This is a genomic window from uncultured Alsobacter sp., assembly GCF_945952055.1.
Lineage (GTDB): Bacteria > Pseudomonadota > Alphaproteobacteria > Rhizobiales > Beijerinckiaceae > Alsobacter.
The window spans coordinates 1-54,710 of record NZ_CAMFHB010000026.1 but is presented as its reverse complement, the minus strand read 5'-3'; the positions used below and the strand labels follow the sequence as shown (position 1 = coordinate 54,710).

At 69.6% G+C, this 54,710-nt stretch carries 55 protein-coding genes, 1 tRNA gene and 1 other RNA gene (1 of these 57 running past the window's edge); 27 read left to right on the top strand and 30 right to left on the bottom strand.

The features are described 5' to 3' along the window. The 4 genes in view from ftsA to murB are tightly spaced (at most 54 nt apart) and all read right to left on the bottom strand, a layout consistent with a single transcriptional unit that may run on beyond the window. A protein-coding gene (gene ftsA / locus Q0Q47_RS18805) for a cell division protein FtsA (RefSeq protein ID WP_293863157.1) crosses the window boundary here: on the bottom strand, positions 1–514 show its 5' portion. It extends 812 nt beyond the left edge of the window; only the first 514 of its 1,326 coding nucleotides appear in the window; it begins with the start codon at positions 512–514; the stop codon falls past the left edge of the window. Continuing rightward, positions 511–1,407 carry a cell division protein FtsQ/DivIB gene (locus Q0Q47_RS18800; protein WP_293863155.1) on the bottom strand — a complete coding sequence of 299 codons (897 nt, stop codon included), beginning with the start codon at positions 1,405–1,407 and terminating at the stop codon, positions 511–513. The genes ftsA and Q0Q47_RS18800 overlap by 4 nt, the downstream gene beginning before the upstream one ends. Positions 1,408–1,457: 50 nt before the next feature. Continuing rightward, positions 1,458–2,381 carry a D-alanine--D-alanine ligase gene (locus Q0Q47_RS18795; protein WP_293863153.1) on the bottom strand — a complete coding sequence of 308 codons (924 nt, stop codon included), beginning with the start codon at positions 2,379–2,381 and terminating at the stop codon, positions 1,458–1,460. Between the two features lie 54 nt (positions 2,382–2,435). Beyond that, positions 2,436–3,356, bottom strand: coding sequence for a UDP-N-acetylmuramate dehydrogenase (gene murB, locus Q0Q47_RS18790; protein WP_293863151.1), 921 nt, complete (start codon positions 3,354–3,356; stop codon positions 2,436–2,438). A 77-nt stretch (positions 3,357–3,433) separates the two neighbouring features. On the opposite strand from murB, the gene Q0Q47_RS31180 reads away from it, so the two are divergent. Together Q0Q47_RS31180 and Q0Q47_RS18785 are read left to right on the top strand one after the other, a co-directional pair. Next, positions 3,434–3,673, top strand: a complete 240-nt coding sequence (locus Q0Q47_RS31180) for a type II toxin-antitoxin system RelE/ParE family toxin (protein WP_367278270.1) — start codon at positions 3,434–3,436, stop codon at positions 3,671–3,673. 12 nt (positions 3,674–3,685) lie between these two features. Then, positions 3,686–4,078 carry a helix-turn-helix domain-containing protein gene (locus Q0Q47_RS18785; RefSeq protein WP_293863149.1) on the top strand — a complete coding sequence of 131 codons (393 nt, stop codon included), beginning with the start codon at positions 3,686–3,688 and terminating at the stop codon, positions 4,076–4,078. A gap of 17 nt (positions 4,079–4,095) precedes the next feature. Here the strand turns inward: Q0Q47_RS18785 and murC are convergent, their stop codons facing one another. The 11 genes from murC to mraZ all read right to left on the bottom strand — a co-directional run bounded on the left by murC (position 4,096) and on the right by mraZ (position 16,872). Continuing rightward, on the bottom strand, positions 4,096–5,511 hold the full coding sequence (murC, locus tag Q0Q47_RS18780) for a UDP-N-acetylmuramate--L-alanine ligase (protein ID WP_293863147.1): 1,416 nt from the start codon (positions 5,509–5,511) through the stop codon (positions 4,096–4,098). Then, the gene (murG, locus tag Q0Q47_RS18775) at positions 5,508–6,626 is read right to left on the bottom strand and encodes an undecaprenyldiphospho-muramoylpentapeptide beta-N-acetylglucosaminyltransferase (RefSeq protein WP_293863145.1); all 1,119 of its coding nucleotides are present in this window, start codon (positions 6,624–6,626) and stop codon (positions 5,508–5,510) included. Before murG ends, murC begins: the two co-directional genes overlap by 4 nt. Next, the gene (locus Q0Q47_RS18770; RefSeq protein WP_293863143.1) at positions 6,626–7,780 is read right to left on the bottom strand and encodes an FtsW/RodA/SpoVE family cell cycle protein; all 1,155 of its coding nucleotides are present in this window, start codon (positions 7,778–7,780) and stop codon (positions 6,626–6,628) included. The genes murG and Q0Q47_RS18770 overlap by 1 nt, the downstream gene beginning before the upstream one ends. A 3-nt stretch (positions 7,781–7,783) precedes the next feature. After that, positions 7,784–9,184, bottom strand: coding sequence for a UDP-N-acetylmuramoyl-L-alanine--D-glutamate ligase (murD, locus tag Q0Q47_RS18765; protein WP_293863141.1), 1,401 nt, complete (start codon positions 9,182–9,184; stop codon positions 7,784–7,786). Positions 9,185–9,191: 7 nt separating this feature from the next. Beyond that, a complete protein-coding gene (gene mraY, locus Q0Q47_RS18760; protein ID WP_293863139.1) occupies positions 9,192–10,295 on the bottom strand; it encodes a phospho-N-acetylmuramoyl-pentapeptide-transferase in 1,104 nt (367 codons plus the stop codon). A gap of 16 nt (positions 10,296–10,311) precedes the next feature. Next, the gene (locus Q0Q47_RS18755) at positions 10,312–11,733 is read right to left on the bottom strand and encodes a UDP-N-acetylmuramoylalanyl-D-glutamyl-2,6-diaminopimelate--D-alanyl-D-alanine ligase (RefSeq protein ID WP_293863137.1); all 1,422 of its coding nucleotides are present in this window, start codon (positions 11,731–11,733) and stop codon (positions 10,312–10,314) included. Beyond that, the gene (locus Q0Q47_RS18750) at positions 11,730–13,190 is read right to left on the bottom strand and encodes a UDP-N-acetylmuramoyl-L-alanyl-D-glutamate--2,6-diaminopimelate ligase (protein WP_293863135.1); all 1,461 of its coding nucleotides are present in this window, start codon (positions 13,188–13,190) and stop codon (positions 11,730–11,732) included. Before Q0Q47_RS18750 ends, Q0Q47_RS18755 begins: the two co-directional genes overlap by 4 nt. Beyond that, positions 13,187–14,854, bottom strand: coding sequence for a penicillin-binding protein 2 (locus Q0Q47_RS18745; RefSeq protein ID WP_293863221.1), 1,668 nt, complete (start codon positions 14,852–14,854; stop codon positions 13,187–13,189). Before Q0Q47_RS18745 ends, Q0Q47_RS18750 begins: the two co-directional genes overlap by 4 nt. 130 nt (positions 14,855–14,984) lie before the next feature. After that, positions 14,985–15,392 carry a hypothetical protein gene (locus tag Q0Q47_RS18740; protein ID WP_293863133.1) on the bottom strand — a complete coding sequence of 136 codons (408 nt, stop codon included), beginning with the start codon at positions 15,390–15,392 and terminating at the stop codon, positions 14,985–14,987. After that, positions 15,392–16,393: a 16S rRNA (cytosine(1402)-N(4))-methyltransferase RsmH gene (gene rsmH / locus Q0Q47_RS18735; protein WP_293863131.1), complete on the bottom strand. Its 1,002-nt coding sequence runs from the start codon at positions 16,391–16,393 to the stop codon at positions 15,392–15,394. Before rsmH ends, Q0Q47_RS18740 begins: the two co-directional genes overlap by 1 nt. Beyond that, positions 16,390–16,872 (bottom strand): division/cell wall cluster transcriptional repressor MraZ, encoded by a 483-nt coding sequence (gene mraZ, locus Q0Q47_RS18730; protein WP_293863219.1) that lies wholly within the window; start codon positions 16,870–16,872, stop codon positions 16,390–16,392. Before mraZ ends, rsmH begins: the two co-directional genes overlap by 4 nt. Before the next feature lie 433 nt (positions 16,873–17,305). Here mraZ and Q0Q47_RS18725 point away from each other — a divergent pair, with 433 nt between their 5' ends. Then, the gene (locus Q0Q47_RS18725) at positions 17,306–17,710 is read left to right on the top strand and encodes an MbcA/ParS/Xre antitoxin family protein (RefSeq protein WP_293863129.1); all 405 of its coding nucleotides are present in this window, start codon (positions 17,306–17,308) and stop codon (positions 17,708–17,710) included. Further along, entirely contained in the window at positions 17,707–18,405 is a 699-nt protein-coding gene (locus tag Q0Q47_RS18720; protein WP_293863127.1) for an RES family NAD+ phosphorylase, read from the top strand. Before Q0Q47_RS18725 ends, Q0Q47_RS18720 begins: the two co-directional genes overlap by 4 nt. A gap of 8 nt (positions 18,406–18,413) precedes the next feature. Here the strand turns inward: Q0Q47_RS18720 and Q0Q47_RS18715 are convergent, their stop codons facing one another. From Q0Q47_RS18715 to Q0Q47_RS18695, 5 genes are all read right to left on the bottom strand, one after another. Then, positions 18,414–19,343 carry a PfkB family carbohydrate kinase gene (locus Q0Q47_RS18715; RefSeq protein ID WP_293863125.1) on the bottom strand — a complete coding sequence of 310 codons (930 nt, stop codon included), beginning with the start codon at positions 19,341–19,343 and terminating at the stop codon, positions 18,414–18,416. A 130-nt stretch (positions 19,344–19,473) separates the two neighbouring features. Further along, on the bottom strand, positions 19,474–20,460 hold the full coding sequence (locus Q0Q47_RS18710) for an ABC transporter permease (RefSeq protein WP_293863217.1): 987 nt from the start codon (positions 20,458–20,460) through the stop codon (positions 19,474–19,476). Positions 20,461–20,485: 25 nt separating this feature from the next. Further along, a complete protein-coding gene (locus Q0Q47_RS18705) occupies positions 20,486–21,991 on the bottom strand; it encodes a sugar ABC transporter ATP-binding protein (RefSeq protein ID WP_293863123.1) in 1,506 nt (501 codons plus the stop codon). A gap of 74 nt (positions 21,992–22,065) precedes the next feature. Next, on the bottom strand, positions 22,066–23,016 hold the full coding sequence (locus tag Q0Q47_RS18700) for a sugar-binding protein (RefSeq protein ID WP_293863121.1): 951 nt from the start codon (positions 23,014–23,016) through the stop codon (positions 22,066–22,068). A 103-nt stretch (positions 23,017–23,119) separates the two neighbouring features. Then, positions 23,120–24,106, bottom strand: a complete 987-nt coding sequence (locus tag Q0Q47_RS18695; protein WP_293863215.1) for a sugar-binding protein — start codon at positions 24,104–24,106, stop codon at positions 23,120–23,122. A gap of 349 nt (positions 24,107–24,455) precedes the next feature. On the opposite strand from Q0Q47_RS18695, the gene Q0Q47_RS18690 reads away from it, so the two are divergent. From Q0Q47_RS18690 to Q0Q47_RS18680, 3 genes are all read left to right on the top strand, one after another. Next, on the top strand, positions 24,456–25,196 hold the full coding sequence (locus tag Q0Q47_RS18690) for an ATP-binding cassette domain-containing protein (protein ID WP_293863119.1): 741 nt from the start codon (positions 24,456–24,458) through the stop codon (positions 25,194–25,196). Next, positions 25,189–26,214 carry an ABC transporter permease gene (locus Q0Q47_RS18685; protein WP_293863117.1) on the top strand — a complete coding sequence of 342 codons (1,026 nt, stop codon included), beginning with the start codon at positions 25,189–25,191 and terminating at the stop codon, positions 26,212–26,214. The genes Q0Q47_RS18690 and Q0Q47_RS18685 overlap by 8 nt, the downstream gene beginning before the upstream one ends. A gap of 119 nt (positions 26,215–26,333) precedes the next feature. Further along, on the top strand, positions 26,334–27,074 hold the full coding sequence (locus Q0Q47_RS18680; protein ID WP_293863213.1) for a FadR/GntR family transcriptional regulator: 741 nt from the start codon (positions 26,334–26,336) through the stop codon (positions 27,072–27,074). Positions 27,075–27,108: 34 nt separating this feature from the next. On the opposite strand, the gene rnpB is transcribed toward Q0Q47_RS18680, so the two are convergent. Both rnpB and Q0Q47_RS18670 read right to left on the bottom strand, forming a co-directional pair. Next, an RNA gene (rnpB, locus tag Q0Q47_RS18675) (RNase P RNA component class A) lies at positions 27,109–27,492 on the bottom strand. A 76-nt stretch (positions 27,493–27,568) separates the two neighbouring features. After that, complete coding sequence (locus tag Q0Q47_RS18670) at positions 27,569–28,291, bottom strand: lytic transglycosylase domain-containing protein (protein WP_293863115.1); 723 nt, start codon at positions 28,289–28,291, stop codon at positions 27,569–27,571. A 657-nt stretch (positions 28,292–28,948) separates the two neighbouring features. Here Q0Q47_RS18670 and Q0Q47_RS18665 point away from each other — a divergent pair. The 4 genes from Q0Q47_RS18665 (at position 28,949) to Q0Q47_RS18650 (ending at position 31,303) form a co-directional block, all read left to right on the top strand. After that, positions 28,949–29,227 (top strand): hypothetical protein, encoded by a 279-nt coding sequence (locus Q0Q47_RS18665; RefSeq protein ID WP_293863113.1) that lies wholly within the window; start codon positions 28,949–28,951, stop codon positions 29,225–29,227. Positions 29,228–29,298: 71 nt separating this feature from the next. Continuing rightward, positions 29,299–30,009: a TerB family tellurite resistance protein gene (locus Q0Q47_RS18660; RefSeq protein ID WP_293863111.1), complete on the top strand. Its 711-nt coding sequence runs from the start codon at positions 29,299–29,301 to the stop codon at positions 30,007–30,009. An 8-nt stretch (positions 30,010–30,017) separates the two neighbouring features. After that, positions 30,018–30,779: an N-acetylmuramoyl-L-alanine amidase gene (locus Q0Q47_RS18655; protein WP_293863109.1), complete on the top strand. Its 762-nt coding sequence runs from the start codon at positions 30,018–30,020 to the stop codon at positions 30,777–30,779. A 74-nt stretch (positions 30,780–30,853) separates the two neighbouring features. Then, on the top strand, positions 30,854–31,303 hold the full coding sequence (locus Q0Q47_RS18650; RefSeq protein WP_293863107.1) for a DUF2852 domain-containing protein: 450 nt from the start codon (positions 30,854–30,856) through the stop codon (positions 31,301–31,303). 162 nt (positions 31,304–31,465) lie between these two features. Here Q0Q47_RS18650 and metF read toward each other — a convergent pair whose 3' ends face one another. From metF to Q0Q47_RS18625, 5 genes are all read right to left on the bottom strand, one after another. Then, positions 31,466–32,395, bottom strand: a complete 930-nt coding sequence (gene metF / locus Q0Q47_RS18645) for a methylenetetrahydrofolate reductase [NAD(P)H] (protein ID WP_293863105.1) — start codon at positions 32,393–32,395, stop codon at positions 31,466–31,468. Then, a complete protein-coding gene (locus tag Q0Q47_RS18640) occupies positions 32,395–33,405 on the bottom strand; it encodes a metalloregulator ArsR/SmtB family transcription factor (protein WP_293863103.1) in 1,011 nt (336 codons plus the stop codon). The genes metF and Q0Q47_RS18640 overlap by 1 nt, the downstream gene beginning before the upstream one ends. A 147-nt stretch (positions 33,406–33,552) precedes the next feature. Further along, on the bottom strand, positions 33,553–34,263 hold the full coding sequence (locus tag Q0Q47_RS18635; protein ID WP_293863101.1) for a B3/4 domain-containing protein: 711 nt from the start codon (positions 34,261–34,263) through the stop codon (positions 33,553–33,555). 102 nt (positions 34,264–34,365) lie between these two features. After that, a complete protein-coding gene (locus Q0Q47_RS18630) occupies positions 34,366–35,826 on the bottom strand; it encodes an AMP nucleosidase (protein ID WP_293863211.1) in 1,461 nt (486 codons plus the stop codon). 217 nt (positions 35,827–36,043) lie between these two features. Beyond that, positions 36,044–36,247 (bottom strand): cold-shock protein, encoded by a 204-nt coding sequence (locus Q0Q47_RS18625; RefSeq protein ID WP_293863099.1) that lies wholly within the window; start codon positions 36,245–36,247, stop codon positions 36,044–36,046. Positions 36,248–36,682: 435 nt separating this feature from the next. Between Q0Q47_RS18625 and Q0Q47_RS18620 the strand changes: the two genes are divergently transcribed. Both Q0Q47_RS18620 and zwf read left to right on the top strand, forming a co-directional pair. Then, a complete protein-coding gene (locus Q0Q47_RS18620) occupies positions 36,683–37,765 on the top strand; it encodes a D-alanine--D-alanine ligase family protein (RefSeq protein WP_293863097.1) in 1,083 nt (360 codons plus the stop codon). 335 nt (positions 37,766–38,100) lie between these two features. Beyond that, positions 38,101–39,564: a glucose-6-phosphate dehydrogenase gene (gene zwf / locus Q0Q47_RS18615; RefSeq protein ID WP_293863095.1), complete on the top strand. Its 1,464-nt coding sequence runs from the start codon at positions 38,101–38,103 to the stop codon at positions 39,562–39,564. Positions 39,565–39,815: 251 nt separating this feature from the next. Here the strand turns inward: zwf and ettA are convergent, their stop codons facing one another. Then, entirely contained in the window at positions 39,816–41,471 is a 1,656-nt protein-coding gene (ettA, locus tag Q0Q47_RS18610) for an energy-dependent translational throttle protein EttA (protein WP_293863093.1), read from the bottom strand. A gap of 427 nt (positions 41,472–41,898) precedes the next feature. Between ettA and Q0Q47_RS18605 the strand changes: the two genes are divergently transcribed. From Q0Q47_RS18605 to Q0Q47_RS18595, 3 genes are all read left to right on the top strand, one after another. Beyond that, on the top strand, positions 41,899–42,045 hold the full coding sequence (locus Q0Q47_RS18605) for a hypothetical protein (protein WP_293863091.1): 147 nt from the start codon (positions 41,899–41,901) through the stop codon (positions 42,043–42,045). 201 nt (positions 42,046–42,246) lie between these two features. After that, positions 42,247–42,322: transfer RNA gene (locus tag Q0Q47_RS18600), tRNA-Ile, on the top strand. A gap of 159 nt (positions 42,323–42,481) precedes the next feature. Then, positions 42,482–42,931, top strand: coding sequence for a YccF domain-containing protein (locus tag Q0Q47_RS18595; protein ID WP_293863089.1), 450 nt, complete (start codon positions 42,482–42,484; stop codon positions 42,929–42,931). A gap of 13 nt (positions 42,932–42,944) precedes the next feature. On the opposite strand, the gene Q0Q47_RS18590 is transcribed toward Q0Q47_RS18595, so the two are convergent. Continuing rightward, positions 42,945–43,418: a YbaK/EbsC family protein gene (locus Q0Q47_RS18590; RefSeq protein ID WP_293863087.1), complete on the bottom strand. Its 474-nt coding sequence runs from the start codon at positions 43,416–43,418 to the stop codon at positions 42,945–42,947. A gap of 188 nt (positions 43,419–43,606) precedes the next feature. Between Q0Q47_RS18590 and Q0Q47_RS18585 the strand changes: the two genes are divergently transcribed. The 3 genes from Q0Q47_RS18585 to Q0Q47_RS18575 are packed head-to-tail and all read left to right on the top strand — an operon-like array spanning position 43,607 to position 46,069. Beyond that, entirely contained in the window at positions 43,607–43,924 is a 318-nt protein-coding gene (locus Q0Q47_RS18585) for a DUF1330 domain-containing protein (protein ID WP_293863085.1), read from the top strand. Positions 43,925–43,928: 4 nt separating this feature from the next. Beyond that, the gene (locus Q0Q47_RS18580; protein ID WP_293863083.1) at positions 43,929–45,122 is read left to right on the top strand and encodes a PLP-dependent aminotransferase family protein; all 1,194 of its coding nucleotides are present in this window, start codon (positions 43,929–43,931) and stop codon (positions 45,120–45,122) included. 35 nt (positions 45,123–45,157) lie between these two features. Further along, the gene (locus Q0Q47_RS18575; protein ID WP_293863081.1) at positions 45,158–46,069 is read left to right on the top strand and encodes an amidohydrolase; all 912 of its coding nucleotides are present in this window, start codon (positions 45,158–45,160) and stop codon (positions 46,067–46,069) included. A 330-nt stretch (positions 46,070–46,399) separates the two neighbouring features. Here the strand turns inward: Q0Q47_RS18575 and Q0Q47_RS18570 are convergent, their stop codons facing one another. Continuing rightward, on the bottom strand, positions 46,400–47,002 hold the full coding sequence (locus Q0Q47_RS18570) for a hypothetical protein (protein ID WP_293863079.1): 603 nt from the start codon (positions 47,000–47,002) through the stop codon (positions 46,400–46,402). Positions 47,003–47,559: 557 nt separating this feature from the next. Between Q0Q47_RS18570 and Q0Q47_RS18565 the strand changes: the two genes are divergently transcribed. From Q0Q47_RS18565 to Q0Q47_RS18530, 8 genes are all read left to right on the top strand, one after another. Continuing rightward, the gene (locus Q0Q47_RS18565; protein WP_293863077.1) at positions 47,560–47,739 is read left to right on the top strand and encodes a PepSY domain-containing protein; all 180 of its coding nucleotides are present in this window, start codon (positions 47,560–47,562) and stop codon (positions 47,737–47,739) included. Next, positions 47,739–48,398: a response regulator transcription factor gene (locus Q0Q47_RS18560; RefSeq protein ID WP_293863075.1), complete on the top strand. Its 660-nt coding sequence runs from the start codon at positions 47,739–47,741 to the stop codon at positions 48,396–48,398. The genes Q0Q47_RS18565 and Q0Q47_RS18560 overlap by 1 nt, the downstream gene beginning before the upstream one ends. Then, the gene (locus Q0Q47_RS18555; protein WP_293863073.1) at positions 48,395–49,753 is read left to right on the top strand and encodes a HAMP domain-containing sensor histidine kinase; all 1,359 of its coding nucleotides are present in this window, start codon (positions 48,395–48,397) and stop codon (positions 49,751–49,753) included. Before Q0Q47_RS18560 ends, Q0Q47_RS18555 begins: the two co-directional genes overlap by 4 nt. A 123-nt stretch (positions 49,754–49,876) precedes the next feature. Then, on the top strand, positions 49,877–50,353 hold the full coding sequence (locus Q0Q47_RS18550; protein WP_293863071.1) for a hypothetical protein: 477 nt from the start codon (positions 49,877–49,879) through the stop codon (positions 50,351–50,353). Further along, complete coding sequence (locus Q0Q47_RS18545; RefSeq protein WP_293863069.1) at positions 50,350–50,979, top strand: hypothetical protein; 630 nt, start codon at positions 50,350–50,352, stop codon at positions 50,977–50,979. The genes Q0Q47_RS18550 and Q0Q47_RS18545 overlap by 4 nt, the downstream gene beginning before the upstream one ends. A 65-nt stretch (positions 50,980–51,044) precedes the next feature. After that, complete coding sequence (locus Q0Q47_RS18540) at positions 51,045–52,088, top strand: hypothetical protein (RefSeq protein WP_293863067.1); 1,044 nt, start codon at positions 51,045–51,047, stop codon at positions 52,086–52,088. 83 nt (positions 52,089–52,171) lie between these two features. Continuing rightward, positions 52,172–53,164: an ABC transporter substrate-binding protein gene (locus tag Q0Q47_RS18535; protein WP_293863065.1), complete on the top strand. Its 993-nt coding sequence runs from the start codon at positions 52,172–52,174 to the stop codon at positions 53,162–53,164. 38 nt (positions 53,165–53,202) lie between these two features. After that, positions 53,203–54,537, top strand: coding sequence for a cytosine deaminase (locus Q0Q47_RS18530; protein WP_293863063.1), 1,335 nt, complete (start codon positions 53,203–53,205; stop codon positions 54,535–54,537). The last annotated feature ends 173 nt before the right edge of the window (positions 54,538–54,710 follow it).

The following is a 54,710-nucleotide window of genomic DNA, read 5'->3' as shown; positions in this document are numbered from 1 at the left end:
TGCCGTGCGGATCGTGGATGCCCTTCATGGCGTCGAGGCCGAAGCCCGTGGGCAGCGAGTGCAGCACCGTGCGGCCCGGACGGGCGCCCGTCGTGCTGGCCGCCTCGAGCACCCGGTGGATGTCGCCGTCGGTCACGCCGTTGCCGCGCAGGGCGACCTCGGCATGGTAGCTTTCCGAGCCCAGGCGGCCGCCGGTCATGTTCAGGATCGCCGCCTGGATCTCGACCTTCGCCATGCGCTCGGCCGCGTCCACGGCGAGCCGGATGGACTGCTCGGCGGCTTCGAGGTCGACGATGGCGCCGCCCTTGAGGCCACGGGCGCGCTGATGCCCGATGCCGATGATCCGCGCCCGGTGCGTGCGGCCGCGCAGCAGGTCGCTCTCCACCACCGGATCGAGGCGTGCCACGAGGCAGACGACCTTGCTGGTGCCGACGTCGAGCACGGACAGCACCGTGCTCTTGCGCGGCGAGAGCGGCTTCAGGCGTGGCGTCAGACTGGGAGCATGGCGGCTCACGTGGTTCCCCCCTTGGTGAGCTTCGCCTTGGCCTTCACCGCCTCGGCGCGGGCCGTGGCGGCCTCCTCGCCGAGACGCATCACCACGCGATCGGGCAAGCGCAAATCGATGGACAGGATGTCCCTGTCCAGAATCTTCTGGTCGCGAACGAGAGCCGAGAGCCGTGCGAAAGCCTTGCCCGGATGCTCCTCGGGCAGGCGCACGTCGATCCCGTTGTCGAACTTGATGGTCCAGCGCCGCTCGCCGACGAGGATGCCGGCCCTGACGCGGCCGCGCAGCTCCGGGGCCGCGTCGAGGAGCTTCACGAAGGCCGCGGCCTTCTTGTTGGCCCCCTCGCCCACCACCATCGGCAGCTTGGCGAAACGCGCGTCGGCGAAGCGGTCGATCGGCGTCCCGTCAGAGGACACGACGAAGACGTCGCCGTGGTTCTGCCACAGCGCATAGGGCTCGCGCTCGACGATCGTGACGGACAGCGCGTTGGGATAGAGCTTGCGGACCGTGGCTTCCTTCACCAGCGGCATCGCCAGGATCCGCTCGCGCGCCTTCGCCGCATCGAAGAACGGCAGCGATCCGCGCGGATCGACGCCCGCCACCTGCAGCAGTTCCGTCGGGTTCATGTCGACGACGCCGGAAATCTGGACGTCGCCGATGGCGAAGCCCAGCGCCCGGGCGGCGATGTCACGGGGATCGCCGTTGAGCGCGAGGAATTCCTCGTACTGCCCGCCACGCACGACGCCGTAGGCGCCCACCGTCGCGAACAGCATGGCGGTGAGCCCGAGACCCAGGAACCGGGGCAGGCGCGAGCCGGCGCGCTCGACCGCGCGCACGGGCGGGCGATTGCGCCGGCGCATGAGCGCCGGCCAGGCCAGGCGGCCCTGGACAGGTGCGAGCAATCCGCCACCGGCCATGGCCGGGGCAGCAGGGAGCGGACCGGTCAGTCCACTCATCGATCGCAGGAGGCGTCCTCCACCATCCATCGAACCAGCTCACCGAATGTCAGGCCCGCATGGGCCGCGAGTTCAGGCACAAGAGACGTCTCGGTCATGCCGGGCTGCGTGTTGACCTCGAGACAGACGAGTTGGCCGGTACCGTCCGGCCGATCGTCGTATCGGAAGTCTGCGCGACTGACGCCCCGGCAGCCGAGTGCTTGATGCGCCGTTAACGCCATTTGTTGAACCTGATGGTAAATTTTCGGTTTAATTTCTGCCGGCAGCACGTGAATGGATCCGCCCTTCGCGTACTTCGCGTCATAGTCGTAAAAGACCCCCGTGGCGGGCCGAATGTCGATCACGCCGAGGGGTCTGTCGCCCATCACGGCACAGGTAAGTTCCCGTCCTGCAACGTATTTTTCCACCAGCATCCAGTCGCCGTAGGCCCAGTCCGGGCGGCCGAGTTCCTGTGGTGGATGGGTCCGATCCTCGCGGACGATGATGACTCCCACGGACGAGCCTTCGTTAACGGGTTTGACGACGTAGGGCGGCGGCAGAATGTGCCGTTTTGACGCTTCGAGCCGGTGAACCACCACGCCTTCGGGCACAAAAACGCCCGCGGCGGCCATCACGGCCTTGGCCCTCTCCTTGTGCATCGCGAGCGCGGAGGCCAGCACGCCGGAGTGAGTGTAGGGAATTTGCAACAGCTCGAGAATTCCCTGCACGACGCCATCCTCGCCCCAGCGTCCGTGGAGCGCGTTGAACGCCACGTCGGGCCCGACCTCGCCCAGCACCTGGGCCAGATCCCGCCCCACGTCGATGCGCGTGACCCTGAAACCCTCGGTTTCCAGGGCGTTCGCGCAGGCGGCACCCGAGCGCAGGGAGACCTCGCGCTCGGCCGAGAGCCCGCCCATGAGAACCGCCACGTGCTTGGCCATGATTCGTCCTCTGGTTGTGCCGACGCTCACGCGCCGGATCGCGAACGGCGACCGTCAGGGCTTGCCGATTCGCCGGATCTCCCACGCGAGGGTCACGCCGGTGGCCTCGCGCACGCGCCGGCGAACCTCCTCACCAAGCGCTTCGACGTCCGCCGCCGTCGCGCCGGCGTCGGCGATCAGGAAGTTGCAGTGCAGTTCGGAGACGTGGGCCCCTCCGACCCGCAGCCCGCGGCAGCCGGCCCGGTCCACGAGCTCCCAGGCCTTGGCGCCGGGCGGATTCTTGAACGTCGAGCCGCCGGTCCGCGTGTTGACGGGCTGCGTGGCGGACCGCGCCTCGGTGATGGCGTTCATGTCCGCGAGGATCGCGGCGGGTTCCCCCGGCCGGCCGGCAAAGAGCGCCTGTGTGAAGATGACGTCGTCGGGCACCGCGCAGTGGCGGTAGGAGAAGCCCATGTCGCCGAGGGCGTAGGTGCGAACGGTGCCCGCCCGGTCCACGCCGCGCGCCTCGACGAGCACGTCCTTGGTCTCACCGCCATAGGCCCCGCCGTTCATGCGCAGGGCTCCGCCGATGGTGCCCGGAATGCCGCGCAGGAAGCTGAGCCCGGCAATGCCCGCCTCGGCCGCCGCCCGCGCGACCTTCACGTCTGCCGCCCCGGCCCCGGCCCTCAGCCTGTGCTCCGGCTCGACGTCGATGGCCTGGAAGCCGCGCCCGAGGCGGATCACCACCCCGTCGACGCCGCGATCACGGACGAGAAGGTTGGAGCCGAGCCCGATCACCGTGACGGGGATGTCGACCGGGCAGGCCGCGAGGAACGTCGCGAGGTCGGCCTCGTCGGCAGGCTCGAACAGGAGGTCCGCCGGCCCCCCGGTGCGGAACCAGGAGAATGGCGCGAGGGGCGCGTCGGGCGTGATCGTGCCGCGAACGGGGGCGCGCCCATCCCCGAGGAGCCTGGCGATTTCAGCCCCATGCGTCATCGCGCACGTCCCGGTTGGTTGCGCGCGGACAGCATGCCGACATAGCATAAAGCGATATTGCCGTCGGCGATTTTCTCATGAAGACTATCGTTTGGTCTCCTGGCGCGAGACGCGCCCTTCGGGGCCTCCCTGACGAGGTCGCACGCCGCGTTTGCGCCAAGCTGGAGCGATATGCACGGACCGGGGCCGGAGACGTCCGGACTTTGGTCGAGAGCGATCTCAGACGCCTTCGCATCGGCGACTACAGGGTGCTGTTTGCAGAGGACGTTGAACGCCTCGCCATCGTCCGCATCGGGCACCGATCCCCGATCTACTGAAGAAAGCGCAGAATGACGAAGCCTCAGATCATCAAGACCCCATCCGGCGACGAACTCGTCGTCCTCCCCCGCGAGGAGTATGAACTCCTGCTCGCTCGGGCCGGAGACCAGCGCGCCGAGGACTCGGTCGGAGCCAGGATAATTCGCCAAGCCTTGGCGGCCGAGCGGCGTGGCGACGAGATCTTCCTGCCGGCAGAGATTTGGGACAAAATCGAAGCCGGGACGCATCCGATTGAAGCCATCCGCAGGTTTCGCGGCATGACGCAGGTCCAACTGGCGGCGAAGGCGGGTATCACTCAGGGTTTCCTGTCGGAAATCGAGAACCGTCGGAAGACGGGCGACGTCTCCGTCCTCAAGCGCATCGCCGAGGCCCTCGCGGCTCCCCTCGACGTGGTCGCCGACTGACGGAATCGACCTGACCATCACCGGCCCACGCCATCCAGCGCCGCGAGTTCACCCGGCAGAGCGTAGGCCCAGTTGGTGATCGTGCCGGCACCAAGGCACACGACATAGTCGCCGGACTTGGCGACGCTGCGTACCAGGCCCGCGAGGTCGGCGGGCGACGGCAGGGCCACGGCCTGGCGGTGGCCGTGCGCCTTGATCGCCTGCACGAGCGACTCCTTGTCGGCCCCCTCGATCGGCTGCTCGCCGGCGGCGTAGGTGTCCGCCACGTAGACGATGTCGGCGTCGTTGAAGCAGGTTGCGAACTGGTCGAAGAGGGACGACAGGCGCGTGTAGCGGTGCGGCTGCACCACGGCGATGACCTGGCCCGTGGTGGAGGCCCGGGCCGCGCGCAGCACGGCGGCGATCTCGACCGGGTGGTGGCCGTAGTCGTCGAAGATGGTGACCCCGTTCCAGTCGCCCGTCCGGGTGAACCGGCGCTTGACGCCGCCGAAGCCCTTGAGCGCGTCGCGGATGGTTTCCAGCGGCATGCCGAGATTGTAGGCCACGGCGATGGCGGCGGTCGCGTTGAGGGCGTTGTGGTGGCCGGGCATCGGCAGCGTCAGTTCCTCGATGCCGGTGAGCTTGCCGCTCTTGCGGTCGCGGATGACGACCTTGAAGCGCGACCGCCCGCCGGTGAGGTCCACGTCCATCAACCGCACGTCGGCCTGGGGGTTCTCGCCGTAGGTGATGACACGCCGGTCCTCGATCTTGCCGACGAGCTCCTGCACCGTCGGATGGTCGAGGCACATCACCGCGAATCCGTAGAACGGCAGGTTCTCGACGAAGGCGCGAAAGGCGTCCTTGATGGCGTCGAAGGTCTTGAAGTGGTCGAGGTGCTCGGCGTCGATGTTGGTGACGATGGCGACGTCGGCGGGCAGCTTCAGGAAGGTGCCGTCGGATTCATCGGCCTCCACCACCATCCAGTCGCCGGCCCCGAGCCGCGCATTGGTGCCGTAGGCGTTGATGATGCCGCCGTTGATGACGGTGGGATCGAAATGCCCGGCATCGAGCAGCGTGGCGACCAGCGAGGTCGTGGTCGTCTTGCCATGCGTGCCGGCGATGGCGACGCACTGCTTGAGCCGCATGAGCTCGGCCAGCATCTCGGCGCGGCGCACCACGGGCAGGCGCCTCTCGCGGGCGGCCATGAGCTCCGGATTGTCGCGACGGATCGCGGTCGACACGACCACCACGGCCGCCTCGCCGACGTTCTCCGCCTTGTGCCCGACGAAGCAGGCGATGCCCTTGTCGCGCAGGCGCTTCACGTTGGCGCTGTCGGAGGCGTCGGAGCCCTGCACCGTATACCCGAGATTATGCAGCACCTCGGCGATGCCGGACATGCCGATGCCGCCGATGCCGACGAAGTGGATGGGTCCGAGTTCGGCGGGAAGCTTCATGCGGCAATCTCCTGGGTCTTTCCGGCCAGCCGCATCACGCAGGCGGCCAGTCTTTCGGCGGCATCGGGGAGGCCCGCTCCACGGGCCGCAGCGGCGGCCCGCACGAGGCTGCCGGGATCGGCCAGCCTGGCCGCCAGCTCGGCGGCGAGGCGGTCGGGCGTGAAGTCGGATTGGCGGATCACTGTCGCCGCGCCGATCGCCTCGAGGCTCACGGCATTCGCGGCCTGGTCGCCGTCGAGCGACTGCGGCAACGGGACGAGAATGGAGGGACGGCCGATGACGGCGAGCTCGGCGACCGTCGACGCGCCGGAGCGCCCGACCACCAGGTGCGCTGCCGCCATGCGGGCCGGCAGGTCCTTGAAGAACGCAGCGATCTCGGCCGTCACACCCAACTGAGCATAGGTGTCACGGACCCGCGCGAGATCCTCCTCGCGCGCCTGCTGCACGATCCGCAGGCGGGCCCGCGCCTGCGCGGGAAGCCGTTCGAGCGCGGGCGGCACGATGTCGCTCATCACGCGCGCGCCCTGGCTGCCGCCGAACACGAGGAGGTCGAGCGTGCCGCCGGGAGCAGGCTCCGCGAAGGGCGTCTTCGCCGCCTCGAGCACGGCCGGCCGGACCGGGTTGCCCGTGTGAACCTGCTTGGCGGCCAGGGGACCCTCGATGCCGCGAACCTGGGGAAAGCCCGTGGCGATGGCCGTCGCGCGCGAGGCGAGAAGGCGGTTGGCGCGGCCGAGCACGCCGTTCTGCTCGTGAATGAGGGTCGGCACGCCGCGCAGGGAGGCGGCGAGGACGGGAGGCACCGTTGGGTAGCCGCCGAAACCCACGACGACGGACGGCCGGACCCGGCCGATCACCCCGTAGGCCGCAAGCACGCCCTGCCCCAGCTTGATGGCCGCCTTGGCCATGCCCACGGGCGAGCGCCCGCTGGGGGTGGCCGCGGGGATCGCGTGCACGGCGGCCGCGGGAAAGCCGGCGCCGAACTTCGCCGCGCGCTCGTCGGACGCCAGGTGCACGACCACGCCCTGCCGCGCCAGAACGGCCGCCAGCGCCTCCGCCGGGAAGAGATGACCGCCGGTGCCGCCGGCGGCCAGGAGGACGGGTCCGATACCCGCCATCAGGCGCTCCCGCGTTCGTTGCGGGTCACCACGATGCGGTCGAAATACTCGGAGCGCGGACGCCGGCGCGTGACGGCCAGCAGGAAGCCCATGGCGAGCGCCAGCGAGATCAGCGACGAGCCGCCATAGGAGATGAAGGGCAGAGTCATGCCCTTGGCCGGCATCAGGTGCACGTTGACGGCCATGTTGATGACGGACTGGAGGCCGAACAGCATCACGAGCCCCGCCGCGGCGAGGCGGCAGAAGGGCTCCTCGTTGCGCCGGGACAGAACGAGGCCGCGCAGCACCACGAGCGCGAAGACCAGGATGAGGGTCAGGCACATGACGATGCCGAACTCCTCGGCCGTCACGGCGAAGATGAAGTCGGTGTGGCTGTCGGGCAGGATGCGCTTGACGGTGCCCTCGCCCGGTCCCTTCCCGAGCCAGCCACCCTGCACGAAGCTGTCGATGGCGTTGTCGATCTGGAAGGTGTCACCCGAGGCCGGGTTCATGAAGCGGTCGATGCGCGCGGCCACGTGCGGCAGGAGGTGGTAGGCGGCGAACAGGCCAAGGGCGCCAAAGCCGCCCAGCGCGACCACCCAGAAGAGGTGGAGGCCGGACAGGAAGACGAGCCCCGTCCACACGAGTGCGAGCAGCGTGGTCTGCCCGATGTCGGGCTGCATCACGAGCGGCGTGATCGTCACGAACAGCAGCAGGAAGCCGATGATGGTGCCGGGAACGTCGGTGCGCCGTCCGCCCTCCGAGAAGGCCCAGGCCGCGAGCACGACGAAGGCCGGCTTCACGAACTCGGACGGCTGGATGGTCATGCCGGCCAGGCTGAGCCAGCGGCGCCCGCCCTTCACTTCGGCGCCGAACAGCAGGGTCGCGACCACCATCGCCATGCCCACCACGTAGATGAGCAGGGCGGCGCGGCGGACGTGGCGCGGCGTAAAGAAGCTCACGACCAGCATGACGATGCCGGCCGGCACCAGGTACATCACCTGCCGGTTGACGAAGTGGAACGTCGCCAGGCCCAGCCGCTCGGCCACGGGCGGGCTTCCCGCCATGCCGAGCACGATCCCGGCCACCATCAGGATGCACAGGGCGACGAGCAGAAGCCGGTCGACCGTCCACCACCAATCCGCGAAGGGCGTGCGTTCGAGGCGCGAGCGCATGGCTCAGTCCTTTCCGATGGGTGCGAGGCCCGGGAGAGCGCGGACGAGATCGCGGAACCGGGCGCCGCGAACCTCGAAATTCGGGAACTGGTCGTAGGAGGCGCAGGCCGGCGAGAGCAGGACGACCGGCTCGGGCGCGTCGCTGGCGGCGGCGTCCGCGGCGGCCTGCGGGACGGCCTCGTCCAGCGTCCCCGACCGCACGACGTCGACCTTGCCCTCGAGCGTGCGCGCGAAGTCGTCGCTGGACTTGCCGACGAGATAGGCGCGGGCGATGCGGTCGAAATACGGTGCGAGGGGCGCGATGCCGCCTTCCTTCTGCGTCCCGCCGACGATCCAGTGGATCGCCCCGGGGAAGGACGCCAGCGCCTTCTCCGTGGCATCGGCGTTGGTGGCCTTGGAGTCGTTGACGAACAGCGCCCGCCCGATGCGGCCGACCTGCTCCATGCGGTGCGCCAGGCCGGGGAACGAAGCCAATCCGGCCCGGATGGCATCGTCGGACACGCCGAGCGCACCGACGGCCGCGATGGCGGCGGCCGCATTCTGGGCGTTGTGTGCGCCGCGCAGGGAGCCGATGCAGGCGAGCTCGAACCGCGTGGTCGTGCCGTCGGCCGCGGCGCGCACCAGGCAGGTGCCGTCGAGCCAGAAGCCTTCCTCCAGGCGGCGCTCGACCGAGATCCGCACCACCCGCCGGCCGGCCGCGGCGAGACGGTCCGCGATGGCGCGGCACCAGTCGTCGTCGACCCCGACGATGGCCGTGGAGGCCCCGGCCACGAGGCGCTCCTTGATCCCGGCGTAGTTCTCCATCGTGCCGTGCCGGTCGAGGTGATCCGGCGTGACGTTGAGGAGGATGCCGGCGGTGGGCGCCAGCGACGGAGCGAGGTCGATTTGGAAGGAGGAGCACTCCACCACGTGCACGCGCGCCTCGGACGGCGGCGCGAGCGCCAGGATGGCCGTCCCGATGTTGCCGCCCATCTGGGCGTCGCGGCCGGCGGCGGCGACCAGATGGGCCGACAGCGCCGTCGTCGTGGACTTGCCGTTCGTTCCGGTGATCGCGATCAGGGGAGCCGCCGCGGCCACGGCGGCCCGTTCGCGGCAGAAGAGTTCGATGTCGCCGATGATCTCGACGCCGGCGGCCCGGGCGAGTTCGACGGACCAGTGCGGCTGCGGGTGCGTCAGCGGCACGCCCGGCGCCAGGACGAAGGCGTCGAAGCGCGACCAGTCACTGGTGCGCAGGTCCTCGACGGCGATGCCCGCCGCCGTGGCGGCATCGCGCGACGTTTCCTTGTCGTCGAAGGCGACGACCGCCGCCCCTCCGGCCAGCAGCGCGCGGGCCGTGACCAGGCCCGAGCCGCCCAGCCCGAACAGGGCGACGGTGCGACCGGTGAAGGAGGTGACCGGCGTCATCGTGCGATCACCGCAGCTTCAGGGTGGAGAGCCCGATGAGGGCCAGCACGACGGAGACGATCCAGAAGCGCACCACGACCTGGGGTTCCGACCAGCCGAGCTGTTCGAAATGGTGGTGGATCGGCGCCATGCGGAAGACGCGCTTGCCGGTGAGCTTGAAGGAGGCGACCTGGATGATGACCGAGAGCGCCTCGAGCACGAAGAGACCGCCGACGATGGCGAGCACGATCTCGTGCTTGGTGGCGACGGCGATGGTGCCGAGCAGGCCGCCGAGCGCCAGCGAGCCGGTGTCACCCATGAAGATCTGGGCCGGAGGCGCGTTGAACCACAGGAACCCGAGACCCGCGCCGATGAGCGCGCCGCACACCACCGCCATCTCGCCGGTGCCGGGGACGAAGTGGATCTGCAGGTAGTTGGCGAAGACGAAGTTGCCCGACAGGTAGGCGATGAAGCCGAAGGTGGCGGCGGCGATCATCACGGGCACGATGGCCAGGCCGTCGAGCCCGTCCGTGAGGTTCACGGCGTTGCCCGCGGCGACCACCGTGAACGCACCGAAGGCGACGAAGAAGATGCCCACGTCGACGAGCACGTCCTTGAAGAACGGCAGCGTGATCGCGGTGGCCAGGCGCGCGCTGGCGAAGCCCTGCATCTGCGGGATGACGTAGGCGATGGCGATGCACGCCGAGCCGGCGATCAGGGCCTCGAGCGCGAGGCGCGACTTGCCCGAGAAGCCCTTGTGCGTCTGCTTCGTCACCTTCAGGAAGTCGTCGTAGAAGCCGATGAGGCCGAAGCCCAGCGTCACCAGCAGCACCACCCACACATAGGGATTGCGCAGGTTGGCCCACAGCAGCGTCGACACCACGAGGCCGGACAGGATCATGAGCCCGCCCATGGTGGGCGTACCCTTCTTGGCGAGGTGGGACTGCGGCCCGTCGCTGCGGATCGGCTGGCCCTTGCCCTGCTTGATCCGGAGGCTGGCGATGATCCGCGGACCGAAGAAGAACACGAAGAACAGCGCGGTCGCCGTCGCGCCGCCCGTGCGGAAGGTGATGTAACGGAACACGTTCAGAGGGCTGAACGCGTAGGAGTAGTCGGCAAGCCAGTTCAGCATCGGAGGTCCTTCTGGCTCAGGCCGGCTGGGGGGCGAAATGGGAGCGCATCGCGGCCACGATGCGGCCCGTGCGGCTCCCGTTGGAGCCCTTCACGGTCACCGCGTCGCCGGCGCGAAGCCCCGCGAGCACCATCGGTTCGAGGTCGGCGGCGCTCGGGGCCCAGGCTCCCCGCTTTTCCAGCGGCAGCGCCTGCCACAGCGATTTCATGAGGGGCCCCGCCGCGTACACGACGTCGATGCCGTTGTCGATGATGGAGCGCGCAAGGCCCGCGTGCATGGCCGGGCCGTCCGGGCCGAGCTCCAGCATGTCGCCCAGGACGACGACGCGGCGGCCGCGCAGACCAACAGGGGTCTGCGCCAGCACGTCGAAGGCGGCGCGCATGGAGGCCGGGTTGGCGTTATAGCTCTCGTCGAGCAGCGTGATCTCGCCACCCGGCGCCACCAGCCGGATCTGGGCGCCGCGACCCGAGGGCGGCGTCACGTCGGCGAAGGCGATGGCGCACAGGGCGAGGTCGGCGCCGAGTTCGAGCGCGGTCGCCAGCACGCCCAGGCTGTTGAGCGCAACGTGGCGCCCCGGGCTTCCCAGGCGATAGGTGACGTGTTCGCCATGCACCCGCGCCTCGACGACCGACATGTCGGCCATGGGGATCAGGCGGACCAGCCTCACGTCGGCGGCCTCGTGCTCGCCGAAGGTGACGATGCGGCCGGCGGGCGACGCCTTCGCGGTGGCGAGCATGCGCTCGAACTGCGGATTGTCGCGGTTGACGATGGCGGCACCGCCGGCGACTAGGCCGCCGTAGATGGACGCCTTCTCGTCGGCGATCGCCTCGATCGAGCCGAGGTTCTCCAGGTGCACCGGCTCGACGGTGGTCACCAGCGCGGCATGGGGACGGACCATCGCGACGAGCGGCGCGATCTCGCCGGCATTGTTCATGCCGATCTCGAAGATCCCGTAGGCGCTCTCGCCGGGCATGCGGGCCAGCGACAGCGGGACGCCCCAGTGATTGTTGTAGGAGGCGACCGAGGCGTGGGTGGCGCCCTGCCGGTCCAGGATCGTGCGCAGCGCCTCCTTGGAGCCCGTCTTGCCGACCGATCCGGTGATCGCGGCAATGCGCGCCGCGGTGCGCTCGCGGGCCGCCTGGCCCAGAGCGACCATGGCGGCGAGGACGTCCTCCACCACCCAGACCCGTCCTATGCGGGCGAACTCGTCGGCCCGGTCCGGTGCCACGACGGCGGCCGCAGCGCCCCGCTCCAGGGCAGCCGCCACGAAGTCGTGGCCGTCGCGGTTGTCGCCCCTGATGGCGAAGAACAGGTCGCCGGGCTCCAGCGTCCGCGTGTCGATGGACACGCCCGTGGCCGCCCGGGGCGCCGGCCCGGCCGCGCGCGCCGTCATCGCCCGCGCGAGGGCTTCCGGTGTCCAGAGGGCGGGCGTCGTCATGGGGCAACCTCGGCTATGGCGGCACGTGCCGCCTCGTGATCGGAGAACGGCAGCACCCGGTCGCCGACGATCTGGCCCGTTTCGTGGCCTTTGCCGGCGATGACGAGGACATCCCCAGCCCTCAGGTCGTGCACGGCCGTCCGGATGGCCTGCGCCCGGTCGCCGATCTCCCGCGCACCGGGAGCGGCGGCGAGGATGGCGGAGCGGATGGCGGCAGGGTCCTCGGAGCGGGGGTTGTCGTCGGTGACGATCACCACGTCGGCCTTCTGGCTGGCGATCGCGCCCATCAGCGGCCGCTTGCCGCGATCGCGGTCGCCGCCGCAGCCGAAGACGCACACGAGCCGTCCCGGCGCGTAGGGGCGAAGGGTGTCGAGGACCTGCGCCAGCGCGTCGGGCTTGTGGGCGTAGTCGACGACGACCATGGCGCCGTTTGCCGTCCCCACCCGTTCGAGGCGACCCTTGACGCCGGCGAGGCCGGACAGCGCACCGAAGACGGCCGCCTCGTCTTCGCCGGCGGCCAGCGCCAGGCCGGCGGCGACCAGCGCGTTGGAGGCCTGGAAGTCGCCCGCGAGCGGCAGGTCAACCTCGTGGCGTCCCGCGGCGGTTCGCAAGGTGAGGCGCTGGCCGAAGTTGCCGCGCTGCTGGTCCTCGATGACGATGTCCTGGCCCGCCCGTCCGACGGTGACGAGCCGCAGGCCACGGGCCTTCGCCGAGGCGAGGACGTCGGCGCCGCGGTCGCCGTCGCAGTTCACCACCGCGGTCGCGCCGGCAGGCAGCAGCGTGTCGAACAGGCGCAGCTTGGCCGCAAGATAGTCCTCGACGGTCGGATGGTAGTCGAGGTGGTCGCGGCCGAGATTGGTGAAGCCCGCGGCGGTGAGCCGGACGCCGTCCAGCCGGCGCTGGTCCAGGCCGTGCGAGGACGCTTCCATGGCGAGATGGGTGACGCCGTCGCGCGCCAGGCGATCGAGCGTCTCGTGGAGCGTCACCGGATCGGGCGTCGTCAGCGAACCGTAGACGGCGCCGGAGGGCGCGACGACGCCGATGGTGCCGAGGCTCGCGGCCTGCCGCCCGCAGGCGGCCAGGATCTGCCGGGTGAACTCGGCGACGGAGGTCTTGCCGCTCGTCCCCGTGACGGCCAGGACGGTGCCGGGCTGCGCGGGATAAAGCACCGCGGCCGCCAGGGCCAGGGCGCGGCGGACGTCCGGCACCCGGACATAGGCCGTCTCGGCCGGAAGGTCGGCCGGACGCTCGCCCTCCCCCACCACGGCCGCGGCACCCGCCTGCGCGGCCGCGCGCGCGAAGACGAGCCCATCGGCGCGCGTACCGGGCACCGCGAAGAAGCAGGCGCCCGGGGCGACCTTGCTGCTGTCGGCGGTGACCGCCGTCACGCCGACGTCCGGCGCCGACGCGCCGGATCCGGCCAGGAGAGCGGAGAGCGGAAGGGTCTTGGGGATCATCGCGTGCCCCAGGCCCCCATGCGGGCCATCACCGGGAAGGGCGCGACCGGCGGGTCGAAGCGCGGCGGCAGGCCGAGCAGCGGCGCGACGCGCTCGATGATCCGGCCCGTCGTCGCGCCGGAGTTCCAGGCCGCGGTGGCGAAGCCGAAGGTCTCGGGCAGGCCCTGGGGCTCGTCATAGAGCGTCAGGAACAGGTATTTCGGCTTGTCCGACGGGGAAATGGCCATGAACGTCGTGAACAGGCGGTTCTTGGAGTAGCGCCCGCCGATGACCTTCTCCGCCGTGCCGGTCTTGCCGCCCACGTAGTAGCCGGGGATGGCCGCCTTGCTGGCGGACCCCTTCTCCGCGTTGAGGCGCATGACGTAGCGCAGCGCCTCGCTGGTCTCGGGCTTGATCACCCTGACCGAGTCGCCCACCGGGTGGTCGGGCGTGCGCTTGAGGAAGGTCGGCGTGATCCAGTTGCCGCCGTTGACGAGCGCCCCGACGGCGGCCGTCGCCTGCAGCGGCGCGACCGCGACGCCGTGGCCGAAGGCGATGGTGATGGTGTTGAGCTCGCCCCACTTCGACGGGACGATCGGCTCGGCGCTCTCGGGCAGTTCCGTGCGCATGCGGTCGAGCTGGCCGAGCTTGCGCAGGAACGCCTTGTGCCCTTCAACGCCCACGGCCAGCGCCATGCGCGCCGACCCGATGTTCGAGGAGTGGATGAAGATTTCCGGCACCGTCAGCACCCGGTTCGTGCCGTGGTAGTCGTGGATCTTGAATCGGCCGAAACTGAGGGCGCCGCGGGTGTCGAACGAGGAGTTGATGCCGACCTTGCCGGAGTCCAGCGCCATCGCAGTGGTCAGCGCCTTGAAGGTCGAGCCCATCTCGTAGACGCCGACGGCCAGTCGGTTGATGCGGTTCGGATCGAGCGCATCGGTCGGCACGTTGGGATCGTAGTCGGGCAGCGACACGAGCGAGATCACCTCGCCCGTGGTCACGTCGAGGACGAGGCTCGCCGCGGCCTTGGCCTTGTACTTCTCCATGCCGCGCATGAGCTCGTCGCGCACCGCGTGCTGGACGCGCAGGTCGAGCGACAGTTGCACCGGCTTCATGTCGGACGGATCGGTGGTGAGGCCGGCCATGTTGAGGGCGGCCAGGCCCTGCCCGTCGATGTACTTCTCGATCCCGGCGATGCCCTGGTTGTCGAGATTGGTGAAGCCCAGGACGTGCGAGACCGCGGGTCCATTGGGATAGACGCGCTTGTTCTCGGGCATGAAGCCGATGCCCGGCAACCCGAGGCGATAGACCTCCTGCTGCTGCTTCGGCGTGATCTCGCGCTTGATCCACACGAAGCCGCGCTTGGCCCCGAGCTTGTCGCGCAGGTCCTTGGCGTCGAGGTCCGGCAGCACGGCCGTCAGCAGCTCGACGGCCTCGTCCTTGTCGATGATGCGCCTGGGCTCGGCGAAGACCGAGACGGTCTTCACGTCCGTCGCCAGGACAGCGCCGTTGCGGTCGACGATGTCGGGGCGGGCACCGGACACTTCCGCCGCCGCGCGGCGATAGGCGGTGGGCGGATCGGGGCGCAGCCCGAGTTGCACGAGCCGGCCGGCGATGACGCCGTAGATGATGAAGAAACCCGCGGCGACCAGGAAGACGCGATGCCCGCTCTTGTCGAGGCGCATCCGGAACAGGTCCGTGACCGACGACCAGAGCCGGCGCGACAGGGGCACGCGCTCCTCGCCCACGGGCGCGATCGCTGTGGGTTCGGATGAGGCGACGGGGCCGTCCTGGTCTGTCTGGCTCATCGGTGTCTCACGGCTTGCGGCTGGGGGTCGTGGAGGTCGGCGTGTGCGCATCCCCGCCCTTGCCCAGGGCGGGCGTGTTCGTGGGCGCGGCGAGACCGAGGGACTCGAGCTTGGCGCCGATGCCGTCGACCTGCGCCGGGCGCGGCGGCACGTCGGCCCAGCGGACGATCTGGGTGATCTGCGCCGGGACGATGTCGTGCAGGTGCTTGTCCGCGAGCGTCTGGATGCGGTCGGGCCGGTTCACGAACTGCCACTCCGCCTTGAGGACGGCGATGGCCTCCTTCTCGCGGGCGACCTGCGTCCGCAGTTTCGCGACGCGCTCGGACAGGTAGATGCTGTCGTACTTGATGCGGTAGGCGTAGAGCGCCGAGCCGACGAGCGCCAGGATGGCGAGGATGTGCATCAGGCGGCGCATCAGCGTCGACCTCCCCGGGTGGCAGGGCCGGCGGGAGCATCCGTGCGTTCGACGGCCCTGAGCTTGGCCGAGCGAGCGCGCGGATTGTCCCGAAGTTCGTCTTCGCCGGCCACGACCGGCTTGCGCGTGACCTGCGCGAAGGTCGCGGTCGAGCGCGCCAGGGCCGGCGCATGGCGCGAGGGCGCGGCCTCGCGGCCGGTGCGCTCCTGCATGAAGCGCTTCACGATCCGGTCCTCGAGGCTGTGGAAGGTGACGACGACGAGCCGTCCGCCCGGCGCCAGGACCCGCTCCGCCCCTTCGAGCGCGCGCTCGAGCTCGCCCAGTTCGTCGTTCACGGCGATGCGCAGGGCCTGGAACGTGCGCGTTGCCGGGTGGATGTCGCCCGGCGCGCCGCGCACGACGGAGGCGACGATGTCGGCCAGGCGCTTGGTGGTCGTGATGGACTCCTCTCGCCGGGCCGCGACGATGGCCCGCGCCACGGCGCGCGACCGGCGCTCCTCGCCATAGGCGAAGATGAGATCGGCGAGGGGCCCCTCCTCCATCGTGTTGACGATGTCGGCGGCGCTGCGCCCGGCCTGCTCCATGCGCATGTCGAGCGGCCCGTCAAACCGGAACGAGAAGCCCCGGTGCGGGTCGTCGAGCTGCATGGACGAGACGCCGATGTCGAGGACGATTCCGCTGAGCGGCACGAAGCCGGTGCGCTCCGCCACGGCGGCGAGGTCGCCGAAGCGCGCCTCCTCGAGGACGAGCCGTCCCGCGGACTGCGCGACCAGCGCCTGGCCGCCCGCGATGGCGTCAGGATCCCGGTCGAGCGCGAGCACCCGCAGGCCAGGATCGGCCGCGAGGATCGCGCGGGTGTAGCCACCCGCGCCGAAGGTTCCGTCGCAATAGAGCCCGCTCGCCTGCGGGGACAGAGCATCGACGACTTCCCGCACCAGGACGGGAACGTGACGAGCCGGTCCGCCAGCGGCGTCGGAGGTCCGATCGCCGCGACCCGTCATCGTTCCCGTGCTCCGGCGGGTGAACCCGGCCGCAACAGGCTGCCGAGTTCCTTCTTGAGATCCCTCACCTTCCGTCTGGCCTCGTCGAGATGACGTTGGAAGGCGGAGGGCTCCCAGATCTGAAACTTGTGCCCCAGTCCCACGAAGGTCACCGCATCCGTGATGCCCGCATGGCTCTTGAGGGTCTCGGTCAATGACACGCGCCCCTCCGGATCCACCTTGAGCACCTCGCTGATGCCGTAAAGCGCCGTCGAGAAATGATCCCGCTCGTCCGAAAACGGCGGAAGCCGCTCGATGAGCCCCTCGATCTCCGCCAGCAGACCGTTGCCCCCCGCATCGAGGGCCTCGGCTTCCAGCGAGGGATGGACGTAGAGCCCCTCGAACCCGTCCCGCGCGAGCACCGCACGAAAGGACGCCGGAATCGACACCCGACCTTTCGCATCCAGGCGACTGGTGAAGCTGGATACGAACCGATCCATCGAACTCCGGACCCACCTCACGCACGGCCGCACCGGACCGTCCCGCGACGACACACCCCGCCTCGACCCCGGTCACGACGAGCCCCGCGGCGGCAGAGAAGCCCTGCCTCCGATTGGTGGACCCGGCGGGTGCCGAAACTCGAAACGGGATGATTTGGGATAGCATGGGACAGTATGGGCGTCAATTGAATGGACATGGGAAAGGCACGTGCGGACGCACGTCCCCAACTCTCTCCCGCATCACACCTTGTTAACGTTAAGGAACCGTTGATTCCGGGCTCAAAGTCCGCGTCAGGGCTTTAACGAAGCGGAAAGACACAGGGGGCGCGTGCCATTCCCCGTGCGTCAGCCCGGGAACCGGGATGTCCGAATCTGGATTGAACATTGAAATTTGACTGAATTCGGACTAGAAAGTCGGCCAGGAGGGTTGTCCATGGGTCTTGTCTCCCCAGCCGGCGTGGTGCTCGATCGACGGGAACTGTCGGGTCCGGCGTTGCGGACCTTCTTTCGGATCGCGTCCCAGTGGCAGCTCTCGCCGGACGAGCAGATGGCGCTGCTCGGGCTGACGGCCCGCTCCACGTTCTTCGCCTGGAAGAAGAACCAGGACGTGGCCCTGCCGAAGGACACCCTCGAGCGGATCTCCTACATCCTCGGCATCTGGAAGGCGCTCCAGATCCTTCTGCCGAACGAGGCGTCCGCCGACGCCTGGATCCGCAAGCCCAACGACGCGCCGCTGTTCGGGGGGAGCTCGGCTCTCGCCAGGATGCTGTCGGGGCAGGTCGCCGATCTCTTCGTCGTCCGCCAGTACCTCGACGCGCAGCGCGGCGGGTTGGCGTGAGCGCCGTGACCGTGCCGCTGACCGTCCGGGTGACGTGGCAACCCTGCTTCCGCATCATTCCGAGCCGGTTTCCGCCCATCTCCCTGTTCGAGCGGGTGGCGGCGCCCGAGGACCTCGACGCGATCATTGCCCTGGAATCCATGACCAACCCGCGGCTGCGGGACGAGATCGGCGAGATCCGCCTCGTGCCGCCCGAGGAGCGGATCAGCGGCCCCGGGACGAGCATCGTGATGGCGGCCTTCACGCACCTGAATCCGGAAGGCAGCCGGTTCACCGACGGCAGCTTCGGGGTGTTCTACGCAGCGCTGGACCTGGAAACGGCGATGGCCGAGACGGTCTACCACGCGGAACGGTTCATGCGGCGCACGAGAGAGCCCGCACAGGAACTCGACAGGCGCGTGTACCTCGTCGACCTCGATGCCGATCTGCACGACATCCGTGGCGGGTGGCCCGCCGATCCCGACGTCTACGACGACGTGAACTATGGCGCCGGCCAGTCCCTCGCGCGTCGCCTGCGGAGCGCCGGCTCGCATGGGATCGTCTATACGAGCGTGCGCCGCGTGACGGGCCATTGCGCCGCCGTGTTCCGGCCCCGCGCGCTCGGCAATTGCCGGCAGGAGCGCCACCTCTGCTACGTCTGGGACGGCGCCAGGATCCGCGAGATCTACGAAAAGCGGACCGTCGCCGTCCTGTGAGGCGAAGGTCAGTCCGGCGTGGCTGCCGGGCGCTCCGCGAGGAACCGCTCCACCTCGCTGCGCGTGGGCACCGCGGTCCGACCGCCGGCCCTGAGGCACTTCAAGGACGCGGCCGCCGCGGCGAAGGTCAGGACGGCCTCGATGGGCCGGCGCTGCGCGAGCGCCACGGCGAAGGCCCCGTGGTAGACGTCCCCTGCCGCGTTGGTGTCGACCGCCTCGACCGCAAAGGCCGGGTGATGGCAGATCCCGGGCGCCGAAGGGCCGCCCCACCACACGCCGCGCTCACCGTCCGTCACCACGACGAGGTCCGCGGAGCCGCGCTCGACGAGCCGCGTCGCCGCCACGGCGGGATCGCCCTCCCCGGTCACGATCCGCGCTCCGGAGGCGGAGGCGACCACGTGCGAGGCGCGCGGGAGAAGGTCGGCCAGCACGGCCGGCGGCCCGACGTCGAGATCGAGGATCGCGGCGATACCGCACGCCCGCGCCGCGTCGAGGGCCGGCCCCGCGGCGGCCGGCCACCGCACGTCGGTCATCACCGCGCCGAAGGCCCCGTCGGCGATCGGCGGCATGACCTCCGCGGGGCCCATCAGGACGGGATGGTAGTAGGGCACGACCACCCGCTCTCCCCGCCCATCGACGACGATCACCGCGGTTCCGGAAGGGACGTCCGGGACGCGACGGATGAAGTCCGTCGCGATGCCTTCCCGCGCCATCTCCGCGACCAGGAAATCGCCCGGCGTGTCACGCCCGGCATTGGCCCAGAAGGCCACCGGATGGCCGAGCCGCGCCACCGTCGTCGCCGCGATCGCGGCCATGCCGGACGCGCTGATCGACATGCCGTCGGCCATGAACTTGCCGGTGCCCGACGGCAGCGCGGGGACGTGCATGATGACGTCGTAGGTCAGCGCTCCCACGCACAGGATCGGTCGCACGCTCATGCCGGCTGGGCTCCCCTTCGATGCAGGAGGCGGCCGCCGTCATCCCGCATCGGCGCCTCCCCCGCCCGCTAGCATGGGCCAGGGGCGACCGATGTCCAGCCCGGCTCGCGCGCTCGGACCGGAGACGGCGTCAAGCCGCCGGCGTCGTGGTGGCCGCTGGCACCTTGGCCGCCCTGCGACTACCGACGGAGGTGAACTGCCGGTCGGCGATCACCCCCAGCAGGATGACCGAGCCCATCACCGCGAAGTTCAGTGAACTGGGAATGCCGAGCAGGTTGACGAGATTCTGGAGCACCTGGAGGAGGATCGTGCCCAGCACCACGCCCAGCATGGAGCCCTCCCCGCCCCGCAGCGAACACCCGCCCAGGACGGCGGCGGCGATGGCGTAGAGCTCGTAGAAGTTTCCGTGCGACGATGGGGAGATGGAGCGCGTGTACATGGCGATGAAGATGGCCGCCAGCGCCGTCAGGGTGCAGCAGATCACATAGGCCGCCACGATGACGCGCGTCGTCCTGATTCCGCTGTATCGGGCCGCCTCCTCGTTCTTGCCCACGGCGAACAGGTGCCGGCCGAACACCGACCGGTGCAGCACGACGCTCATCACGATGGTGACCAGGACGAACGCGATGAGGCTGTGCGGCACGCCGTAGAACCGGCCCGCCGTGAGCCACTCGAGCGTGGGAAAGCTGGCGCCGAACGGAAACCCCGCCGTGGCATCCTCGGTGTAGTAGCGCGCGATGCCGCGGTAGATCAGCAGTCCGCACAGCGTCACCACGAAAGGCTGGATCCCGACGCGCGTGACGAGCAGCCCGTGCACCAGCCCGATCAGCGCGCCGATGGCGAGCGCCACCACCGCGGCCAGGCCGGGGCTCAGCGTCTCGTTGGCCACGAGGTCGACGAAGACCACGCCGACCAGCGCGATGATCGAGCCGACCGAGAGCTCGATCCCGCCGGAGATGATGACGAAGGCCTGGGCGACGGCGAAGAGCCCGAACAGGCCGATCAGGTTGGCCGTGTTGGCGAGGTTGATGGGCGACAGGAAGCGGGGATTGATGATCGCGACGATCGCCCCGACCACCAGGATCAGGATGAGGAGGCCGAGGTCCTTTCGACTGATCATGTCAGGCGCTGCTCCATGGTCGTCAGCGCGTCCTGCGCCCGACAGCGAGGGAAAGGATGGCCTCTTCGCTGAGGCCGTCGCGTTCGATGAGCCCGGCGATGGCACCTTCGTGCATCACCGCCACGCGGTCGCTGACCCCGATGATCTCCTCCATGTCGGACGAGATCATCAGGATGCCGACGCCGGCGTCGGAGAGCTCCCGCATGATCCGGTAGATCTCGCTCTTGGCGCCGACGTCGACGCCGCGCGTGGGCTCGTCGAAGACGAGGATGCGGGGCGACAAGGCGAGCCATTTCGCCAGCACGACCTTCTGCTGGTTTCCGCCAGACAGCGCGCCAGCCGGAAGCGAGAGGCTGGCGGCCCGGATGCCGAGGCGGTCGCGCTCGCGCGCGGCGACGGCCTCCTCCTCCTCCAGATCGACCAGCGTGGCCGCAGAGCGCCCGGCCAGCATCGCCATCGACACGTTCTGGCGGATCGGAAAGTCCAGCATGAGGCCGAGACGCTTGCGATCCTCGGGAATGAGGTAGAGGCCCTGCGCGATCGCCTGGTCCGGCGACGCGATGGCGACCGGGCGGCCGTCGATCACGATCTCGCCGGCGAGAGGCCGGTCGATGCCGAAGATGGCGCGCGCCAGTTCGGTCCGGCCGGCCCCGACGAGACCGGCGAGCCCGAGGATCTCGCCCCGATGGACCGTGAGGTGCACGGGGCGCTCCGGCCGGTAGGGGGTGCGCAGGGCGCGCAGTTCGAGGATCGCGGGCCCGGGCGGAGCGGCCGGCGCCCGGTAGAGGGTCTTCAGGTCCCGCCCGATCATGTGGGCGATCATCGTGTCGGCCCGGATGGCATCGCCGGCGAGCTCGGCCACCCGCCGCCCGTCGCGCAGGATGACGACGCGGTCCGCGCAGCGCTCGATCTCGCCCAGGCGGTGGGTGATGAGGACGACGGCGACGCCACGGGCCTTCAGATGGCCGATGACGTCGAGGAGGCGATCCGTCTCCGAAGCCGTGAGGCTCGAGGTCGGCTCGTCCATGATCACGACGCGCGCCTGCAGCGACAGGGCCTTGGCGATCTCGACGAGCTGCATCTGCGCCAGGGAAAGCCGCGACAGCGGCGTCCGCGGCGCGAAGTCCGCGCCGAGCTGCGCCAGCAGGGGCGCGGTCCGTCTCTCCAGCGCGGCGTCGTCGACGAGGCGCAGGGGCCCTCCCCTGACCGGCTCCCGGCCGATCATGACGTTGGCCGCGACCGTCAGGTTGTCGAAGAGGTTCAGCTCCTGGTGGACGAAGGCGATGCCTCCGGCCATGGCGCTCGCCACGGTGAGGCGGGGCAGGTCGACGCCGTCGAGACCGACGCTGCCGGCATCCGGCGCGAGGATGCCGCCCAGGATCTTCATGAGCGTCGACTTGCCGGCGCCGTTCTCCCCGACCAGCCCGACGACCTCGCCGGGCCGGACCGCGAAGTCGACGCGGTCAAGCGCCAGCACCCCGGCAAAGGCCTTGGTGACGCCGTTCGCGCTCAGAATGGAGGCATTCATCGGATGGAACCGGCCGACACGACGGCTGGGACGGCGGCCCGGAGGATCGGCCGCCGCCCCGCCTTCGCCGAACCTCAGCCGCGGATGCGCGCCTTCAGTTCGGTCTCGAAGGCATCGACGTTGGACTTGTCGATGATCTTGGTCGGGACGATCACGAGCTTGTTGGCCGGAATGCCGGACTTGTCGCCCTCCAGCACCTTGGCCATCAGCTTCATGCCCTGGTAGCCCCACTCGTAGGGCTGCTGCACCACCGTTCCGGCGATGGTGCCTTCCTTGACGCCGCCGAGCGTGATCGGGTCCTCGTCGAAAGCGATCACGGTCACCTTGCCGAGCTTGCCGGACTCCTTCAGCACCTCGTAGATGCGCGGCGGGTTGTACGAGTAGAAGCCCACCATGCAGTCGATGTTGGGGTTGGCGGCCAGCGCGTCGGCCACGTTTCGCTTGGCGCGGGTCTGGTCGATGTCGTCGCCGCGCACGTCCACGAGCTCGATCTTGGTGCCGGCGATCGCCGCCTTCATGCCTTCGATGCGCTCGCGGGCATTGTCGGCGCCGGGGAGCCCGACGAAGCCGATGCACTTGCCCCCGTTCGGCAGAGCCTTCTTGGCGATCTCGCCGGCCTGCTTCCCGGCATCCATGTTGGAGGAGCCGATATAGGCGATGCGGTTGGAGTCCGGGGCGTCACTGTCGGTGGTGAACAGGGGCACCTGCCCGCCGACGCGGTTGAGCGCGGCGGTCGACGTCTTCGGATCGACGGCGCTGACCATGATGGCCGACACGCCGGCGACGACGAGATCGTCCATCAGGCGCTGCTGCACGGCGGCCGCGGCCTGCTCCGGATACTTGAACTGCAGCGTGTAGTTCGGCAGTTCGGCCTGCGCCTTCTTCACGCCGGCCTCGGCCAGCTTCCAGAAGTCGGAGGCGCCATTCACGACGAAGGCCAGGGTCTTCTTGCCCTGGGCCATGCCGGGCGTCGCGGTCAGGGCCAGCGCGCCGGCGAGGGCGACGGTCGCAAGTGTGGTTTTCATGGCGTGTTCCAGCTGTTGATCGATCGCGGTGGAGCGGGCGCGTCGAACGCCCCGCGGACCTGCCGGTCCGGCCCGATCGAGGTCGGGCCGGACGCAGGGGATGTCAGCCGCCGATGCAGGAGGCCGCGTTCTCGGACGTGCACTCGTCCAGGCCCGTGAAGATGATCGGCTCGACGGTCTTGCCGTTGAGCAGGTCGATCATGACGCTGGGCGCCTTGTAGCCCATCTCGAAGGGCCGCTGGCCCACCTGGACGTGACTGCGCCCGGCCTTGAGCGCCTCCATCTGCGGCGGCAGCGTGTCGCCGGCCACGATGACCAGCGACTTCTGCTTCAGCTTGGCCATCACCTGGTCGGTCACCTGGGCATAGGCCTGCGGCGCGAACTGCGCCCAGCCGCCGACCAGCACGAAGGCCGTGAGGTTCGGGTTGGCCGTGAAGGTGTCGGCCATCTGCTGGTTGGCGAGGTCGGCCTGGTCGTTGGTGAATACCGGGCACCCGGCGATCTCGTTCCAGCCCCCTTGCCCCGCCAGCTTGTCGGTGCCCTTCTTGCCAGCCAGCGTGTCGCGAAGGCCCGCGGCACGCTCGTTGATGTTCGCCGCCGCGACGTTGCCAAGCTGCAGGCAGATGGTGCCGCCGGAGCCCTTGAGCTTCTTGAGGTGCTCGCCGAACTTCACGCCCATCTGGTAGTTATCGGTGCCCAGATACGTCTTGCGCAGGCCCGCGTCGTCCTTCGACAGGTCCGCGTCGATCGTCATGATCGGGATCTTGGGCGCCTTCTGCTTCAGCATGCGCGCCATCAGCGGCGCGTTCGACGGAGAGATGGCGATCGCCTTCACGTCGGGACGGTTGAGCAGGTCCTCGACGATCTGCACCTCACCGACCTCGTCGGCGCTCGACGCGGGCCCCGTGTAGAAGCACTTGTAGCCGGAGGAGGCGTTCTCGCGGTTCCACTTCTGGCAGCCCTGGTTGATCTGCTCGAAGAAGGGGTTGTCGAGCCCCTTCACGACGATCGCGAGCGTCTTGTCCTGGGCGCTCGCCGTCGAGCAGAGCGCAAGTCCGGCGATGCCCGCCAGGACGGTCAACTTCAGCATCATTCCACTCCTCCCTCGGTGATCATTGTCATTGCTGGACAGGCGGCGCCGGCCGATGGCGGCGGCGTATCGCGACGTGCCGGGCAGCCCGGAAGGCGACGGACGGACGTCCGCCCCCGGCGAACCGCGTGCCGGGCGCACGGGTCGGGGCCCGCACTCCGGCAGGGGTGGCGACCGCCCTCTCGCAGCACCGCGATACGACCCGTCGTTTCTCCCGTGAGCGAACTAAACCGCCGGACGAAGGAGCGGTCAACATTTATCTGACAAATCAGACAAGTCAGATTTTTCTGATATTGACGGCCCGGGAGCCGTCCAGTCCTATGGGGCGGGACGAGGGAGACGACGGCACATGAGTGCACTGAGGCTGGAGGCGGTATCGAAGGAGTTCGGCGCCATTCACGCGGTGAACGGCGTCTCGCTCACGCTCGAGCCCGGGCAGGTGATGGGCTTGATGGGGGACAACGGCGCCGGCAAGTCGACGCTGGTGAAGCTGATCGCCGGCAATTTCCGGCCGACCCGCGGCAGGATCTACCTGAAGGACGAGGAGGTGACCTTCCACGGGCCTCTCGACGCCCGCCGCCACGGCATCGAGATCGTCTACCAGGACCTCGCGCTGTGCGACAACCTGACGGCCGCGGTGAACGTGTTCCTGGGCCGCGAGCTCACCCGGCGGATCGGGCCGTTCCAGATCCTCGACTATGCCGCCATGAACCGGCGTGCCGCAGAACTGTTCAAGGGCCTCAAGTCGGAGACGAGGGCCCGCGACAAGGTTCGCTCCATGTCCGGCGGACAGCGCCAGGCCGTCGCCATCGCCAGGACACGGCTCAGCGAACCCGACATCGTGCTCATGGACGAGCCCACCGCCGCCATCTCGGTCCGTCAGGTCGCCGAGGTCTTGAGCCTCATCCGCGAGTTGAGGGCGCACGGCATCGCGGTGATCCTCATCAGCCACCGCATGCCCGACGTCTTCGCCGTGGCGGACCGGATCGTCGTGCTCCGGCGCGGCAGCAAGGTGGCCGACAAGGCGGTGGCGGACACCTCGCCCGAGGAAGTGACGGGCCTCATCACGGGAGCGATCAGCCATGCTTGAGCGCACCGACCCTCCCCCGCCGTCGGCCGACATCGACGCGGCCATCAGCGGCCAGACCCATGGACGCCTCGCGGGCCTCGTGCGCCAGGAGGCATTCTGGGTGTTCGTGGCCGCCGTTCTGGCGTGCCTCGCCCTCAGCGTGGCGACCGACACCTTCGCCACGCCCCAGAACCTGTTCAACGTGACGCGCAACTTCGCCTTCGTGGCCATCGTGGCGCTCGGGATGACGGTGGTCATCATCTCGGGCGGCATCGACCTCTCGGTGGGGTCGGTGCTGTGCCTGTCGGCCATGGTGCTGGCGATCTCGATGAACGCCGGCCATTCGCTGGTCGTGGCCTCGATCCTGGCGCTGGCGGCGTCGCTCGCGGTGGGGCTCGTCAACGGCGTCCTGATCGCCTTCCTGCGCATTCCCCCGTTCGTGGTCACGCTCGGCATGCTGTCGATCGCGCGCAGCATCGCCATGGTGCTGTCGGGCAACAAGATGATCTTCCAGTTCGGCCCGGACGAGAGCCTGCTGTTCACGCTCGGCGGCGGCTCGACGCTGGGCATCGCCCACCCCGTGGTGGCGCTCGTGCTCTTCGCCGCCGTGACGGCGTTCATGCTGAAATGGACGCGCTGGGGCACGCACGTCTTCGCCATCGGCGCCAACGAGAAGGCCGCCGTGCGCACCGGCGTGGCGGTGCGCTCGACCAAGATCAGCGTCTACCTGTTCTCGGCCCTGATGGCGGGGCTGGCGGGCATCCTGGAGGCTGGCTGGCTGGGCGGCGTCACCACCAATCTCGGCCAGTCCATGGAGCTCAGCGTCATCGCGGCGACGGTCATCGGCGGCGCCAACCTGCTGGGCGGGGCCGGCACCGTGTTCGGTGCCGTCGTCGGGGCGGCGCTGATCGAGGTGATCCGCAATTCGCTCATCCTCCTGGGGATAAGCACCTTCTGGCAGGGCGCCTTCGTGGGCAGTTTCATCCTGCTGGCCGTTGCCCTCGACCGGGTCAGAGCTTATCGAGAAAGCGAGAGCTGAGCACATGCAACGTGACCGACAAGCCAAAAAGCAAAGCCACGCCGTCGCGTCCGGAAGGACGTGAAGCGGCGAGCGACCAGAAGCATCGCCCGCAGCACCGCACGACCGGCTGGCCGAGGATCGCCGCCGGGACCGTCCATTCGGCCGTCGCCAACGAGATCGGGCTGAGGATCGTGCGGGGCGACTATCCGCCCGGCTCGATCCTGCCCAACGAGGCGGAATGGTCGAAGATCTTCGACGTGGGCCGCTCCGTGGTGCGCGAGGCCGTGAAGATGCTCATGGCCAAGAACCTGCTGTCGTCCCGGCCCCGCGTGGGCACCAGGGTCGAGCCGCGGGACCGCTGGAACCTGCTCGATCGCGACGTGCTGACCTGGTACGCGGCCTCGCCCGAGCGGCTCACCTTCCTGCGCACCGTCCAGGAGTTCCGGTCCATCATCGAGCCGGAGGCCGCCGCGCTGGCCGCGGTGCGCCGATCGCAGGAGCAGATGGAGGCGATCAGCCTGGCCTGCCACGACATGGGGGTGGCCAGGACGCTGAGCGAGCGCACCGCCGCCGACACCCGCTTCCACGTCGCCATCCTCCGCGCCGCCGGAAACGACCTGCTGCTGCCGCTGGGCGCCCTGATCGATTCGGCGCTCGAGGGCCTGTTCACCTACGTCACGCGCGAGGTGAACGACCTTCGCCACGCCCAGGACCTGCACGAGGCCATCGAGCGCGCCATCCGGGCCCAGAACGCCAATGCCGCGCGCCGGGCCGTGCGGCGCCTCCTCGGCAACACCGAGGCGGTGATCGCCGGTCAGGCGCGGGGCGGCACCCCGCGCGATCCCGACCCGCAGGACGAGCGGGCCGCGGGCCGGTGACAGGCCCGCATCCGGGCCCGACGGTCGGGGAAAAAGTGCCAGTCGGCCTGTAAGCCGGGTTCTGTAGGGCCGCGCGGCGAACCACGCGACGTGACGGCCATTCCTCTGGGGCGGCCGTTGCCGACCGCCTCGAGCAACCAACCCGGGCGAGAGCCGGAGACGGCCCTGCGGCGGCAAGCCGCCGCGTTCGCCCCTATTCGGTCTTGCTCCCGGTGGGGTTTGCCCTGCCACCTCCGTTGCCGGAGGCGCGGTGCGCTCTTACCGCACCCTTTCACCCTGACCGGCCACGAGGGCCGGCGGTTTGCTTTCTGTGGCACTGTCCCTGGGGTCGCCCCCGCCGGACGTTATCCGGCACCGTATCTCCGTGGAGCCCGGACTTTCCTCGATCCCGAAGGACCGCGGCCGTCCGGCCGACTGGCCGGCCGGGCTTAAAGCAAATCGGCCGGCGGGGGAACCCGGCCGGCCGAAGATGCGTTGAAAGGGGCCCGCAGTGGTCAGCGCAGGCTGGCCATGATCGTCCGGGCCTTGGCGCAGTACACGCGGTTCGCACCGTTCATGCGGGTCGCGCCGTGGCCGCTCTGGTAGCGCATGACCGTGGCGCAGGTTTCGCCCTTGGACATGCGGTAGGCTTGGGCGAGGTACAGCATGCCCCAGCGCAGGTTGGTCTCCGGATGGAGGAGGCCCTGCGCGCCGCCGCTGTAGCCCAGGCCACGCGCCGTCTGCGGCTTGATCTGCATGAGGCCCACGGCACCGCCGTGGCGCACGGTCGGATTGTAGCGGCTCTCGATCCGGACGACGGCATCGGCCAGGGCGAAGGGAACGCCGTTGGCCGCCGCGTGCCGGGCGATCAGGTCACGGTAGGCACCGCGCTCGCCGGCCACGAAGGACAGAGCGCCGCTCGCCTTGACCGCCTTGTCGGACGCGGTGGCATCCTCGGGCTTCGCCGCCTCTGGGTCCGCCGAGGCGGACTTGGACGGCGAGGCCTTGCCATGCTCGGCCTTGGCGGCGTCCGACTTGTGAGCGGCGGACTTGGCATCACCGGACTTGGCAGCCGGGGCGATCGACCCCGTCGTGGCGGGTTCTGCCGGAGCCGAGGCGGTCGGCTGAACCGAGGCGAGGTGCCAGTTGATCTGCTCCCCGCCCCCTTCGGCCCGCGCTGCGGCGGATCCTGCGACGAGGCTGGCGACGAGACCTGCGACCGTGACGGTCTTCTTCATTCATCTCTCCCTTTTTGCGTGGGATGAGGGCGCCGACCCCCGCGGGGATTCCGGCGCAAGGACACAACCCGTCACCTCCGGACGCCGCGACGAGGCGCGCGCCGGCGATGCAGGCTGCTGCGGCTTGGACGCGTCAGGCGGACGCGGATGTCAGGTGGAGGATGGCCGGGCGCGCGGCGGAGGTTCCCCGGGAACGCTCCCCGGACCTCGGCCCACTGGCTCGCCACGCAGGGGCGGCCGGCGCGCGGGCATTGCTTGCGCTGCAGGCAAAAGACGCCAAGGAACAAAGACTTGGCACACGATGAGGACCGTCAGTCACGACGTACTCCCTGTTCAGTTTTCGCTATCGAACGTTGAGCCACTCCAGAACGATCGAACAGTCGCAACCTATATCAAAATATGACCAGAATGTGACGCGCGAAACACAGAGAGTATTTTAGGAAATTGGGTGAAATGCGGTCCAAATAACGATTTTGAAATTATATTAAGCATGTACTTGCCTGCGCAAATCTTCGGAAGCATTCGGCTATCCACTACACTTGATCGTTGCAAAGCCCCGCAAACCCAAAGTTCTGGTTGGCGGCCCGGCCCCCGACGGCTAGGATGGCGGTGGAAATGAAGGGCTTGCGGGCCCAAAAAGGCAGCAGAGGGCAAACAATGAAGAAGGTTGTGGCAATCGTGGCCGTGGCACTGTCGCTGGCCGCATGCTCGGGTACTGGCAGCCAGCAGGGCGACCGTGCCTTGACCGGCGCGGCGATCGGCGCGGCGGGTGGCGCCCTGATCGGCGGCCTGGCGACCGGACGCGCCGGCGGCGCGGTTGCCGGCGGCATCATCGGCGCGGCGGGCGGAGCCATCATCGGTTCGGCCACGGCGCCGCGCGAGCGCTGCTACTACAGCAACTACTACGGCCGGACGGTCTGCCGCCCCGTGCGCTGATCGGCATCGTTCGTGCTAGAAAGCGACGCCGGCCTTCGGGCCGGCGTCTCGCGTTTGGAGGGCATGCAACCATGTGGGGCAAGATCGGCGGCGCGGGGCTCGGCTTCGCCATCGGTGGTCCGCTGGGCGCGCTGCTGGGCGCCGTGGCGGGCCATTTCGTCATCGACAGCCCCAGCGGCCTCTTCGGGAACGACAAGGAGGCCGTGTTCACGGCCGGCCTGATCGCGCTGTCGGCCAAGATGGCCAAGGCCGACGGCGTCGTGACGCGCGACGAGACGCTCGCCTTCCGCGACATCGTCAAGGTGCCGGACAGCGAATTGCCGCGCGTCGAGCGGCTGTTCGACCTCGCCAAGCAGACGACCGACGGCTACGAGGCCTATGCCTCGCAGATCGCCGAGCTGTTCCGCGAGGACCGGGCGCTGCTCGAGGACGTGCTCGACGGGCTCTTCCACATCGCCAAGGCGGACGGTGCCGTCCACGAGGCCGAGAGGCACTATCTGGCCTCGGTGGCGACGCTCTTCGGCTTCACCGAGGAGGAGTTCGGGCGCATCGAGGCCCGCCACGTGCGGGTGGCGGACGATCCCTGGCTCGTGCTCGGGGCCGACCGCACCTGGGACAATGACCGGCTGAAGCGGCACTGGCGCACGCTGGTGGCGCAGGCTCACCCGGATCGGCAGCTCGCGCTGGGCCTGCCCGCCGAAGCCGTCGAGATCGCGACGCGTCGCCTGGCGGCCATCAACGCCGCCTGGGACCGCGTCGCGGCCGAGCGCGGGATCCGCTGAAGGCCGACATGTCCCTGACCCCGGACAGCCCGCACGCCGTCAAGGTGGTGCCCTCGCCCAACCACGGCCCCCGCAAGGGCGGGCGCAAGCCCGACATCCTGCTCCTCCACTACACGGGCATGGTGGACGGCCCCTCGGCGCTGCAGCGGCTCACCAATCCTCTGGCCGAGGTTTCCTCGCACTATCTGGTGTGGGAGGACGGGCGCATCTTCCAGCTCGTCGCCGAGGCCGCCAGGGCCTGGCACGCGGGTGTCGGAAGCTGGGCCGGCGACGCCGACGTCAACACCGCCTCGGTCGGGATCGAGATCGTCAACCCCGGTCATTTCATGGGCTATCCCGATTTCCCCGACGTGCAGATCGACGCCGTGTGCCGTCTGTGCGCGGACATCGTCGGGCGCTGGGAGATCCCGGCGGCGCGGGTGCTCGCCCATTCGGACACGGCGCCCGGCCGCAAGCAGGATCCCGGCGAGAAGTTTCCCTGGGCCACGCTCGCCCGGCACGGCGTCGGCCATTGGGTCGAGCCGGAGCCCATCGTCGAGGGACCGCGCTATGGCCCCGGTGACGAAGGCCAGCCGGTCAGGGCCCTCCAGGCGATGTTCGGGGTGTATGGCTACGGCCTGCCGATGACCGGCGTCTATGACGAGCGCACCCAGGCGGTGGTCACCGCGTTCCAACGCCACTTCCGCCAGGAGCGCGTCGACGGCATCGCGGATCTGTCGACCATGGGAACACTGCGCGCGCTCCTGAGGGCTTTGCCGCAGGCGGACTGAGGGCGCCTTGCGTCCGCCGCAATCGGTTCCCATCTGCGAGCCTTCGCTGGTTCAGGCCCCGGGAGGCCCGTGCAATGACACCCAACTATCCTCCGCCCCCCAACGGCGCAGCCTCGGGCTGGCGCTGGAAACCCGTCGACATCGCCGTGCTGGCGATCGCGTTCATCGTCTGGTGGCCGGCGGGCCTCGCCGTGCTGGCCTGGAAGATCTGGAACGACCGCCAGCCGGTTCCCACCGACCTGGGCGACGTGCTCCAGACGACCCTGGCGCGCCTGCAGGCCGGCTTCGACTCGCTGGTCGGGTCCTTCGGGCAGCCGGCCGCGCCGTCCCGCGGCGGCCCGCCTCAGCCGACGGGCAACGCCGCCTTCGACGCGCATGTGCGCGCCGAGTGGGCCCGCATGGAGGCCGAGCGCCGCGCGCTCGACGAGGAGATCGAGGCGTTCCGCCGGCATCTCGCCACGGAGCGCTCCGACGACCGCGAGGTCTACGAGCGCTTCAAGGCCGGCCGGACCGGCGGCGTTTGAGGACCCCGTTTCCGCTCGCTTCTCAGGCGTCTTGGCCGGGCTAGGCCCGGCCATCCGCGATTGAGGGACGGTCGCGCAAAGTCGTGGTGCCCGGGTCAAGCCCGGGCATGACGCACGGAAGGATTGAGACGGACGTCCGGTGGCCGGAGCGGGCGCCGCCCCTCAGGCCGCGTCCACCTGGGTGACCTCGGCCGGCACGGCCGCCGAGGGCCGCAGGCCCAGCAGGTGGCAGATCGCGAACACGAGGTCGGCGCGGTTCATCGTGTAGAAGTGGAAGTCGCGCACCCCGCGGTCCAGCAGGTCGAGAACCTGCTCGGCTGCGACCGCGGCCGCGATCAGGCGGCGCGTCGCGGGATCCTCGTCGAGCGTGTCGAAACGATCGGCCAGCCACTGCGGGACGCTGGCGCCGCACCGCCTCGCGAAGCCGGCGGTCTGCTTGAAGTTCTGCACCGGCACGATGCCCGGCACGATCGGGATGTCGATCCCGCGCGAGCGCACCCGGTCCAGCAGCCGGAAATAGACGTCGTTGTCGAAGAAGAATTGGGTGATGGCCCGCGTCGCGCCAGCGTCGACCTTGGCCTGCAGCACGTCCAGGTCATGCTCGAACGAGGGGCTGTCGGGATGGCGCTCCGGATAGGCGGAGACGGACACCTCGAAGTCGCCGATGGCGCGCACGCCGCGCACCAGGTCGGCCGTGGTCCGGTATCCGTCCGGATGAGCCTCGTAGCGTGACCCCGCGGCGCCTGGCTGGTCACCGCGCAACGCGACGATGTGGCGCACGCCCGCCGCATAATAGCTGCGGATCACCTCGTCGACCTCCTTCCGGCTGGCGCCGACGCAGGTGAGGTGGGCGGCCGCCTGGAGCGGCGTCTCCCGCACGATGCGGGCGACGGTGGAGTGCGTGCGCTCCCGGGTCGATCCGCCTGCGCCGTAGGTCACCGACACGAAGGTCGGGTTCATCGGCGCCAGGCGCCCGATGGACTCCCACAGAGAGGCTTCCGCGTCGTCGGACTTCGGCGGAAAGAACTCGAACGACACGCGCAGGCCGCGCGGCCCGGTGCGGCGGCTGAGACGGACGGGTGGTGCGGACATCAGGCGGTCTCCCTGTCGGGCTGCCGGAGGGTCTTGGCCGGACGCTTGTCACGGCCGACCCACAGCGAAACGGTGAGTTGTCCCTGCGCGCCGCCGGGGGGCGACACCAGGGTGTGTTCGCCGGCGGCGAGGCCGGCATCCTCGAGCCAGCCGGCCACCTGCTCGCGGGCGAAGCCGAGGCGGCGGTGGGCGTGCTGCTCCCGCAGGAATTCGAGATCGTGCGGCGAAAAATCGACCACGACGATGCGCCCGCCCGGCGCAAGGGCCGCGGCAGCCTCGCGCAGCGCCCGCGCGGGATCGTCCAGGTAGTGCAGAACCTGGTGGACGATCACGACGTCGAAGGCGCCGCGCTCCACGGGCAGCGCGTAGATGTCGCCCTGGCGCAGCTCGGCACGCCGGACGCCCGCGGCCTCCAGGTTCGCGCGCGCCACCGCCAGCATGGCGTGGTTGGCATCCACGCCCACCACGCGCTGCGCCAGCGGGGCGAGAAGGGACAGGATGCGGCCCGTGCCGGTTCCCAGATCCAGCAGAGCGCGGATCGGGCCGCCCCCCACCGCATCCCGGATCGCGGCCTCGACGACGGCGTCCGGCGCGTGCAGCGAGCGGATCCGGTCCCAGTCGGCGGCGTGGCGGTTGAAGTAGGCCTGCGCCGCCTCGGCCCGGGAGGCCCGGACGGCGGCAAGCCGCGCCCGGTCGGCCAGCAGCACGGGGTCCGACGCGTCGAGGCGCGCCGCGAGCGAGCGGGCGAGCACGCCCGCCGGCCCGTGCTCGTTCAGCCGGAAGAAGGCCCAGGCCCCCTCCCGATGCCGGTCGACGAGATCGGCCTCCACCAGGAGCTTGAGGTGGCGCGAAATGCGCGGCTGGGACTGGCCGAGAATGTCCGTGAGGTCGGACACGTTGAGCTCGCCTTCGGCCAGCAGCGCGAGCACGCGCAGCCGCGTGTCCTCCCCGGCGGCACGCAGGGCGGTGACGAGGGCGTCGAGCCCGAGAGGCAGTGCGGAAGAGGACATAAAGATATCTTTATGTCGACAAGAGCCATCCGCGCAAGCCCCTTTTGTCGTCCACCGACCAGTGGACGTCGCATGGTGAAAACCAGGTGACCAAGCTCAGGCGCCCCCGAGCCTGAAGACCGCGGACGCACAGAGGTTGGGGCCGGTCTAGAGCGAGACGTCGGGACGCTCGGCCGAGGCGACGGCGACGCGGGTGCTGCCGCCGCAGTGCGCGGCGAGCAGGTCGCACAGGTCGCGTGCCGCGGCCCGCACGTCGCCCACGCCGTTCGACTGCAGCGTGACCACGGCGTGACGCGTCGCGGGCGTGATGATGCTGCGCGCATCCTGGCGCCAGTTCCACCGGCGGCACAGCACATGGGCGGCGTCGGCGTAGACGACCTCGCCGTCCTTGGGCGGATCGTTGGGATCCTCGCCGGGCTCCGCCGCCATGTCGATGAAGCTGTCGCCGGGACGGGAGAAGCGGAAGGCGAGCGGTTGCACGAGCGTGTCGAGGTCGTCGGCCCCCACGCACAGGACGCCCGAGAGCGACACGGCGTTGTAGGCATCGACGAAGCCGTTGATGCGCGGCAGGCTCCGCTCGGCCAGGACGTTCTTCACGATCCGCTCGACCGAGCAGCGATAGCTCGTCTTCTTGATGCCGAACGCGCGATAGGCCTGCCGCCACGCGGCGATGCCCGGGATGGCCGACAGGTCGGTGCCGCCCCATTGCTGCCGGCAGGCCGCCTCGCGGCGGAGGATCTCCGCGTCGAGGGCATCAGGCCGCTCCGCCGGGATCGCGAGGCCTTCCGCGACCACGACCGCGACCTCGAAGGCCGGGAAGGACGACACGAGTTCGGCGATGCTCAGCGTGACGGTCATGCGGGCCAAGGTCATGCGGGCGAGAGGACTGGGTACACGGTGCTAGGAGGCGAGTCCTAACGCCTCGCCAGGCCCGGCTCCGCCATCAAGGCCAACTCGGCCTCAGCGGAACGGCGGCTCGTCGAAGCTGCGCAGCTTGCGCGAATGGAGACCCTCGCGGTTGGCACGCAGATGGTCGAGCGCCGCGAGCCCGATCTTCAGGTGCTCGCTGACCGCCCGCTCGTAGAAGGCGTTGGCGGCGCCTGGAAGCTTGATCTCGCCGTGCAGCGGCTTGTCCGAGACGCACAGCAGCGTGCCGTAGGGCACGCGCAGGCGGAAACCCTGGGCCGCGATGGTGCCGCTCTCCATGTCGACCGCGATGGCGCGCGACAGGTTGATGCGCTTGCGCTCCTGCGACCAGCGCAGTTCCCAGTTGCGATCGTCGTTGGTGACGACGGTCCCGGTCCGCAGGCGCCGCTTGAGCGCCTCGCCGCGGTCGCCGGTGACCTGCGCCGCCGCCTCCTGCAGCGCGACCTGGACTTCCGCCAGCGCCGGGATCGGCATGTCGGTGGGTACGAGGCTGTCCAGGATGCGGTCCTGGCGCAGATAGCCATGGGCCAGCACGTAGTCGCCGATCAGCTGGGACTGCCGCAGGCCGCCGCAGTGGCCGACCATCAGCCAGGCATGCGGGCGCAGGACCGCGAGGTGGTCGGTGATGTTCTTGGCGTTGGACGGTCCTACGCCGATGTTGACGAGGGTGACGCCGCGGTTGCCCGGCGCCGTGACGTGGTAGGCCGGCATCTGGAAGCGGTGCCACGGCGAGGCGGCGACGATGGCCTCCACGGCCTCCGCATCCATGCCCCGGACGATCTTTCCGCCGCCGGGCAGCAGCACCGAGTCGTAGGGGCTCGCCGGATCGGAGAGCTGCTCGATACCCCAGCGCAGGAACTGGTCGACATAGCGGTGGTAGTTGGTGAGCAGGATCCAGGGCTGGGCCGAGCGCCAGTCCGTTCCCGTGTAGTGGACGAAGCGGCGCAGCGAATAGTCCACGCGCACCGCGTCGAAGAGCGCCAGCGGCCTGGGCTCTCCGTCGCGCAGATCGAAGGTGCCGTCGGCGATCTCGTCGCCCACGGCGGCGAGCTGCGGGGTGGGGAAGAAGCGGGCGAGTTCGGCGGCGGTGACCGCGCCCCGGCCCAGCTCGTCGCCCCGCTCGAACACGTACGGGTAGGGGATCTCCTGCGGGCCGACGCCGACCTCGATCTCGGCGCCGAACTCGGACACCAGCGGGCGGAGTTGCTCGAGGAGATAGGTCCTGAAGGCGGCAGGCTGCGTCACCGTGGTGGTGTACACCCCCGGCACGGAGAACTTGGCGAAGGCCCGCCGGCTGGCCACCGGTACGCCTTCGGGCTGGTAGGTGACGGACAGTTCGGGATAGCGGAAGCGGATCCGCTGGCTCTCGTCGGGCGCGACGCCGGTTTCCAGATAGCGCTCGACGGCATCGCGCAGCGCGCCGGTCGCCTCGGCATAGAGCTCTTCCAGCCGGTCGACGGCGGCCTCGGGGGTGGCAATGCGTTCGCGGTTCAGGGTTCCGGCATGCGCGGAGGGGGGAAGGGTCGTCACGATGGTCCTCGCGGGCGAGACATGACCACCCTTACGCCTTCGCCGGGCAACACGTCCAGCGATCTGCATGACAGGACCGCCGGAACGCGCCGCGGCGCCATCATGCAGGAAAGGCCCGCGCTGTCGCGCGAGCCTTCACGGCGACCGTTCGGTCGCCGCGGAAAACGAGGGTCTCGTCCGGTCAGTCCACCTGAAGGTTGACCGCCGCGGTCTTGCCACGCTCGGTCTTCAGCTCGAAACGCAGCTTCTGGCCTTCGTTCAGATTGCGCAGCCCGGCAGCCTCCAGGGCCGTGATGTGGACGAACACGTCACGACCGCCGCTCGACGGCTGGATGAACCCGTAGCCGCGCTCCGTGGAGAACCACTTCACAGTACCTTCCTGCATCGATCAACAGTCCCTGTCAGTTGAGAGATCTCACCCGCGCCCGTGCGGGCCGACCGTCCCCTCCCCGTGTCGCCACATGCCCCTGGCCATATCGGCAACTGCCCCACACCGGTTCGAAGTGCGTTCGTGCCGGGCAGTCAACACGACGACACCAAAAGGGTCAAGAACATTCCAGGATCCAGAATGTATAGCTTGAGCTATGCCGCTGATTTAGATCATTCTATACTTGAATAGAAACGTTCCAGATACTCATCCATTTGCATCTAATCGGTTTGCCAGGACCGCGATGCTAGCGAGCCCGCGCGAGTGCTGATGGGCGCGACAGAACCGCGAAGCCGAGGTTGCGGCCGCCATTTCCCGCCCATCGGCTGGGAATCACGCGCCCGTTGGGGGTAAGAAGCGAAGGACGAAGGCGCGCAGGGAGCTTGATCCTCGATGGCGAACGGGCAGAAGAAGCTGCGGATCGGGATCCTGTTCGGCGGGCGCTCGGCGGAGCACGACGTGTCGATCATGTCGGCCCGCAACGTCCTGAAGGCGCTGCGGGCCGACCGCTACGAGGCCGTCCCGATCTTCGTCACCCGCGATGGCCTGTGGCTCCTCAGCAGCTTTTCCGACGGCGACGTCGCGACGCCCCAGGACGGCACGCAGGTGAGCCTCCTGCCCGGCGGACGGGGCCGCCTCCTCGGCGTCGGCCGGGACGGGAAGGCCGTCGAGATCGCGGCCATCGACGTCCTGTTTCCGGTGCTGCACGGCCAGTGGGGCGAGGACGGCTCGGTCCAGGGCCTGGCCGAGGTGGCCCGCGTGCCCCTCGCCGGCTGCGGGATCCTGGGCTCCGCGACCGCGCTCGACAAGGCCATCGCCAAGCGCCTCTTCGTGCAGGCCGGCATCCCCGCCGCGCGCTCGGTCACCATCCGCCGCGCCGACAATCCGCGCTTCGACGACCTCGCACGGGACCTCGGCCTGCCGATGTTCGTGAAGCCGGCGACCCAGGGCTCGTCGGTCGGAGTGAGCAAGGTCTCCGGCTCGCAGGAATGGTCGGCCGCGCTCGAGGCGGGCTTCAGCCACGACGACACGCTGCTGGTCGAGGAGTTCATCCAGGCGCGCGAGGTGGAGTGCGCCGTGCTGGAGCGGCCCGACGGCAGCCTCTTCGTCTCGCGCCCGGGCGAGATCGCCGCCGCCGAGAGCCACGGTTTCTACAGCTACGACGCCAAGTACGTGGACGACGCCGGCGCGGTCATCACCGTTCCCGCCGCGCTGCCGGCCGACGTCGAGGAGACACTGCGGACCTACGCGGCCGCCGCCTTCCGGGCGCTGGGCTGCGACGGCATGGCGCGGGCGGACTTCTTCCTCACGCCCGACAACCGGATCCTGGTGAACGAGCTCAACACCATCCCGGGCTTCACCAACATCAGCATGTACCCCAAGGCCATGGAGGCCAGCGGGATCGGCTACTCCGACCTCATCGACAAGCTGATCGAGCACGGCCTGGCCCGGGCGGGCGTGACGCCGCGGGGCTGAGGGGCAGCGGGCACAGCGCCTTATGTCCTCATCGTGAGAGCTTCAAGACCCTACCCGCCCCCAACTCCCTCATCCCGAGCCGGCCGCGCAGTGGTCGAGTCGAAGGACGCAGACTGGTGCAGCGGCGCTTTTGTGCGTCCTTCGACTTACGGCCCTGCGAGCCGTGGGTCAGGATGAGGGAGGTAGTGGCGGTCCGGCAGAGAACGATAACAAATGGGCCCGGGCCGCGATCCAACCTGCCCAGATCTCCCTGTCAGCCTTCGTCCACCTTTGATTGCTAGGGTTCAGCCGCAAGGTCCCGCCGAGGACCCCCGTGCGGCACCCGAGGAGGCAGCGTGGCGAAGAATCCGGCAAGCCTGGGCCCGAAGTTTCCCCAGGTCGTGGTGCTCGTCGGGGCCACGGGCGACCTCTCCCGGCGCAAGCTCCTGCCCGGGCTCTTCCATCTCGTCAGCGCCGGGTTCATCCCCGGCTGCCGGATCGTCGGCGTGTCGCTCGACGACATCGATGCCGACGGGTTCCGGCAGATCGCCCGGGAGGCGCTCGACCAGTTCTCCAGCCGCAAGGCCGCCAACGGCGCCTGGGCCGCCTTCTCGGAATGCCTCGACTACGTCCCGATGAAGGCCGGCCCGGCGGCGCTGAAGGCCGCGGTGGAGCGGGCGGAGGCGGCGCTCGGCGCCGAGACCCGGCGGATCCACTATCTCAGCGTTCCCCCCAGCGCGGCCCTGCCCGCCGTGCACCTGCTGGCGGAGGCGGAGCTCGTGGGGCGCTGCCGCATCGTCATGGAGAAGCCGTTCGGCACCGACCTGGCCAGCGCGGTCGACCTCAATGGCCGGCTGCACCAGGTGTTCTCGGAGGAGCAGATCTTCCGGATCGACCATTTCCTCGGCAAGGAGGCGGCGCAGAACATCCTGGCCTTCCGCTTCGGCAACGGGCTGTTCGAACCGATCTGGAACCGCAACTTCATCGACCACGTGCAGATCGACGTGCCCGAGACGCTGGCGCTCGGCAAGCGCGCCCCCTTCTACGAGGCGACCGGCGCCTATCGCGACATGGTGGTGACCCACCTCTTCCAGATCCTGGGCTTCATGGCCATGGAGCCGCCGACCGCGCTCGAGCCCGGTCCGATCAACGAGGAGAAGAACAAGGTCTTCCGCTCCATGCTGCCGATCGACCCGCGCGACGTGGTGCGCGGCCAATATGTCGGCTTCCGCAGCGAGGCGGGCGTCGATCCGGAATCCGACACCGAGACCTTCATCGCCCTCAAGTGCCACATCGACAACTGGCGCTGGGCCGGCGTGCCCTTCTTCCTGCGCACCGGCAAGCGCATGGCCGAGGGCCAGCGCATCATCTCCATCGCCTTCCGGGAGCCGCCGAAGAGCATGTTCCCGGTGGGCTCTGGCGTCGGGGCGCAGGGGCCGGACCACCTGACCTTCGACCTCGCCGACGCCTCGCGCCTGTCGCTGTCGTTCTACGGCAAGAGGCCGGGCCCGGGCATGCGGCTCGACAAGCTGTCGATGCAGTTCGCCATGCACGACACCGGCCTCATCGGCGAGGTGCTGGAGGCCTACGAGCGCCTGATCCTGGACGCCATGCGCGGCGACCGCACGCTGTTCACCAGCGCCGAGGGCATCGAGCGGCTCTGGCAGGTCTCGACGCCGCTGCTGGAAAACCCGCCGCCGGTGCGCCTCTACGAGCCCGGCTCATGGGGTCCCAAGACCATCCACCAGCTCATCGCCCCCCACGCCTGGCGCCTCCCCTTCGAGCGCGCCTGGCGAGACCCCAACGGCGCGGGAAGCTGACGGCGGGCTGGATCGTCGTCCCACCCTTTTCGGATTGCGCGCCCCCCTCTCAGCCGTCCTGCCCGGGCTTGGCCCGGGCATCCACGACTTTGCCGGGGCCATCCTCAGTCGTGGATGGCCGGGCCAAGCCCGGCCAGGACGCGGAGAGGGTGGAGCTAGCCGGATGGAGCTCTGGAGGCACGAGCCCTGAGCAGACTGCCCACGGCGAGGCACTTTGGGGAAAAAGGGAGCGCTGGACCGCTCCCCTCCCCTCAGCGCGTGAACTGCTTGTACTTGATGCGCTTGGGGATCGTGCTGTCGATGCCAAGCCGGCGCTTCTTGTCTTCCTCATAGTCCTGGAAGTTGCCCTCGAACCACTCCACGTGGCTGTCGCCCTCGAAGGCGAGCATGTGGGTGGCGATGCGGTCGAGGAAGAAGCGATCATGGCTGATGATGACCGCGCAGCCGGCGAAGTCCTCGAGCGCCTCTTCCAGCGCGCGCAGCGTGTCGACGTCGAGGTCGTTGGTCGGTTCGTCGAGCAGCAGCACATTGGCGCCGCTCTTCAGCATCTTGGCGAGGTGGACGCGGTTGCGCTCGCCGCCCGAGAGCATGCCGACCTTCTTCTGCTGGTCGCCGCCCTTGAAGTTGAAGGCCGAGCAGTAGGCGCGCGAGTTGAACTCCCGCTTGCCGAGATAGATCACGTCGTTGCCGCCGGAGATCTCCTCCCAGACGGTCTTCTTGTCGTCCAGCGCGTCGCGCGACTGGTCGACATAGCCGAGCTTCACCGACTCGCCGATGGTGATCGAGCCGCCATCCGGCTTCTCCTGCCCGGTGATCATGCGGAACAGCGTCGTCTTGCCGGCGCCGTTGGGGCCGATCACGCCGACGATGCCGCCCGGCGGCAGCTTGAACGACAGGTCGTCGATGAGCAGCCGATCGCCGAAGGCCTTCGACAGGCCCTCGAACTCGATGACGTTCTGGCCGAGGCGCTCGGCGACGGGAATGACGATCTGCGCCGTCGTGGGCGCCCTGTCGTTCTGCTTCTGGACCAGTTCCTCGTAGCGCTGGATACGCGCCTTGGACTTGGCCTGGCGGGCGCGCGGCGAGGCGGAGATCCACTCGCTCTCGCGCTCCAGGGCGCGCTGGCGCGCCTCTTCCTCACGGCCTTCCTGCATCAGGCGCTTCTGCTTCTGCTGCAGCCAGGAGGAGTAGTTGCCCTCGTAGGGAATGCCGCGGCCGCGATCGAGCTCGAGGATCCAGCCCGTGACGTTGTCGAGGAAGTAGCGGTCGTGGGTGACGATCAGGATGGCGCCCGGATAGGTGCGCAGGTGGCCTTCCAGCCAGTTCACCGTCTCGGCGTCGAGATGGTTCGTCGGTTCGTCGAGCAGCAGCATCTCGGGCTGCGACAGCAGCAGCTGGCACAGCGCCACGCGGCGGCGCTCACCGCCCGACAGGGAGGTCACGTCGGCGTCGTCCGGCGGGCAACGGAGCGCATCCATCGCCTGGTCGATCTTGCTGTCGAGGTCCCACAGGTTCTTGGCGTCGATCTCGTCCTGCAGCCGGGTCATCTCATCGGCCGTCTCGTCCGAGTAGTTCATGGCGAGTTCGTTGTAGCGATCGAGGATCGCCTGCTGCGGCGCCACGCCGAGCATCACGTTCTGCCGGACCGAGAGGTTGGGGTCGAGCTGCGGCTCCTGCGGCAGGTAGCCGACGCGCGCGCCCTCCGCCACCCAGCCGTCGCCGACGAACTCCTTGTCGATGCCCGCCATGATGCGCAGCAGGGTCGACTTGCCCGAGCCGTTGACGCCGAGCACGCCGATCTTGGCGTCCGGGTAGAAGGACAGGTGGATGTTGTCGAGGACCTTCTTCCCGCCCGGATAGGTCTTGGAGAGGCCCTGCATGTGATAGACGAACTGGTAGGAGGCCATGGCCGCCCCTCTCTCTCGCGCCGGCGTTGTCGGATGGTGCGGCACATGTAGCGACCACGCCGCCGCCGGGCAAGAGTTGTTGGGTCCTCCGAGCGGGGGGACCAGCGAATAGCGAGTGGCGAATGGCGAGTTGGGACGTCGAGGCGCTCACACGCGCGGATGAACCTCCCCAGGGCCCCCTGCTCGCTCCTCGCCATTCGCTCGTCGCCCCACGACCACAGCCCCCCGTAAACGACTCCGCTTAACCCCCCGGTAACGTTCACCGGTGCTTAACCACATGTGCGCAATCGCACATCGCGCCGCGCATCGTCCGCCGTATTTCCCCCGTGCTGCCGCAATCGCCGTCGAGCTTGGCAGCCGCCCGGGGACGTGATCGTCCGGCCCACCGCCAGGGGCACCGGAACAGACTTTTATTTGGGAGTGGTCCATGATCGAAGCCATCGTCGACGCGCTGCTCGAGACCATCGGGGAGACCATCTACCGCACCTTCGCCTGGCTGTTCGGCCGGTCCGGAGCTGATGCCGGCGCCCAGGGCGACCCGCTCGACCACGCCTGCCTCGAGGCGGCGGAGTAACGGCCACGAACCGGCTGCCCCCGGCCTTTCCGGCCGACCGGTCGGCGCCTTGACCCTGGCGGGACGGCCCGCCCCGCCGACGGTCGGCTGCACCGCCGGCCCCTCCTCCGCCTCCGCCGCAGCGTCACGCGAGGCCCATGGCGTAACGGTTGCCGCGATCCCGTTGCGGCAACCGGCCCGGACAGGCTAAGACCGTCGCGGGGGCCTGTAGCTCAATGGTTAGAGCCGACCGCTCATAACGGTCTGGTTGCAGGTTCAAGTCCTGCCGGGCCCACCAACACTTTCACGACCTTAGCTCGTCACGGGCCTCCCGAAGGCGGAACACGGAACCGCTGGCGGTTGCGAAACGCCACCCTGGCGGCCTTATCCCGAACGTCTTGCGATGCCATGGCGGCGGGGCCACCTGTAGGGCGGACGAGCTTCACCCGGACGTGCCATGCCCCTCGCGAGCCTGTTTCTGAACATCCTCTGGATCGTGTGCGGAGGCGCCTGGATGGCGCTGGGCTGGCTGATCGCCGCGGTGATCATGGCCATCACGATCATCGGCCTGCCCTGGGCGCGTGCCGCCCTCATGATGGCCGCCTACACCCTGCTGCCGTTCGGGCAGACCGTGGTGCGCACGGACCAGCACGAGGGACGAAGCGGGATCGGATCCGGCCCGCTCGGCGTCATCGGCAACCTCGTCTGGTTCATCCTGGCGGGATGGTGGCTGGCGCTCGGACACGTCGTCACCGCGATCGCCCTCGCCGTGACGATCATCGGCATCCCCTTCGCCTGGGCCCATCTGAAGCTCGCCGGCCTCTCGCTGTGGCCGGTCGGACGGACGGTCGTGAGCCGGCAGGATGCCGAGCGGATCGGCCAGGGCACGCTGCTGCCCCGGACCTGAAGCGCCCTGCCCGTCAGGCTCCGGGCTTCGCCTGGGCGATGTCGACCCATTCGGCGCCGACGAGCTCGGCCAGGCGGGCCGGCGCAATGCGCAGCGCCGCATTGGTCGCGCCGGCGGCCGGCAGCACGACGTCGAAGGCCTTGAGCGTCACGTCGGTGAAGATCCGCAGCTGCCGGGGCAAGCCGAAGGGACAGACGCCGCCCACGGGGTGCCCCGTCCATTCGGGCACGTCGTCGGCCGGCAGCATCACGGCCTTGGCGCCGAACCGGTCCTTGTATTTCCGGTTGTCGATCCTCGCGTCGCCCCCGACGACCAGGAGGATCACCTCGTCCTTCAGCCTGAGCGACAGCGTCTTGGCGATCTGTCCGGGCGCGACGCCGTGCACCGCCGCCGCCTCCATGACGGTCGCGGTGCTCGTGGGGGCCTCCAGGATCTGGATGTCGGGCGCGTGCTCGGACAGGAACGATCGAACCGACTGCAAACTCATGTCCGTTGCCCTCGCTGCGCCTGCGGCGGCGCCGGAACCCGCCATGGCCGCCCGCGACATCGTCTTAGATCGCCGGCAGCGCCGACGCCACGCCCGCTTGCCACACCGACGATGAGCCCGTGGTCCGAGGCCGTTGATTTTTCCGGCGGCTCGGCATCTGCTGCACCGGCGATCGAGCGGAGCGAAGAATGCCGGCCTATTTCATCTGCACCATGACCGTGCACGATCCGGAGACCTACCGGAAGTACACGGCGCTGACGCCGGCCACCCTGGCGCGCCACGGCGGACGATTTCTGACGCGGGGCGACGAGGTCCTGACCGTCGAGGGGCCGACCTTCGAGGAACGGCTGGTGATCCTGGAGTTCCCCGACAAGGCCGCGGCCCTGGCCTGGCACGACGACGCCGACTACCAGAGCGCGTCGGCGTTTCGCCGGGCGGCGTCCACGGGGCGCATGATCCTGCAGGAAGGTCGCCCGAACACCGCCAATCCCGACCCGAAGGTCTGAGCCGATGGCGCCGTCCCGCCCGGCCTTCGCGCGCTGGCTCGGCCAGACCAACGACGTCACGCAGATCTTCCTGTCCGCCGGGCAGGTGCCGGACCTGATCAACATGGCCGGCGGACTGCCGGACCCGTCCATCTGGCCCGTCGACGATCTTGCCGCCCTCGCCGCCTCGGCGGTCAGGGATCACCCCACCGAGGCGCTGGCCTACAGCCCCATCGATGGCCTGCCCGCCCTGCGAGACCTGCTCGCGGCGCGATACGCCACCCCCGGCCTGACGCTGACGCGCGACAACGTCATGATCACCTCCGGCGGCATGCAGGCGCTCGACCTCATCGGCCGCGTGCTCCTCGAGGAAGGCGGGCTGATCGCCGCGCAGGCGCCGACCTATCTGGGCGCGCTGGACGCCTGGCGCCCCCATCACCCGCGCTTCCGGCCGATGCGCCTGGAGGCCAACGACTTCGATCCCGCCGCGGCTTTCGCCGGAGCGCAGTTCGCCTACACGGTGCCGAACTTCTCCAACCCGACCGGGCGGCTCGTCGGGCTGGCCCAACGCCAGGCGCTGCTCGCCGCAGCGCAGGCGACGGGCGTGTGGCTGATCGAAGACGATCCCTACGGCACCCTCTACTACGACGGCGCGCAACTGCCCCGCCTGCTCACCCTGGCCGGACAGGCGAAGCCCGGTCCCTATGACGGGCCGGTGGTGTATCTCGGGACCCTGTCGAAGGAAGTGGCGCCGGGCTTTCGCATCGGCTGGGTGATCGCGGCGCCAGAGATGATCGCGGCCCTCACCGCCGCCAAGCAGGGCTCTGACATGTGCACCAGCGGGCTCAACCAGCGCATCGCGCTGGATGCCTTCGCGAGCGGACTGGCGGACCGGATGCTGCCGGGCATCCTCGATCTCTACCGCAGCCGGCGCGACGCGCTTTGCGCGGCGATGGCCAGGGATCTCGCCGGCCTGTTCGACTGGGACAAGCCGGAAGGCGGCATGTTCGTCTGGGCCACCGCCAAGGATCCGGGGATGGACACCGACGCGCTCCTGAAGAAGACGCTCGCGCACGGGGTCTGCATCACGCCGAGCAGCGTCTTCGATCCGGAGGGCACGCACCGGCGCTCCATCCGCATCAACTTCACGCTCAATCCGCCGGAGCGCCTGGCCGAAGGCGTGCGCCGGCTTGCCCGGGCGGCCGCCGCGCCGGCCTGACGCGGCCGGCCGCGCCGGCTCGCAAGGAGACACCGATGCCGATCTACACGGGCCCGATGATCGACGCCCACATGCACATGTGGGACATCGCGCTGGACCGCCATCCCTGGCTCCGCCCGACGAACGCGAGTGCCCTGACGGGCCTCGACGCGATCCGCCGCTCGTTCCTGCCGGACGACTACCGCATGGCCCGCGGCGCTCACGACGTGGTGGCGACGGTCCACATCGAGGCGGTGTGGGACCCCGCCGACCCCACCGGCGAGATCGCCTGGCTCGACTCCCTCGACAAGAGCTCGGGCGTGGCGAACCGCTACGTGGCGTCGGCCCCGTTCGGGACGCCCCAGGCCCAAGCGGGGATCGAGCGCGACTGCGACCATCCGCGCGTCACCGGGTTCCGCAGCATCGTCAGCTGGCATCCCACGCTGCCGGGCAAGTCCTGGGCGAAGCACGGAGCGGTCGCCGAAGATCCCGATTGGCGGCGCGACGTGGCGCTGCTCGCCCGCCACGGCAAGAGCCTCGACCTGATGATGTACCCCTACCAGGCCGAGAGCGTCGCCGCGCTGGCGCGCGCCCTCCCCGACCTGAGGATCGTCGTCAACCACTGCGCGAGCCCGCTCGATCGCGACGAGGCCGGGCTCGACCGCTGGCGCCGGGCGCTCGCCACACTCGCGGCGGCGCCCAACGTCGCCATCAAGATCAACATGGTGGGCTACGACCCGAACCCCACCGAGGCCGTGATCGACGAACTGGTGCTGCGCTGCATCGACGCCTTCGGCACCGACAGGTCGATCTTCGCCAGCGACTGGCCGACCTCGTCGCGGGTGATGCAGCCCTCCCCCATCTTCGACCATTTCAAGCGGATCACGGCCGGCTTCTCGCCCGCGGAGCAGTCGGCGCTGTTCCACGACAACGCGGTCCGGATCTACGGCGTGCGCCAGGGCGCCTGACCGAGCCGAGCCGCTTCCCGCCCACGTCCCTCGTCGTTCGCCCCGGCCCTTCGCGGCCGGGTTGGAACGCAGGCCTGGGTCCGGTCATCGCCCGGCGTGTTCACCCTCTCCGCGTCCTGGCCGGGCCTGGCCCGGCCATCCACGACTCCGGGGCGGCCCCGCCAAAGTCGTGGATACCCGGGCCAGGCCCGGGCAGGACGGCGGAGAGGGGTCCCGACGTGGGGCACTACGCCGCGTCGTGGCTCACATCACGCAATCGAGCCAAAGGCGGACCGAGCCCGGCAACAGGCCGGGCTCTCGCTCCACGGGGCCTTGACCCGCGAGGCAGCCTTACTTGTGGCCGCCACCGCCACCACCGCCGCCGCCACCACCGCCGCCGGAGCCTCCCCCGCCACCCGAGCCACCGCCGGAGCCACCGCCGCCGCCCGAACCGCCGCTCCCGCTGTTCCCGGAAGTCCCGCCTCCGCCGCCGCCCGAACCGTGGGACGACCCGGAGTTGCCCTCGCGCCCACCGCCGGATGCGGAGGCCGAACTGCTGCCGCCCCTCGCTCCGCCACGGTCGTCATTGGCGTTGTGGGCGACACCGTCGTCGAGACCCCGGCCGCGCGCCGTGGAGCGGGCACCGGCACGATCTTCACCGGCCCGCCGGGCGACGCTGTCGTCGAGGCCGCGCGATCGCGCAGCGGTGCGAGACCTGCGGTCGTCGCCGACGTCGTGCATGGCCCCGTCGTCGAGCCCGCGGCCGCGCACCGCGCCGCGCGCCGTGGTGCGGTCGTCGCCCACGCGGAGCCGGGTGCCGTCGTCGACGCCCCGTCCGTTGCGGCTGGCCTGGACCGTGCCCGACCCGGCAGATGCCACCTGGGCGGACGCGGCCTGCGCGGCGCACAGGCTCGCGAGCACGATGCCGGCCAACGTCATGGCTTTGACTGTCATGGGATGTTCCTCCTCTTGCTGGGAGCCCGTCTGGCACCCGACGATCGGACGATAGTCGCCATGGCATTTCACCAGCCTGAGCCCGCTTGTAAGCTTGCTGCAAGCTTCGGCCCGATAGGCTCGCACGCATCATGGCGCACGCACGCACGCGAACATCGACCCTGGCAGCCGCCACGCTGGCGGCTGCAGTGGTGTTCGCCGTCGCGTCCGGATCCTTCGCTCCCCAGGCTTGGGCCAAGGACGGCGGTGGCGAGTCCGGCGGCGGAGGCGGCGGAGGCGGAGGCTCGGGCGGCGGAAGCTCCGGCGGCAGTGGGTCCGGTGGCAGTGGGTCCGGTGGCGGCGGAGGGTCCGGCAGTTCCGGCTCGGGGTCGAACTCCGGCAGTTCCGGTGGATCCGGCTCGAATTCGGGCCGCTCCGGCGAAGGCGCGGGCGAAACGCGCAGCGGTTCGCCCGGCCCGGCGCAGGGCGGATCCGGGTCGCGCGGCAGCGGTCACTTCCGGGGTGGCAGCAGCGCGGAGTCCGCCTGGCGGCAAGCGCGGGAGGGATCGATCACGCCCTTGTCGTCGGTTCTCGCGAAGGTGCGGGAAACGGTTGAGGGCAGCGTGCTGCAGGTCGATCTCAGCGGCGCGGCCGGCGCATGGCGCTATGAGGTTCTCGTGCTGAGCACCGACGGTCGCTATCGGGAGGTTCTCGTCGATGCACAGAACAACCGCGTCCTCGGCGTGAGGAGGCGATGATGCGGATCCTGGTCGTCGAAGACGAGACACAGATCGCCCGGAACATCGCCGAGATCCTCGACGCCGCGGGATACGTGACGGAACTGTGCCACGACGGAGAAGCTGCCTGGTTCAAGGCGGAAACCGACAGCTTCGACGCGATCGTGCTCGACCTCGGCTTGCCGAAGCTGGATGGCCTGAGCGTCGTCAGGAAGCTGCGGGAAGGATCGGTTCCCACGCCCATCCTCATCCTGACGTCGCGGGCGGCATGGGCGGAGCGCGTCGAGGGCATCGACGCGGGAGCCGACGACTACCTCCCCAAGCCCTTCCAGGGGGAAGAGCTCCTGGCCCGCGTGGGAGCGCTGATCCGCCGCACGGCCGGCCATCTGACCCCGCAGCTGACGGCCGGCGGGCTGACGATCGACACGCGGAGGAAGACGGTGACCGTGAACGGCACGTCGGTCGCGCTGTCGCCCCTGGAATTCCGGCTCTTGCGATACCTGTTGCACCATCAGGGACGGATCGTGTCACAGGGTGAGCTTGTCGATCACGTCTATGGCGGCGACCGCGACCCGGACTCCAATTCCATCGAGGTCCTCATCGCGCGGCTGAGACGCAAGGTGGGCGCGGACGCGATCGTCACGCGCCGCGGGCACGGCTACGTCGTGGGCGAACCATGATCTCGACCGGCTCGCTCCGCACCCGCCTGCTGATCGTGGCGATCGTCACGATCGCGGCGACGCTTGCGGTGGCCGGAACCGGTTTGGTCGTGCTGTTCGAGCATCAATTGCTGCGCAAGGTCGCTCAGGACCTCGGCGTGCGCAGCGCGGAGCTGGCGCGGGCCTTCGAGGTGGACGCCGCCGGCAAGCCCTTCCTCAATCGCGAGCTGGCGGATCCCCGCTACGACGTGCCGTATGGGGGAGCGTACTGGCAGATCAGCGACGGCAAGGAACGGATCATCGCGTCCCGGTCCCTCTGGGACTTCTCGCTCGATCCCACAGCCATCGCCAACGAGGGACGGGGCGGCGAAGCGGTGGAGATGGAAGGACCGGAGAACGCCGAACTCTACGTCGTGATCCGCACGGTGACACTCGACGTGGCCGGCGCGCAGCGCCCTTTCACGCTGCTCGTGGCGCTGGATCATGCCGACGTTGTGGCCCTGCGCGGCGAATTCGCCCGCGACGTCTGGAAGATCATGGCCGTGCTCGCGGCACTGCTCATCACCGGTGCCTGGCTGCAACTCAAGTTCGGCCTGTCGCCGCTGGGCGCGCTTCGCTCGTCCCTTTCTGCCGTGCGAGAGGGACGGCAACGGCGCCTGGAAGGTGCATTCCCGGCCGAGATCACGCCACTGACGGACGAAGTGAACACACTGCTGGATCAGCGCGACATGCTGGTTCGGCGCGCGCGGGACCGCGCCGGGACGATCGCACACGGGCTGAAGACGCCGCTCACGATCCTGTCCGGCGAGATCGCGCGCCTCGAGAAAGGCGGCCAGGCCGAGGTCGCCGCGAAGCTCGCCGAGCAGTGCGACGCGATCCGCGACTACGTCGATCGCGAACTCGCCCGCTCACGCACCCACGGGGCACTCGACACGGTGACCAGGCGCACGCCGGTGGCCCCGATCGTAGACCGCCTCGTCGACCTCATGCGACGCGTCGACCGTGAGCAGAAGATCGAATGGGACGTGGAGATCCCAACAGGCGCCCAGTCGTCCATGGAGGCGGACGACCTGGCGGAAGTGGTCGGAAACCTGTTCGACAACGCGCGCAAATGGGCGGCCTCGCGGGTCGAGGTTCGGCTCGTCAACGAGGGCGGCAGGACGTTGCTGTCGGTGGCCGACGATGGGCCGGGGATCGACAAGGCCGGCGCAGACGCTGTGATGACGCGCGGCGTGTCCCTGCCCGGCAAGGCACCGAGTTCCACCGGGCTGGGGCTCTCGATCGTGTCCGACACGCTGGCGGCCTATGACCAGAAGCTCGACATCACGTCCGGCTCCCAGGGATGCCGGTTCACGTTCGAACTGCAGGTCCCGTGAGCGCCGCGCACCGGGGATGCGAACCGCCTGCGCGGCGCGTCTCTTCGCTCGCCTCGCGTTAAGACCTTTCGTGCAGGATCCTCAGCGGGATCATGGGCCGCGGGGGAGCAGACCGTGTCAGCGTTGGTGCGCGCGATGCTTGCGACGGCTCTCGCGGCGTCCCTGGGCGTATCCGCTCCGGCTTCGGCCGCCCCGGTGGGCTGCTTCGGGCGCAGCTATGACGCTCGCCACCTGCGGAGCCACCCCCAGCAACAGGTCTCACGGATGTGGCTCCGACTGGAGCTTGCGGACGCTTCCAAAGGCGAGGGACGCTTTGCCCTGGCCGTCACGCTTCGGGGAAAGCGCCAGTCCTGGAGCGCCGGCGGAACGTGCCGCGCGGCCGCAGAGGCCTGGACCTGCCAACCGGACACGGACGGCGATCCGCCGCTGGTCATGGCCTTGGCCGGACCGACGCTGAAGCTCGACAATCCACGGGGGCTCAAGGTCTTCGACGACGTGACCGGCCCCGATCTCAACACCGCGCGGATCGGTGCGCCCGGCGACGGCGTGTTCCAACTGCGGCAGGCCCCGGGCCGCGAGTGCGAGGTTTTCGATCGATGACGTCACTCCGGAAAGCCGCCCTTGCCACCATCGCCCTGCTGGCGACCACGCCCGTGTTCGGGCAGGCGCGCCCCGAGACGCGCTACACCCGGTTCGATCTCGCGGCGCCCTCGTGCAAGCCGGCCCAACAGGCCGAGGCCTTTTCGTGCCAGGGAATGGCGGGATGGTCGATCGCCGTGGGGTATCCCGCCTTCGGCGCAACGCTCGCGTTCGTGAGCAAGGACAAGCCCGCCCGGGTTCATCAGCCGGCGGATGATCGCAGCGTCGCCATCGACGGGTTGGCGGGACCGTCGACCACGGTCGAATGGCGTGGGGTGGTGCGCAACGGGACGTTCCAGCCCTACGCCGCGATCGTCAGGATCCTGGCGGTCGATGCGGCGACCCGCCAGGCCATGATCGAGGCAGGCGCCCCGCCCCCCTCCCTCAAGAGGGCGCAGGTCCTGCTGGTCACCCGGCTGGCGGCCGAGGGATCGTGCGTCGTGGCCTATGTGGACGCGCAGGCCAATCCCAACGCCAACGACCTCGCGAGGACGGCCGCGGACGCGGCCGCCCTCACGCCCTGCCCCGTGCCGCACGCCGCCATCGTCGGGGCCAGGACGAACGTTCTGGCGAGCTATCTGGACTGATCGCCACCGTCCGGGCACGCTCGCAACCCAGCGCCCACGGGGGCGCCGGACGCGGGGAGATGGCCATGGCCTATGGACGCAGCTTCACGAGCCATGGCTTCGCGGTCGAGCTCGTGGACCTGTTCAGGCACCAGCTCGCCGCGTGCAACGTGAAGCCTGGCGAATTGTGCCTGTGCGTCACCGACACGGCCTGGAACCCCGCCTACGCCGCCGCCTGCATGGGCGCGGCCCATGCGCTCGGCGCGGAGGCCTACCAGATGGTCTTCGCGGCGAGCCGGCCGCTCCCCTCGCGCACGCTGGCCGAGGCCTTCCGCGAGGCCGACCTCGTCGTCTACATGTCGACCTTCAAGCTGCACTACCTGCCGGAGATCAGGGCCGCGCTCGATGCCGGCACGCGGGTGCTGTGCGTCATGCAGCCGATCCACGTGATGGAGAGGCTGAAGGCGGACCCGGAGGTCCGGCGGCGGACGCGGGCCGGCGCGGCCCTGCTGGAGGCCGCCAGGACGATCCGCATCACCTCGCCGGCCGGCACCGACCTCGTGATGGACAAGACCGGCCGCGCCGGGCTCGCCCATGACGGGGCCGCCGACGAGCCGGGGCGCCTGGATTTCTGGGGCGGCGGCATGGTGCAGGCGGCCCAGCTGGAGGGAACCACCGAAGGCACGCTGGTGCTCGACACCGGCGACTGCTGCTTCCAGCTCGGCCGCATGATCGAGCGCCCGACCGCGATCACCTTCCGCGAGGGGCGGGCCATCTCCTTCGAGGGCGGGCTCGATGCCCTGCTGATCCGCGAGGAGCTCGAGGCCGGCGGCAGCGAGGCCTGCTTCATGGCCGGCCACATGGCGTGGGGCACCGACCACCGCGCCCGCTGGCTCCAGCCGCTGCAGCAGACGCCGGACGCGGGTGGCGGCGGGGCCGACAACGAGGGCTTCCTGGGCTCGATCCAGGTCGAGATCGGCAGCAACGACGATGTCGTCTTCGGCGGGCGCAACCGGGCCGCCGCCCACCTCGGGCTGTGCCTGCGCAACGCCAGCCTGTGGCTCGACGGCTTGCCCGTCATCGAGGACGGCCGCTTCGTGATCGACGCACTGCAGCCGAGAGGCTCCTGAACCCCACCGCTGGCACGTGGTTTGCCTTCCTCGTCCTGCCCGGAAGACCTCGAGCTTCGGCGGGCCTGGCGAGGGAGGATTGAATGCTCAAGACCCTGGCGCGGCTCGTCGCCGCCACGTGCTTCGTGGGGAGCGCACTGGCGGGAGCGTCTGCCCAAGACAAGTTCATCTTCGGCACCAACTGGCTTCCCGATGCCGAAAGAGGCGGCTTCTACCAGGCCGAGGCAGCGGGCATCTACAAGCGCAACGGCCTGGAGGTGACGGTGCAGGCGGGCGGCCCGCAGCTCAACAACCCGCAGCTTCTCGCCGCCGGCAAGATCGACGGCGTCATGGTGGGCTCCGCGATCGAGGCGCTGAACTATGCCAAGGAAGGCGTGCCGGTGGTGGCCGTCGCCGCCGTCTACCAGAAGAACCCGCAGGTGCTGCTGGCGCACAAGTCGTCGGGCATCAAGTCGCTCGAGGACATGAAAGGCAAGCCGATCATGATCTCGGCGCTCGCCCGCAACGGCTACTGGAAGTGGCTGAAGTCCCGGTACGGGTTCACCGACGACCAGATCCGGCCCTACACCTTCAACCTCGGCGTGTTCGTCAGCAATCCCCAGGCGATCCAGCAGGGCTTCGTCACCTATGAGCCGAGCCAGGTCGCCAAGGCCGGCGTCGATCCCGTCTATTTCCTGCTGGCCGACTACGGCTTCGACGATTTCGGCGGCCTGATCCTGGTCCGCCGCGAGACGCTTGAGACGCGGCGCGACGTCGTGCGCCGGTTCATCCTCTCGGTCAGCGAAGGCTGGCGCGATTTCCTCTACGGAGACGCCGCGCCGGGCATCGCGCTGATCAAGGGCCAGAACCAGCAGCTCACCGACGAGATCATCGCCAACTCGATGAAGGAAATGCGCGACCGCGAGCTCATCGCCGGCGGCGAAGGCAGGACCGGGATCGGCTTCATGACCGAGGCACGGTGGAGCAAGCTGTACGACACCATGTCGGCCTCCGGCATCGTCGACAGCGGCGACTACTGGAAGAAGGCGTTCGACACCAGCCTTCTCGGGTCCGGCCTCGCCGTGGCGCCGAAATAGACACGCAAGCACGTCCTCAGACGGGCTGGAGGCGAACCATGGCATCGCACAAGGACCTCGGCGTTCCCGAGGGATCGTTTCTGTTGACGAGGGCGCGCGTGCCCGCCTGCTTCCTGGCCGGCGGACCGGCAGGCGCCACCGACGCCGAGGGGTCCTGCCTCGTCGACATCGTGGTGGCGAACGGCGTCGTGGACGGGATCGTCCCGTCCGGCCAGGCCAGCGCCACCGATCTGCCGACCGTCGACGCGGAGGGCCGGCAGGTCTGGGCGACGCTCATCGACATGCACACCCACCTCGACAAGGGGCAGGTCATCCCCCGCGCGACCCCCGACGGCACGCTGGAGGGCGGCGTGCGCCTGACCATGGCCGACCGCAAGCGATGGACGCACGAGGACATCGCCGCGCGCATGCGCTTTGCGCTCAAATGTGCCTATTCCCATGGCGTGTCCACCATCCGCACGCACCTGGACTCACCCGAAGAGTGGCTGCCCCGCCGAAGCCTGCCGGTGTTCCGCGAACTGCGCAGCGAGTGGGCCGGCAAAGTCGACCTGCAGGCGGTGGGGCTGGCGCCGCTGAGCATCTTCAAGACGGACTGGGGGAACACCCTCGCCGACCTCATGGCCGAATCCGGCGGCGTCCTCGGCGGCGTCACGGACGCACTGGGCGTCTACGAGGGCCTGGCCGACGAGGCGCTCGACGGTCTGCTGGATCTCTTCCTCGACGCCGCGACGGACCGTGGCCTCGACGTCGATCTGCACGTGGACCAGACGGAGAGCCTCGATCTCTTCGCCCTGCCCAGGATCGCCGCCGCGGTGATGCGCAAGAAGTTCAAGGGCCGCGTCGTGGTGGGTCACTGCGTCTCCCTGGCGCTCGCGCCCGAGGACGTCGCGGAGCGCACGATCCGGATGGCGGTGGACGCCGGGCTCCACTTCGTCACCCTGCCGACGCCGATGGTCTACCTGCAGGACCGCAAGCCGAACAGGACACCGCGCTGGCGCGGCGTGACCCTGGCGCACGAACTGCTCGACGCGGGCCTCAAGGTCGCCATCGGCGGGGACAACTGCCGCGACGCGTGGTTCCCGTTCGGCGACCACGACATGCTCGACACGCTGCAGCAGTCGGTCCGCATCTTCCAGCTCGACAACCCGATCGCCAAGGCCCTGCCGATGGCCGGGCCGATGCCGTCCGACATCGTCGGCGCCGGTCACCAGGGGCGCATCGCTGTGGGAGCCCCGGCGGACTTCATCCTGCTGTCGGCGCGCACGCTGAACGAGGCCATGTGCCGGCCCCAGGCCGACCGCATCGTGGTCCGCAACGGCAGGCGGGTCACCGAGACGCTGCCGGACTATGCGGAGCTCGATGCGGTGATGTGAGAGCTTGTGGATCAATCCTCGGCGCGGGGATGCATCTGACGTCTCCAGCGTGCGACCACCTCTCCTCCGTCCTGCCCGGGCTTGGCCCTTCGGAATTCACACATCTCACTCAAGCCCCTAGGAAGGGCGCTCTCCCTCCCCTGCAGGGGAGGGTGGCAGCCGCAAAGCGGCTG

Excerpts from the sequence above, each read along its gene's own strand:
- ettA (WP_293863093.1), bottom strand. The coding sequence starts at position 41,471 with ATGGCCTCCTACCAGTTCGTCTATCACATGCAGGGCCTCTCCAAGACC.
- Q0Q47_RS18535 (WP_293863065.1), top strand. The coding sequence starts at position 52,172 with ATGCTCAAGACCCTGGCGCGGCTCGTCGCCGCCACGTGCTTCGTGGGG.
- Q0Q47_RS18700 (WP_293863121.1), bottom strand. The coding sequence starts at position 23,016 with ATGAAAACCACACTTGCGACCGTCGCCCTCGCCGGCGCGCTGGCCCTG.
- Q0Q47_RS18545 (WP_293863069.1), top strand. The coding sequence starts at position 50,350 with ATGACGTCACTCCGGAAAGCCGCCCTTGCCACCATCGCCCTGCTGGCG.
- Q0Q47_RS18560 (WP_293863075.1), top strand. The coding sequence starts at position 47,739 with ATGCGGATCCTGGTCGTCGAAGACGAGACACAGATCGCCCGGAACATC.
- Q0Q47_RS18590 (WP_293863087.1), bottom strand. The coding sequence starts at position 43,418 with ATGAGTTTGCAGTCGGTTCGATCGTTCCTGTCCGAGCACGCGCCCGAC.
- Q0Q47_RS18595 (WP_293863089.1), top strand. The coding sequence starts at position 42,482 with ATGCCCCTCGCGAGCCTGTTTCTGAACATCCTCTGGATCGTGTGCGGA.
- murD (WP_293863141.1), bottom strand. The coding sequence starts at position 9,184 with ATGACGCCGGTCACCTCCTTCACCGGTCGCACCGTCGCCCTGTTCGGG.
- murG (WP_293863145.1), bottom strand. The coding sequence starts at position 6,626 with ATGGCGGGTATCGGACCCGTCCTCCTGGCCGCCGGCGGCACCGGCGGT.
- Q0Q47_RS18750 (WP_293863135.1), bottom strand. The coding sequence starts at position 13,190 with ATGATCCCCAAGACCCTTCCGCTCTCCGCTCTCCTGGCCGGATCCGGC.
- Q0Q47_RS18795 (WP_293863153.1), bottom strand. The coding sequence starts at position 2,381 with ATGGCCAAGCACGTGGCGGTTCTCATGGGCGGGCTCTCGGCCGAGCGC.
- Q0Q47_RS18690 (WP_293863119.1), top strand. The coding sequence starts at position 24,456 with ATGAGTGCACTGAGGCTGGAGGCGGTATCGAAGGAGTTCGGCGCCATT.
- mraZ (WP_293863219.1), bottom strand. The coding sequence starts at position 16,872 with ATGGATCGGTTCGTATCCAGCTTCACCAGTCGCCTGGATGCGAAAGGT.
- Q0Q47_RS18570 (WP_293863079.1), bottom strand. The coding sequence starts at position 47,002 with ATGACAGTCAAAGCCATGACGTTGGCCGGCATCGTGCTCGCGAGCCTG.
- Q0Q47_RS18620 (WP_293863097.1), top strand. The coding sequence starts at position 36,683 with ATGGCGAACGGGCAGAAGAAGCTGCGGATCGGGATCCTGTTCGGCGGG.
- Q0Q47_RS18540 (WP_293863067.1), top strand. The coding sequence starts at position 51,045 with ATGGCCTATGGACGCAGCTTCACGAGCCATGGCTTCGCGGTCGAGCTC.
- Q0Q47_RS18585 (WP_293863085.1), top strand. The coding sequence starts at position 43,607 with ATGCCGGCCTATTTCATCTGCACCATGACCGTGCACGATCCGGAGACC.
- Q0Q47_RS18685 (WP_293863117.1), top strand. The coding sequence starts at position 25,189 with ATGCTTGAGCGCACCGACCCTCCCCCGCCGTCGGCCGACATCGACGCG.
- Q0Q47_RS18740 (WP_293863133.1), bottom strand. The coding sequence starts at position 15,392 with ATGCGCCGCCTGATGCACATCCTCGCCATCCTGGCGCTCGTCGGCTCG.
- Q0Q47_RS18650 (WP_293863107.1), top strand. The coding sequence starts at position 30,854 with ATGACACCCAACTATCCTCCGCCCCCCAACGGCGCAGCCTCGGGCTGG.
- Q0Q47_RS18605 (WP_293863091.1), top strand. The coding sequence starts at position 41,899 with ATGATCGAAGCCATCGTCGACGCGCTGCTCGAGACCATCGGGGAGACC.
- Q0Q47_RS18580 (WP_293863083.1), top strand. The coding sequence starts at position 43,929 with ATGGCGCCGTCCCGCCCGGCCTTCGCGCGCTGGCTCGGCCAGACCAAC.
- Q0Q47_RS18660 (WP_293863111.1), top strand. The coding sequence starts at position 29,299 with ATGTGGGGCAAGATCGGCGGCGCGGGGCTCGGCTTCGCCATCGGTGGT.
- murC (WP_293863147.1), bottom strand. The coding sequence starts at position 5,511 with ATGAAGCTTCCCGCCGAACTCGGACCCATCCACTTCGTCGGCATCGGC.
- Q0Q47_RS18695 (WP_293863215.1), bottom strand. The coding sequence starts at position 24,106 with ATGCTGAAGTTGACCGTCCTGGCGGGCATCGCCGGACTTGCGCTCTGC.
- metF (WP_293863105.1), bottom strand. The coding sequence starts at position 32,395 with ATGTCCGCACCACCCGTCCGTCTCAGCCGCCGCACCGGGCCGCGCGGC.
- Q0Q47_RS18530 (WP_293863063.1), top strand. The coding sequence starts at position 53,203 with ATGGCATCGCACAAGGACCTCGGCGTTCCCGAGGGATCGTTTCTGTTG.
- Q0Q47_RS18575 (WP_293863081.1), top strand. The coding sequence starts at position 45,158 with ATGCCGATCTACACGGGCCCGATGATCGACGCCCACATGCACATGTGG.
- Q0Q47_RS18655 (WP_293863109.1), top strand. The coding sequence starts at position 30,018 with ATGTCCCTGACCCCGGACAGCCCGCACGCCGTCAAGGTGGTGCCCTCG.
- Q0Q47_RS18785 (WP_293863149.1), top strand. The coding sequence starts at position 3,686 with ATGACGAAGCCTCAGATCATCAAGACCCCATCCGGCGACGAACTCGTC.
- Q0Q47_RS18555 (WP_293863073.1), top strand. The coding sequence starts at position 48,395 with ATGATCTCGACCGGCTCGCTCCGCACCCGCCTGCTGATCGTGGCGATC.
- Q0Q47_RS18770 (WP_293863143.1), bottom strand. The coding sequence starts at position 7,780 with ATGCGCTCGCGCCTCGAACGCACGCCCTTCGCGGATTGGTGGTGGACG.
- Q0Q47_RS18665 (WP_293863113.1), top strand. The coding sequence starts at position 28,949 with ATGAAGAAGGTTGTGGCAATCGTGGCCGTGGCACTGTCGCTGGCCGCA.
- Q0Q47_RS18625 (WP_293863099.1), bottom strand. The coding sequence starts at position 36,247 with ATGCAGGAAGGTACTGTGAAGTGGTTCTCCACGGAGCGCGGCTACGGG.
- Q0Q47_RS18745 (WP_293863221.1), bottom strand. The coding sequence starts at position 14,854 with ATGCGCCTCGACAAGAGCGGGCATCGCGTCTTCCTGGTCGCCGCGGGT.
- Q0Q47_RS18755 (WP_293863137.1), bottom strand. The coding sequence starts at position 11,733 with ATGACGACGCCCGCCCTCTGGACACCGGAAGCCCTCGCGCGGGCGATG.
- murB (WP_293863151.1), bottom strand. The coding sequence starts at position 3,356 with ATGACGCATGGGGCTGAAATCGCCAGGCTCCTCGGGGATGGGCGCGCC.
- Q0Q47_RS18725 (WP_293863129.1), top strand. The coding sequence starts at position 17,306 with ATGGGTCTTGTCTCCCCAGCCGGCGTGGTGCTCGATCGACGGGAACTG.
- Q0Q47_RS18715 (WP_293863125.1), bottom strand. The coding sequence starts at position 19,343 with ATGAGCGTGCGACCGATCCTGTGCGTGGGAGCGCTGACCTACGACGTC.
- rsmH (WP_293863131.1), bottom strand. The coding sequence starts at position 16,393 with ATGACGGGTCGCGGCGATCGGACCTCCGACGCCGCTGGCGGACCGGCT.
- Q0Q47_RS18705 (WP_293863123.1), bottom strand. The coding sequence starts at position 21,991 with ATGAATGCCTCCATTCTGAGCGCGAACGGCGTCACCAAGGCCTTTGCC.
- Q0Q47_RS31180 (WP_367278270.1), top strand. The coding sequence starts at position 3,434 with ATGAAGACTATCGTTTGGTCTCCTGGCGCGAGACGCGCCCTTCGGGGC.
- Q0Q47_RS18670 (WP_293863115.1), bottom strand. The coding sequence starts at position 28,291 with ATGAAGAAGACCGTCACGGTCGCAGGTCTCGTCGCCAGCCTCGTCGCA.
- Q0Q47_RS18640 (WP_293863103.1), bottom strand. The coding sequence starts at position 33,405 with ATGTCCTCTTCCGCACTGCCTCTCGGGCTCGACGCCCTCGTCACCGCC.
- mraY (WP_293863139.1), bottom strand. The coding sequence starts at position 10,295 with ATGCTGAACTGGCTTGCCGACTACTCCTACGCGTTCAGCCCTCTGAAC.
- Q0Q47_RS18635 (WP_293863101.1), bottom strand. The coding sequence starts at position 34,263 with ATGACCGTCACGCTGAGCATCGCCGAACTCGTGTCGTCCTTCCCGGCC.